This is a genomic window from Haloarcula japonica DSM 6131, assembly GCF_000336635.1.
GTDB lineage: Archaea > Halobacteriota > Halobacteria > Halobacteriales > Haloarculaceae > Haloarcula > Haloarcula japonica.
The window spans coordinates 393,239-450,909 of sequence record NZ_AOLY01000037.1 but is presented as its reverse complement, the minus strand read 5'-3'; the positions used below and the strand labels follow the sequence as shown (position 1 = coordinate 450,909).

50 protein-coding genes (2 of these 50 running past the window's edge) are annotated in these 57,671 nt (G+C 64.6%); 24 read left to right on the top strand and 26 right to left on the bottom strand.

All coding sequences use genetic code 11. The features are described 5' to 3' along the window. Both aroC and aroA read right to left on the bottom strand, forming a co-directional pair. Positions 1-360 carry the start of a chorismate synthase gene (gene aroC / locus C444_RS13475; protein ID WP_004593484.1) on the bottom strand. It extends 888 nt beyond the left edge of the window, so the window shows 360 of its 1,248 coding nt (coding positions 1-360); the start codon lies at positions 358-360; its stop codon lies beyond the left edge, outside the window. Positions 361-456: 96 nt separating this feature from the next. Further along, positions 457-1,746: a 3-phosphoshikimate 1-carboxyvinyltransferase gene (aroA, locus tag C444_RS13470; protein ID WP_004593483.1), complete on the bottom strand. Its 1,290-nt coding sequence runs from the start codon at positions 1,744-1,746 to the stop codon at positions 457-459. Between the two features lie 97 nt (positions 1,747-1,843). On the opposite strand from aroA, the gene C444_RS13465 reads away from it, so the two are divergent. Continuing rightward, positions 1,844-2,551, top strand: coding sequence for an SDR family NAD(P)-dependent oxidoreductase (locus tag C444_RS13465; RefSeq protein ID WP_193363354.1), 708 nt, complete (start codon positions 1,844-1,846; stop codon positions 2,549-2,551). Between the two features lie 45 nt (positions 2,552-2,596). Beyond that, a complete protein-coding gene (locus C444_RS13460; RefSeq protein ID WP_049909490.1) occupies positions 2,597-3,463 on the top strand; it encodes a ZIP family metal transporter in 867 nt (288 codons plus the stop codon). A 168-nt stretch (positions 3,464-3,631) separates the two neighbouring features. Here the strand turns inward: C444_RS13460 and C444_RS13455 are convergent, their stop codons facing one another. Together C444_RS13455 and C444_RS13450 are read right to left on the bottom strand one after the other, a co-directional pair. Continuing rightward, the gene (locus tag C444_RS13455; RefSeq protein ID WP_004593480.1) at positions 3,632-4,861 is read right to left on the bottom strand and encodes an ornithine cyclodeaminase, nickel-pincer nucleotide-dependent; all 1,230 of its coding nucleotides are present in this window, start codon (positions 4,859-4,861) and stop codon (positions 3,632-3,634) included. Positions 4,862-4,921: 60 nt separating this feature from the next. Next, positions 4,922-5,308 carry a hypothetical protein gene (locus tag C444_RS13450; RefSeq protein WP_004593479.1) on the bottom strand — a complete coding sequence of 129 codons (387 nt, stop codon included), beginning with the start codon at positions 5,306-5,308 and terminating at the stop codon, positions 4,922-4,924. 164 nt (positions 5,309-5,472) lie between these two features. Here C444_RS13450 and C444_RS13445 point away from each other — a divergent pair, with 164 nt between their 5' ends. Together C444_RS13445 and C444_RS13440 are read left to right on the top strand one after the other, a co-directional pair. Next, positions 5,473-7,122, top strand: coding sequence for a thiamine pyrophosphate-binding protein (locus C444_RS13445; protein ID WP_049909488.1), 1,650 nt, complete (start codon positions 5,473-5,475; stop codon positions 7,120-7,122). A gap of 34 nt (positions 7,123-7,156) precedes the next feature. Next, positions 7,157-7,858 carry an SOS response-associated peptidase gene (locus C444_RS13440; protein WP_004593477.1) on the top strand — a complete coding sequence of 234 codons (702 nt, stop codon included), beginning with the start codon at positions 7,157-7,159 and terminating at the stop codon, positions 7,856-7,858. Between the two features lie 8 nt (positions 7,859-7,866). Here the strand turns inward: C444_RS13440 and C444_RS22980 are convergent, their stop codons facing one another. Beyond that, positions 7,867-7,992, bottom strand: a complete 126-nt coding sequence (locus tag C444_RS22980) for a hypothetical protein (protein WP_004593476.1) — start codon at positions 7,990-7,992, stop codon at positions 7,867-7,869. A 119-nt stretch (positions 7,993-8,111) separates the two neighbouring features. Between C444_RS22980 and cysK the strand changes: the two genes are divergently transcribed. Beyond that, positions 8,112-9,038, top strand: a complete 927-nt coding sequence (gene cysK, locus C444_RS13435; RefSeq protein ID WP_004593475.1) for a cysteine synthase A — start codon at positions 8,112-8,114, stop codon at positions 9,036-9,038. A 33-nt stretch (positions 9,039-9,071) separates the two neighbouring features. Here cysK and C444_RS13430 read toward each other — a convergent pair whose 3' ends face one another. Beyond that, positions 9,072-9,683, bottom strand: coding sequence for a translation initiation factor IF-2 subunit beta (locus tag C444_RS13430; RefSeq protein ID WP_004593474.1), 612 nt, complete (start codon positions 9,681-9,683; stop codon positions 9,072-9,074). A gap of 97 nt (positions 9,684-9,780) precedes the next feature. On the opposite strand from C444_RS13430, the gene C444_RS13425 reads away from it, so the two are divergent. Beyond that, the gene (locus C444_RS13425) at positions 9,781-10,161 is read left to right on the top strand and encodes a DUF7344 domain-containing protein (RefSeq protein WP_004593473.1); all 381 of its coding nucleotides are present in this window, start codon (positions 9,781-9,783) and stop codon (positions 10,159-10,161) included. Between the two features lie 10 nt (positions 10,162-10,171). Continuing rightward, positions 10,172-10,891: a DICT sensory domain-containing protein gene (locus C444_RS13420; protein ID WP_004593472.1), complete on the top strand. Its 720-nt coding sequence runs from the start codon at positions 10,172-10,174 to the stop codon at positions 10,889-10,891. A 38-nt stretch (positions 10,892-10,929) separates the two neighbouring features. Here C444_RS13420 and C444_RS13415 read toward each other — a convergent pair whose 3' ends face one another. The 5 genes from C444_RS13415 to C444_RS13395 all read right to left on the bottom strand — a co-directional run bounded on the left by C444_RS13415 (position 10,930) and on the right by C444_RS13395 (position 18,287). Then, positions 10,930-12,057 carry a CapA family protein gene (locus C444_RS13415; protein WP_004593471.1) on the bottom strand — a complete coding sequence of 376 codons (1,128 nt, stop codon included), beginning with the start codon at positions 12,055-12,057 and terminating at the stop codon, positions 10,930-10,932. A 418-nt stretch (positions 12,058-12,475) separates the two neighbouring features. Beyond that, positions 12,476-13,951, bottom strand: a complete 1,476-nt coding sequence (arcD, locus tag C444_RS13410) for an arginine/ornithine antiporter ArcD (protein WP_004593468.1) — start codon at positions 13,949-13,951, stop codon at positions 12,476-12,478. Positions 13,952-14,152: 201 nt separating this feature from the next. Further along, complete coding sequence (locus C444_RS13405) at positions 14,153-15,268, bottom strand: ABC transporter ATP-binding protein (RefSeq protein ID WP_004593467.1); 1,116 nt, start codon at positions 15,266-15,268, stop codon at positions 14,153-14,155. Between the two features lie 25 nt (positions 15,269-15,293). Beyond that, positions 15,294-17,150, bottom strand: coding sequence for an ABC transporter permease (locus C444_RS13400; protein ID WP_004593466.1), 1,857 nt, complete (start codon positions 17,148-17,150; stop codon positions 15,294-15,296). 12 nt (positions 17,151-17,162) lie between these two features. Then, positions 17,163-18,287: a thiamine ABC transporter substrate-binding protein gene (locus tag C444_RS13395; RefSeq protein WP_004593465.1), complete on the bottom strand. Its 1,125-nt coding sequence runs from the start codon at positions 18,285-18,287 to the stop codon at positions 17,163-17,165. A gap of 146 nt (positions 18,288-18,433) precedes the next feature. On the opposite strand from C444_RS13395, the gene C444_RS13390 reads away from it, so the two are divergent. From C444_RS13390 to C444_RS13370, 5 genes are all read left to right on the top strand, one after another. Beyond that, positions 18,434-19,090, top strand: a complete 657-nt coding sequence (locus tag C444_RS13390; protein ID WP_004593464.1) for a sugar phosphate isomerase/epimerase family protein — start codon at positions 18,434-18,436, stop codon at positions 19,088-19,090. A 52-nt stretch (positions 19,091-19,142) separates the two neighbouring features. Beyond that, positions 19,143-20,255 (top strand): pyruvate dehydrogenase (acetyl-transferring) E1 component subunit alpha, encoded by a 1,113-nt coding sequence (gene pdhA, locus C444_RS13385; RefSeq protein ID WP_004593463.1) that lies wholly within the window; start codon positions 19,143-19,145, stop codon positions 20,253-20,255. Positions 20,256-20,315: 60 nt separating this feature from the next. Further along, complete coding sequence (locus C444_RS13380) at positions 20,316-21,020, top strand: hypothetical protein (RefSeq protein WP_004593462.1); 705 nt, start codon at positions 20,316-20,318, stop codon at positions 21,018-21,020. 168 nt (positions 21,021-21,188) lie between these two features. Continuing rightward, complete coding sequence (locus C444_RS13375; RefSeq protein WP_004593461.1) at positions 21,189-22,514, top strand: divalent metal cation transporter; 1,326 nt, start codon at positions 21,189-21,191, stop codon at positions 22,512-22,514. Next, positions 22,511-23,065: a hypothetical protein gene (locus C444_RS13370; protein ID WP_004593460.1), complete on the top strand. Its 555-nt coding sequence runs from the start codon at positions 22,511-22,513 to the stop codon at positions 23,063-23,065. Before C444_RS13375 ends, C444_RS13370 begins: the two co-directional genes overlap by 4 nt. A 40-nt stretch (positions 23,066-23,105) precedes the next feature. Here C444_RS13370 and C444_RS13365 read toward each other — a convergent pair whose 3' ends face one another. From C444_RS13365 to C444_RS13360, 3 genes are all read right to left on the bottom strand, one after another. Next, on the bottom strand, positions 23,106-23,354 hold the full coding sequence (locus C444_RS13365; RefSeq protein WP_004593459.1) for a DUF7861 family protein: 249 nt from the start codon (positions 23,352-23,354) through the stop codon (positions 23,106-23,108). A 20-nt stretch (positions 23,355-23,374) separates the two neighbouring features. Beyond that, positions 23,375-23,530 (bottom strand): hypothetical protein, encoded by a 156-nt coding sequence (locus tag C444_RS22380; protein ID WP_004593458.1) that lies wholly within the window; start codon positions 23,528-23,530, stop codon positions 23,375-23,377. Between the two features lie 79 nt (positions 23,531-23,609). Then, positions 23,610-25,526, bottom strand: a complete 1,917-nt coding sequence (locus C444_RS13360; RefSeq protein WP_004593457.1) for a beta-CASP ribonuclease aCPSF1 — start codon at positions 25,524-25,526, stop codon at positions 23,610-23,612. A gap of 266 nt (positions 25,527-25,792) precedes the next feature. Between C444_RS13360 and C444_RS13355 the strand changes: the two genes are divergently transcribed. Beyond that, on the top strand, positions 25,793-26,275 hold the full coding sequence (locus tag C444_RS13355) for a hypothetical protein (RefSeq protein ID WP_004593456.1): 483 nt from the start codon (positions 25,793-25,795) through the stop codon (positions 26,273-26,275). 455 nt (positions 26,276-26,730) lie between these two features. On the opposite strand, the gene C444_RS13350 is transcribed toward C444_RS13355, so the two are convergent. Continuing rightward, on the bottom strand, positions 26,731-27,789 hold the full coding sequence (locus C444_RS13350; protein ID WP_004593455.1) for a DUF7350 domain-containing protein: 1,059 nt from the start codon (positions 27,787-27,789) through the stop codon (positions 26,731-26,733). 110 nt (positions 27,790-27,899) lie between these two features. Here C444_RS13350 and C444_RS13345 point away from each other — a divergent pair, with 110 nt between their 5' ends. Further along, a complete protein-coding gene (locus tag C444_RS13345; protein ID WP_004593454.1) occupies positions 27,900-28,382 on the top strand; it encodes a hypothetical protein in 483 nt (160 codons plus the stop codon). Positions 28,383-28,396: 14 nt separating this feature from the next. On the opposite strand, the gene C444_RS13340 is transcribed toward C444_RS13345, so the two are convergent. From C444_RS13340 to C444_RS13330, 3 genes are all read right to left on the bottom strand, one after another. Continuing rightward, entirely contained in the window at positions 28,397-29,662 is a 1,266-nt protein-coding gene (locus C444_RS13340) for a DUF7405 family protein (protein ID WP_004593453.1), read from the bottom strand. A 77-nt stretch (positions 29,663-29,739) separates the two neighbouring features. Beyond that, on the bottom strand, positions 29,740-30,243 hold the full coding sequence (locus tag C444_RS13335) for a winged helix-turn-helix transcriptional regulator (protein WP_004593452.1): 504 nt from the start codon (positions 30,241-30,243) through the stop codon (positions 29,740-29,742). Then, positions 30,240-30,575 carry a DUF7471 family protein gene (locus C444_RS13330; RefSeq protein WP_004593451.1) on the bottom strand — a complete coding sequence of 112 codons (336 nt, stop codon included), beginning with the start codon at positions 30,573-30,575 and terminating at the stop codon, positions 30,240-30,242. Before C444_RS13330 ends, C444_RS13335 begins: the two co-directional genes overlap by 4 nt. 81 nt (positions 30,576-30,656) lie before the next feature. On the opposite strand from C444_RS13330, the gene C444_RS13325 reads away from it, so the two are divergent. The 3 genes from C444_RS13325 (at position 30,657) to proS (ending at position 33,838) form a co-directional block, all read left to right on the top strand. Further along, positions 30,657-31,379, top strand: coding sequence for a hypothetical protein (locus C444_RS13325; protein ID WP_004593450.1), 723 nt, complete (start codon positions 30,657-30,659; stop codon positions 31,377-31,379). 96 nt (positions 31,380-31,475) lie between these two features. Continuing rightward, the gene (locus tag C444_RS13320; protein ID WP_004593449.1) at positions 31,476-32,261 is read left to right on the top strand and encodes an SAM hydrolase/SAM-dependent halogenase family protein; all 786 of its coding nucleotides are present in this window, start codon (positions 31,476-31,478) and stop codon (positions 32,259-32,261) included. Positions 32,262-32,383: 122 nt separating this feature from the next. Next, a complete protein-coding gene (gene proS, locus C444_RS13315; protein ID WP_004593448.1) occupies positions 32,384-33,838 on the top strand; it encodes a proline--tRNA ligase in 1,455 nt (484 codons plus the stop codon). On the opposite strand, the gene C444_RS13310 is transcribed toward proS, so the two are convergent. After that, on the bottom strand, positions 33,832-34,815 hold the full coding sequence (locus tag C444_RS13310) for a patatin-like phospholipase family protein (RefSeq protein WP_004593447.1): 984 nt from the start codon (positions 34,813-34,815) through the stop codon (positions 33,832-33,834). The two genes, proS and C444_RS13310, sit on opposite strands and share 7 nt — an antisense overlap. A gap of 487 nt (positions 34,816-35,302) precedes the next feature. Between C444_RS13310 and C444_RS13305 the strand changes: the two genes are divergently transcribed. The 4 genes from C444_RS13305 to C444_RS13290 all read left to right on the top strand — a co-directional run bounded on the left by C444_RS13305 (position 35,303) and on the right by C444_RS13290 (position 42,773). Then, entirely contained in the window at positions 35,303-35,716 is a 414-nt protein-coding gene (locus C444_RS13305) for a CBS domain-containing protein (RefSeq protein WP_004593446.1), read from the top strand. 153 nt (positions 35,717-35,869) lie between these two features. Beyond that, complete coding sequence (gltB, locus tag C444_RS13300) at positions 35,870-40,420, top strand: glutamate synthase large subunit (protein ID WP_004593445.1); 4,551 nt, start codon at positions 35,870-35,872, stop codon at positions 40,418-40,420. A 185-nt stretch (positions 40,421-40,605) separates the two neighbouring features. Further along, positions 40,606-41,577 (top strand): prohibitin family protein, encoded by a 972-nt coding sequence (locus tag C444_RS13295; protein ID WP_004593444.1) that lies wholly within the window; start codon positions 40,606-40,608, stop codon positions 41,575-41,577. A 212-nt stretch (positions 41,578-41,789) separates the two neighbouring features. Further along, positions 41,790-42,773, top strand: a complete 984-nt coding sequence (locus C444_RS13290; protein WP_004593443.1) for an NAD-dependent epimerase/dehydratase family protein — start codon at positions 41,790-41,792, stop codon at positions 42,771-42,773. Between the two features lie 3 nt (positions 42,774-42,776). Here C444_RS13290 and C444_RS13285 read toward each other — a convergent pair whose 3' ends face one another. Together C444_RS13285 and C444_RS13280 are read right to left on the bottom strand one after the other, a co-directional pair. Then, a complete protein-coding gene (locus C444_RS13285; protein ID WP_004593442.1) occupies positions 42,777-43,847 on the bottom strand; it encodes a TrmB family transcriptional regulator sugar-binding domain-containing protein in 1,071 nt (356 codons plus the stop codon). A gap of 185 nt (positions 43,848-44,032) precedes the next feature. Continuing rightward, positions 44,033-46,615 (bottom strand): glycoside hydrolase family 3 N-terminal domain-containing protein, encoded by a 2,583-nt coding sequence (locus C444_RS13280; protein ID WP_004593441.1) that lies wholly within the window; start codon positions 46,613-46,615, stop codon positions 44,033-44,035. Between the two features lie 142 nt (positions 46,616-46,757). On the opposite strand from C444_RS13280, the gene C444_RS13275 reads away from it, so the two are divergent. After that, entirely contained in the window at positions 46,758-47,816 is a 1,059-nt protein-coding gene (locus C444_RS13275; protein WP_004593440.1) for an NAD(P)-dependent glycerol-1-phosphate dehydrogenase, read from the top strand. On the opposite strand, the gene C444_RS13270 is transcribed toward C444_RS13275, so the two are convergent. The 3 genes from C444_RS13270 to C444_RS13260 form a co-directional block, all read right to left on the bottom strand. Further along, positions 47,813-48,328, bottom strand: a complete 516-nt coding sequence (locus tag C444_RS13270) for an NUDIX hydrolase (RefSeq protein WP_004593438.1) — start codon at positions 48,326-48,328, stop codon at positions 47,813-47,815. The two genes, C444_RS13275 and C444_RS13270, sit on opposite strands and share 4 nt — an antisense overlap. 111 nt (positions 48,329-48,439) lie before the next feature. Continuing rightward, positions 48,440-50,251, bottom strand: coding sequence for a S9 family peptidase (locus tag C444_RS13265; protein WP_004593436.1), 1,812 nt, complete (start codon positions 50,249-50,251; stop codon positions 48,440-48,442). Between the two features lie 74 nt (positions 50,252-50,325). Continuing rightward, complete coding sequence (locus tag C444_RS13260; protein WP_004593433.1) at positions 50,326-52,116, bottom strand: DUF2339 domain-containing protein; 1,791 nt, start codon at positions 52,114-52,116, stop codon at positions 50,326-50,328. A gap of 131 nt (positions 52,117-52,247) precedes the next feature. Between C444_RS13260 and C444_RS13255 the strand changes: the two genes are divergently transcribed. After that, positions 52,248-53,306, top strand: a complete 1,059-nt coding sequence (locus C444_RS13255) for a glycosyltransferase (RefSeq protein WP_004593431.1) — start codon at positions 52,248-52,250, stop codon at positions 53,304-53,306. 48 nt (positions 53,307-53,354) lie between these two features. Here the strand turns inward: C444_RS13255 and C444_RS13250 are convergent, their stop codons facing one another. Continuing rightward, on the bottom strand, positions 53,355-55,094 hold the full coding sequence (locus C444_RS13250; RefSeq protein ID WP_004593430.1) for a Na+/H+ antiporter NhaC family protein: 1,740 nt from the start codon (positions 55,092-55,094) through the stop codon (positions 53,355-53,357). A gap of 101 nt (positions 55,095-55,195) precedes the next feature. Between C444_RS13250 and C444_RS13245 the strand changes: the two genes are divergently transcribed. Next, positions 55,196-57,061 (top strand): DEAD/DEAH box helicase, encoded by a 1,866-nt coding sequence (locus tag C444_RS13245; protein ID WP_004593429.1) that lies wholly within the window; start codon positions 55,196-55,198, stop codon positions 57,059-57,061. A 27-nt stretch (positions 57,062-57,088) separates the two neighbouring features. Here C444_RS13245 and C444_RS13240 read toward each other — a convergent pair whose 3' ends face one another. Next, positions 57,089-57,671: the final stretch of a globin-coupled sensor protein gene (locus C444_RS13240; protein ID WP_004593428.1), read on the bottom strand. The gene runs 911 nt beyond the window's last position; 583 of the gene's 1,494 nt are visible here — the last part of the coding sequence; the start codon falls outside the window, past its right edge; the stop codon is at positions 57,089-57,091.

The following is a 57,671-nucleotide window of genomic DNA, read 5'->3' as shown; positions in this document are numbered from 1 at the left end:
CCAGTTCCGCGTCCCGAACTTCGCGGAGTAGGTGTAGTCCCCGTGGGACGGTCGCGGAGCCGTGATGAACGGCTCGTACTTGCCCGAGCGGGCGTCCTTGTTCTGGATGACCATCCCGATGGGTGTCCCGGTGGTGTAGCCGTCCTGAATCCCCGAGTTGATCGTCACCTTGTCCGGTTCGCCCCGGGAAGTGGTGATCATCGACTGGCCGGGCTTGCGCCGGTCGAGGTCTTTCTGTATCTCTTCTTCCGAGAGTTCCACGCCCGCCGGAACGCCGGAGACGGTACAGCCCATCGCCTCCCCGTGGGACTCGCCGTAGGTCGTCATGCGGAACAGACGACCGAACTCGTTGCCGTTCATTACAGTGGTGTCGGGGGCGGGGGCATTTGAACCTTGTAGATGTGACTGATACCGATCCCGGCTACTGACGGCGATAGCGTCGGTGTGCCCGCCGTCCTACCGCTTGACGGCCGCCCCGAGCGAATCGAGGACGTCGAAGAAGTCCGGGAAGGACACGTCGACGTGTTCCGCGCCGGCGACGGTCGTCTCGCCGTCGGCGACGAGGCCCGCGACGGCCAGCGACATGATGATGCGGTGATCCGCGCGGCCCTCGACGGTCGTGCCGACGAGATCGCTGTCTTCGCCGTAGACGATGAGCTCGTCCTGTTTCTCCTCGACTTCAGCGCCCATCTTCGTCAGCTCCTCGGCCATCGCGCTCACGCGGTCGGTCTCCTTGTACCGGACGTGCTCGGCGTCGGTGATCCGCGTGACGCCGTCGGCGGCGGCCCCCAGCGTCGCGATGGTCGGCAGGAGGTCGGGCGTGTCCTCGACCCCGACCTCGATGCCAGTCAGTTCGGACTGCGAGACGGTGATTTCGCCGTTTTCCCTGTCCCAGTCGAGATCAGCGCCCATCCGGTCGAGGATGTCGACGATGGCGGCGTCGCCCTGGGCACTTGGGAACGCCGACGTGACGCGCAGGCCGTCCTCGGCGGCGAGTGCACCCGCCGCGAGCAGGTAGCTCATCGACGAGAAGTCCCCGGGGACGTTGTAGTCGCCACCGCCGGGCGCGTAGGACTGGCCGCCCTCGACGGTGAACCCAGCGTCGGTCTTCTCGGCGTCGACACCGAAGTCGTCCAGCACTTCCAGTGTGATGTCGACATACGGCGACGACTTCAGTTCTGTCGTCAGGTCTATGTCGATGCCGTCCGACGAGACAGCCCCGGCCATCAGCAGTGCGGTGATGTACTGCGAGGACACGTCGCCTGGGATTTCGACCGCACCGCCGTCGATGCCGCCGCCGACCACGAGCGGAGCCTGGCCGTTCCGGCGGGTCGACTCGGCGTCGCCGTCCAGTTGTTCGACGGCGTCGAGCAGCGGCCCCTGCGGGCGCGACCGGAGGGACCCGTCGCCGGTCAACACTGTGAGGTCGTCCTGGAGCGCGGCTGTCGCAGTGACCAGTCGCATTGTCGTCCCGCTGTTGGCACAGCTGATAACGTCGTCCGGCGTGCCCGGCCGGCCGTCGAAGCCCGTGACCTCGACCGTCGATTCGTCCGCTGCCAGCGAGACGCTGCCGCCGTAAGCCTCGACCGCTCGCATCGTGGCCTTCGTGTCCGCACTCACGAGCGGGTCGTGGACGACTGCACCGTCGGCGTATCCCGCGGCCAGCACCGCCCGGTGCGTGTAGCTCTTCGATGGCGGCGCTTGCGCCGTTCCCTCGACCGTCGATTCGGTAATCGTGATGTCCATGCCCGGTCGGTAGCGGGCGTTCGACAAGAGGCTACCGCTCTCTCACCCCATCGACGGTGGGAGCAACGACCTTGTGGCTGGCAGCGGTACCTCCGCTATGGTTCCAGGGATGGACGGTGCGACCGCTGTCGTCACGGGCGCGAGCAGAGGCATCGGTGAGCAGATAGCCCACGCAGTGGCCGAGGCGGGCGCACATACGGTCATCTGTGCCCGCGACGCCGAGGCGCTTGAGCGTGTCGAGGCCGATATCCGGGACGCGGGGGGCTCCGTGACTGCGATTCGCGCTGACGTGCGCGACGAGTACGACGTAGAACGACTGGTCGAAACTGCCACGCGGGAGGGGAACGGTGCGATACGGTACGTCGTCGCCAACGCCGGCGTCTACCACGGCACCGCCGGCGAGACACCGCTTACCGAGGAGTCTTACGCCGCCTTCGACGACCACCTCCGGACAAATGCCCGCGGCGTGTTCTCGACGATCCGCGAAGCCGTCCCACACCTCGGCCCGGACGCCCGCATCGTCGTTCCGACGGGCGTCGTCGCCCGCGAGGGAATGCCCGGCTACGGCTCGTACGCTGTCTCGAAGGCCGCCGCGGAGGCTGTTGCTCGCGGGTTTGCGGTCGATCTCGATACGCCGGTGGGCGCAGTCGACCCCGGACAGGTCGCGACGGACCTCTCCGGTGACGGGGGACGCGACCCGGAATCCGTCGCCGAAATGGTTCTCTGGGCGCTCCGGGATGCTGACCCGTCAGCATTGGACGGCGGCGTCCTCGACTGGGGAGACTATCGGTCAACGACGCGGTGACCGCCACCGATGGGTTTATTAGTAACAGACCAGTGATTATAGGTAATGTCTATTAACTCAACTTCGGTTTTTAATAATAGTGGCCGGGTATCAACTGCCGGTATCGCGAGTGTCGTCGGCCTGGTGATCCTGTCCGGCGTCGCAGCCACCGGTGGGGCGAGTAAGGTCCTCGTTATCTCCTGGGTCGCGTTCGTGGCGATGGGACTCGGCGCGTGGCTCGGTGCACGGGCCGACGAGACGAACCCTTACCGACTGGTCTGGGGCTACGGCCTCGCGAGCGGGGCGATGGTCACGTCGGCGGCCATGTTCCTCGTCCCGCAGGCGATGGGACTGGGTGGTCAGGCCGGCGCAGCGCGAATCGGCGGCGTCGGCATCGCCGCTGGCCTGGTCACCGGCTACGGCACCCACACTATCGGCCACCGGCTGACCCACATCGAGACTTCCTTCGACATAACAACACTCGCCATCGCCGCTCACGCGCTCTCGGCCGGACTGGTCATCGGGCTGGTCTATGCTTCGATGCCGGAACTGGGTATCCTGCTCGGCCTCGCCATCGTTTCGCACAAAGGGCCGGCCGGCTATGCCGCCGCCCGGCGGCTCGGACGCAACGACAAGTCCGCCTCAGCGCTGTTGCTCCCCGCGGCCGGTGTTGGTCTGACAGCAATCCCGTCAGCGCTGCTTCCAGTTCCGGAGTCCGCGTTTCTCAACGCAGTTATCTTCGGATTCGCCGCCGGCATCTTCCTCCACGTCGCGATGGACTTCCTACCGAACTGCGAAGCCGGCAGCGAAATCGACGAGGTCTGTGAACTCCATGACCACTCTCACGACCTGCTCGATGAACTCCGAACGCACGCCGTCGCGTCGACAGTGGTCGGGGCTGCTGTCATTGTGCTGGCGTGGGTTGCGATCTAATCTCGTTCCGCTCGTGCGCGTTCTATTCCGCACTGAGCAACTGCTCGGCCAGAATCGGAACAAAGGTCCACAATCCACCTTTTGACCTTCGGGTGTACTCCCTGTGGTCGCACACCGCTCGGTAAAAACGTGGGCGAAAAGCGACCACTCGCGCCGCTCGTGATCGTCCTATTCCTCACTGAGCAACTGCTCGGCCAGAATCGGAACAAAGGTGCCGATGTCGGTGACCATCCCGACTGCCTGTGCGGAGCCGCGGTCGAGCAGTTGGGTCACCGTCGCGGGGTTGATGTCGACGCAGACGACCCGTGTCGTCGACGGGAGGCAGTTCCCGACCGCGACCGAGTGCAGCAGGGTCGAGAGCATCAGGACCATGTCGGCTTCGTGAGCCTGCTCTCGGATGGCGTTCTGGGCCTCGACAGCGTCGGTGATAGTGTCAGGCAGCGGTCCATCATCGCGGATAGAGCCAGCGAGGACGAACGGCCGGTCGTTGTCGATACACTCGTACATCACGCCGGACTCGATGGTCCCGGATTCGACGGCTTCCTCGATGCCGCCCTCGCGGATGACCTCGCTGATGGTGTAGATGTGGTGTTTGTGGCCGTGACGTGGATGGTCAAGGCTCTCGGTATCCATCCCGAGCGACGTGCCGTAGATGTCCCGCTCGATGTCGTGGACTGCGAAGCCGTTGCCGGCCGAGAGCATATCAACATAGCCCTCTCGCACGAGGCGAGCGAGGTCCTCGCGCGCGCCGGAGTGGATAAGCGCCGGCCCACAGACCGCCATCACCTTTCCGCCTTCCTTCTTCGTTTCTTCGATTGCGTTCGCGATCTTTCGGATGGTCGACTCCGAGGGGCGTTCCGAGGAGACGCCGCCCTGCATGAAGCCGAACGCGCCGCCGGAGTCTCGGGGTCGCTCCGGGGGCTGGACCTTGATGCCGGTCTCGTCGGTGACGACCAGATCGCCCTCCTCGATGGCGTTGAGGACTTTGGTGTAGGCCCGCGGTCGGTCGCCGTCTTCGACGACCACAGCACAGTCCATCTCCACGTCCTCGACCTCGATCCACTCGCCGTCGTGTCGTATGTACGTCGGGTGGTTCGTCGTCGAGTAGAAGCCGTGTGGGACGACCTGGTCGTCGGGCGCAGGGACGAGCGTGGCGTCTTTCGGGTCCGAGGGGTTGACGCCGTGCTGGTGGAGTTCGTGGACAATCGACTGCAGTTGGTCCTCGTCGTCGGCCTCGACGAGCATCCGGGCGTAGGACTCCTCGTCTTTGTGGCGGCCGATATCGAACTCCTGAACGGAGAAGGAGCCGCCCAGGTCCATGATGATGCCGAAACAGGACTGCATCATCCCGGAGTCGATGATGTGGCCCTCTAGCTCGACTTCGCGAGAGACGGTCATGGCCAAGACATGGAGGCAGGTGTGTAAGACGGTTTTGGGTCCGTACGATTCGGCGGCCCGCTACTGCCCGTCGACGTGTCGCTGCACCGCCCACGACTCTCCCCCGCTGGTCTCACGCAGGCGCTCGAAGAAGCGCTGTAGCCCGTCGGACTCAGTGGTCGGCAGGACGTGCAAGCGGACCGTTCCGTCGCGGACCGCGACGCGGAACACGTCGGTGGTCTCTTCGTCGCGGACCAGCCACAGCGGCATCGGCAGGTCGTGGAAATCACCGTAGCGGTACGGCCCAGACGCAAGGATGTCGACGACTGTCTCGGCGAGGTCCGGCGTCGCCTGCTCCTGTTCCGGGATGAGTCGGAACTCCGTCCCGCCCTCGTATTCGACCCCGCTTCCGTGGGGAAAGCGCCGCTGTGGGTGTGCGGGGATGCTGAACGAGGGGTCCGTGGTCATCTGTCACGTAGTTGGGCGCTTTCGGATTTAAATTCGCGGGCCACGCAGGGCTCGGTAGCATGTGCCTTCTTGTGGCTGTGGCGGCCTGACGCGGTTAGGGTCTAGCATGGCCGGTAGAGAACTAAAGTCATGAGAATGAATTAACTTACGAGTGAGGAATCAGTATGCGCGTTAGTCTGGCGGTGGTAGACCGTCTCGTCGCGAACGGCATCGATACCGTCTTCGGAGTCCCCGGAAAGCAGTCCCTCCCGCTGAACGAAGCCATCGGCAATCGGGACGATATCCGCTTCGTCGTGGCACGACACGAAACTGCGGTCTCACATCAGGCCTGGGGCTATGCAGAAACGAGCGGGGAGATGGCAAGCACTGTTGTCGTCCCCGGTCCGGGCGATATGAACGCGATGAACGGCCTGAAAAACGCGCTGAACGACTGCACGCCGCTGGTGCATTTCGCTATCGAAACCGAGCCGGCACTCCGGGGCGGTGATGCGATTCACGAAACCCCACCGGACACCTACGACAACGTCGTCAAAGAGAACATACTACTGAAAAACCCCGAAACGACAGCGGCAACAATCGACCGAGCGGTACAGGTCGCTCAAACACCTCCGAAGGGGCCAGTTAGGGTCGGAATCCCAAAGAACTACCTGCAAATGGATGTCCCGCTCGCCGGTGCAAGTACACCGTCGGCTCCGTCACCCAGCACCGTCCCGGAGCAAGACATTTCGACAGCCGCCGAGCACCTGCTCGCGGCCGAGCGGCCGGTTATCCTGGCCGGCGGCGGTGTACGAGCGTCGGGTGGGTCGGCGGCGCTCCGACGCCTCGCCGAACGACTTGATGCGCCCGTCGTAACGACGTACAAGGGCAAGGGCGTGTTCCCCGAGGATCACGACCTCAGTGCCGGCGTGTTGGCCGGCAGCGCGAGCCCGGAGCTGCTGGACTGTCTCGCCAACGCCGATGCCGCGCTCGCCGTCGGCTCTGACCTCGACGCACACGGGACACGCGGGTGGTCCGTCGAACTGCCTGAAACGCTCGTTCACGTCACCATCGACGCCGACGACCTCGGCACGGGCTACGACCCGACCGTCGGCATCCTCGCAGACGCCGCGGACGCGATGGCAGCGATTGAGAACAAAATCACGGCGGCCGACACCGCACCCAGCTCGAAGACGAAAGGTGCCGAGCGCGCACAGGCTGTCCGTGCTGCCACTGCGCGTCGAATCGAACCGCTCGTGGACTCGGAACCACCGCTCACCTCAGTCCATGTGCTACAAATCCTTCGAGACGCACTCCCTTCGGACGCCATCACGGCCGCCGATGCCGGAGGGTTCCGCGTCTGGGCGCTAAACACGTTTGAGGCGCACGGGCCACGCAGCTACGTCAACCCCGGATCGTGGGCGACCATGGGAACGGGACTGCCGTCGGCGATTGGGGCACAGCTAGCGAACCCGGACACGCCGGTCGTTGCGCTGACCGGTGATGGCGGCCTCATGATGTGCGTTCACGAGATCCATACCGTGGTCGCTGAGGACCTCCCGATCACCGTCGTCGTGCTCAACAACGACGATTACGCGATTATCAGCGAGGAGGCCGGGCGCAGCTACGACCTCGGCCAGCAGGCGTACGGATGGGACAAGACGCCGATTGATTTCGAGACTGTCGCTGCCGGAATGGGGATGGAAGCGATGCAAGCCAACGCGCCGTCCGAAATCCGCACGGCGGTTCGCGAAGCGGTTCAGACGGACGCGCCGACGCTCGTCGAGGTCAGGACCGACCCGACGGAGCCACAGGCAAGCGAGTGGATGCGCGAGTAGTGGGTTTATCCAGCAGGAGCGACAAAAACAGGCCATGTGTGGCCGCTACAGTCTGTTCTCCCCTCGAGAGGAAATTGAGACGCGGTTCGACGCCGAGTTTGCCTTCGACTACGAGTCCCGATACAACGCCGCTCCGAGTCAGGACCTGCCGGTCATCACAAGCGAGTCGCCCGGGACAATCCAGCGGATGGAGTGGGGACTGATTCCGACCTGGGCGGACAGCAGAACGGCCCACGGGCACATCAACGCCCGCGCCGAGACGCTGGCGGAGAAACGTTCGTTCGCCGAGGCCTACGAGTCCCGGCGCTGTCTGGTCCCCGCTGACGGGTTCTACGAGTGGGTCGAGACGAGCGACGGCAAGCAACCGTACCGCGTGGCGCTGCCGGACGACGACCTGTTCGCGATGGCGGGGCTGTACGAGCGGTGGGAGCCGCCACAGCGCCAGACCGGGCTAGGTGAGTTCGGTGCGAGCGGCGGCGATTCGGGCGGCGAAGACGATATCGTCGAGTCGTTCACGATTGTGACGACCGAGCCGAACGAGGCCGTCGCCGACCTCCATCACCGGATGGCCGTCATCCTTGACCCGTCAGAGGAGTCGACATGGCTGCGCGGCAGCACTGACGACATGGCTACACTGCTTGACCCGTACGAGGGACCCATGCGGACCTATCCGGTTTCGTCAGCAGTCAACAGTCCTGTTAATGACTCACCGGAACTCATCGAACCGGTCGGGTAGCGACGGCGTTACTCGCTCGGCGTGTTCTGGCGCTTGAACTGGTGTAGCATTTTCCAGAGCGTCTCTTCGTCGACCTGGTTTTCGGAAACGGATAGCTGTCGGTACAGGCCTTCAGAGACGGTTATCTCGGGCATTACTGGACACATTGGATGGGGACGACATAAGCTTCCGGAGACTCGGAACCGAGTGAATGTATTCGCCCCACAATATTCTGGGTGCGTCGTTACGGGGACTAATCGCCTTCTCCCGGTGTATGCAGTCGTACGCCCAGCGAGACGACGGCACTGTCGCATCTAGCGTGACTGAACTCATCGGCGACACGCCGCTGGTCTGTCTCGACAGCTTCGCGGACAATCTGCTCGGCAAGGTCGAAGCGGCGAACCCCTACTCGGTGAAGGACCGCATCGCGCTGTACATGGTCGAGGCGGCCGTCGAGTCCGGCGACCTTCCCGACGACGGGACGGTCGTCGAAGCGACCAGCGGCAACACTGGCATCGGGCTGGCCGCTGTCTGTGCTGCGCGGGGGTACGACTGCGTGCTGACGATGCCCGAATCGATGAGCGAGGAGCGCCGGCAGTTGCTGTCGGGGCTCGGCGCGGAGCTCGAACTCACACCGGCAGACGGCGGCATGAGCGGCGCAATCGAACGCGCGAACGAACTCGCTGACGAACCGGGTACTGTCCGCGCCCGGCAGTTCGAGAACGAGGCGAACCCGCGAGCCCACCGCGAGACGACGGGTCCGGAGATCTGGGCCGATACCGACGGCGACGTAGACGCCGTCGTCGCCGGCGTTGGGACCGGTGGCACGATCACCGGCATCTCCGAGTACATCGAGGAGGAGGTCGGTGCGGACCTCACCTCCGTCGCTGTCGAACCGGAACAGTCGAAACTGCTCTCGGCGGATGACCCCGACAGCCACGACATCCAGGGTATCGGCCCCGGATTCGTTCCGGACATCCTCCGGCGCGACCTCGTCGACGAGGTACGGACCGCGAGCAAGGACGAATCCGTCGACGCGACCAGACGACTCGCGGGCGAGGAGGGAATCATGGTCGGCATCTCCTCGGGCGCGGCACTGCACGCGGCGACAGAGTACGCGACCGAGAACCCCGACGAGACGGTGGTCGTTGTCCTGCCGGACACCGGCGAGCGATACCTCTCGACGGACCTCTGGGAATAAGTGAGAACCGTAGCTGTCTCGTGAAAACCGGCCTTATGCGACGCGACCGAACGCCAGCGTGCCGCTGATACTCTCGATGTAGGCCTCGACGACCTGCCCTTCGCGTGCTCCGGAGACGAAGATGGTGTACTTCCCTTTCTCCGCGACGCCGTCGCCTTCGCGGCCCGTTCCGGTGATCTTGACCTCGTAGGTCTCGCCCTCTTCGAGCGTGGGTCGGTCCTGCTGGGTGTTCGAACTCGCGCCCTTGGCGACCGGGCGGAACGCACCACAGGCCTGACAGCGCAGCATGTCGACGCCGTCTTCGTTCTTGAGGACGGTGTCGGGCAGGCCACACTCGGAACAGGTGACGTACTCGGCGACGTATGCGTCCACGGCGGCGTCGAAATCAGCAGTGTCGAACGAGCCGTTGTAACGGGCTTCGCCGCCGTCGAACTGGCCGTTGGTCCCGAACTCGCGCTGGATGGCGCGGTGGAGATGCTGGGCGTCCCGCGAGACTGCGTCGGCGATTGCCTCTAAGTTCGTCAGGCGTGTGAACGCCCCGTCTGTCTGCCCTTCGGGGTCAGGAATCGACAGCCGTTCACCGGCTTCCCGGGGCTGGTCTGGTAGTACGTCGTACGCACGCTGTAGGGCGGACTCGTAGTTCATACACTTTAGACGGTGCTGGCACGTAAATGGATTCCGTCACATCTGTGATTAACTATCGGCCAATGATATTAATACCGAGAGTGGATAATTGATTGACATGGATCAGCACGAACAGCCTGTGGAGACGCCGGGACTCTCGTCCGAGCGACTCGATACGCTATTACGGGTGCTGGCAGCCGAGCCCCGGCGGATGATATACACGTACCTCGCCGAACACGACTCGGCCTCGATCTCGGAACTCACTGATGTGGTCGTGGGCTGGTCCAGCGCGCGTGGTCGAGACACCGACACCTGCAACTGGGACGATACCCGCACTGCACTCCACCACCGCCACCTCCCTGTTCTCGATAACGCTGGCGTTATTAGCTACGACGCTGCCCAGCGGACCGCGACACTGGTATCGCTGTCACCATCAACGGCCGAGGTTCTGGCGACGATAGCCGATCTGGATACCGCCGAGACAGACCACGAGGACTGATCGTGGGCCGATGACAGTTCGGACCCTCCTCCGGCGCTTCGAGGACTCGGACGTGGCGATAACTGTGTACGGTCCGCCCGCAACGAAGACTGTGGGCGAGCGTCTGACAACTCAGGGGATCGACGCCACCTGGCGGAAACTCCCGACCGGACACCAGAACGCGTTTGCCGTCATCCGTCGGGACGGTGTGTTCGCCGAGGCAGTCCCGCTCACCGCGCTGCAGTCGTTCTTGTGTAAGCCGATGGTCGATTCCGACGACAGCGGAACCCCTGACAGTGACCCGGGCCGACAGCTTCTCCGCTCGGCGCTCGCGAACACGCTCCTGTCCTCGCTCACGCCGGCACAGTTGCTCGCAACGTCACACGAGTTCGAAGACAGGGCCTACCGCGTCGGGGAGGGTACCCTTCGAGTGGGCTTCCAGTCGCTGTCTATTTTCCGCTCTCAGCACGCCCGATACGAGACGCTTGCCAGCGACACGGACCTCGACATCCACGTTTACGGACGGGACGACTGGGAGCCGCCAGCGATTCCCGGAATCTCGTTCCATCCGCTCACAGACACCACGCTCGAACAGGTGTGGTTGCTGGCGTTCGACGCCGCCGGCGACGACCAGAGCAAGTGTGCGCTCGTCGCCGAAGAAACCGAGGACGGACCGTTTCGGGGCGTCTGGACGTACAACCCACGGCTGGTCGACGAAATCATGGCGGCGGTTGTGGCTGTCGACGAGTAGCAGCCGACACGAGCCGGCCCGGAAACACACAGCGGATGCTATGCCGGGCACGACAGCGGGATCCGAAGTCCCCGTCCGTTGCGCTCGATAGTTGTTCCGAAGGACCGGGAGCGCTCTCGTACTGTCTCCCGGAGCCACTCAGCCACCGTATCATCCGCGTGCCTGACCTGTGTGTACGCGTTCTCGACCGGTGTGAGTTCGAGCGCGGCCAGCCGCCCGTCATCGATGTGCAGTTCGAACAGGAAACTCCGGTCGTTGCGGTACCCGTCCTTGATCGCGTAGTCGTCGACGAAGTTGCCGGTGTCGTACATGATGGGGCGTCCGCGGTACACCTCGACGCCCTGAATGACGTGGGCGCTGTGGCCGTGGACAACATCCGCTCCGTTATCCACCAGCCAGCGGGCGAAGGCCTGTTGTGTCTCGGCCGGCTCTGTCACCCAGTTCGGCCCCCAGTGAGCGGTGACGACGAGCAGGTCCGGGTCGGCGTCGCGGGCCGCCGCCAGCGCACCCCCGACACGGCGGCGAGTCAACGGGTGGTTCGGGTCAAGCGGTGCGTAGGCCGTGCCGGGACTGTCGCGGCCGGCGGCGTAGCTCGACGACTGGTCAGTGACGGCGACGACGGCAACTGAGAGTTCGCTGATTTCGATGGCCGCTGGCTCGAATGCTGTCTCTCTATCGACGCCGGCCCCGGCTGAGGCAATGCCAGCGTCGTCGAGGTGAGCCGGCGTGTCCGTGAGCGCCGCCGGTCCGAAGTCGAGCAGGTGATTGTTCGCCAGTCCGGCACAGGAGACGCTGGCACGCTCCAGCGCGGGCACGGCCCACTCAGGACTCGCTCGGAAGTGGAACGTACGGCCGGGCCGTGGTTCGCCGTGGTTCGAGACGCAGCATTCGAGGTTCGCTACCAGGCCGTCGAGCGATTGCAGACGGTCGAGTATCGACCCCCAGACGGCAGTCGGTCCGTCGGGGGCATCGTGCCACCGTTCGTCGACGCTCCGGCCCAGCATCACGTCGCCAACGAACCCGATGCGCAGCGACGCGTCGGTTGGGACTGAGGGCGGACACGACACGTCCGCGTCGCCGGCGGAATCCAGACAGCCCGAAACAGCGGTGAGGCTCCCGAGTGTGAGACCAGCGCTGGCGAGGGCGGTTCGGCGGGTCGGTGCCACGGTGCGTACACCATTGGCCGGGGAGTCTCTTGAATCTCGGTGAGGTGAAAAATACTTCTCGACCCTGCAAAGACAGACTACGACCGATCACCGAACGCTACCCTGTTCTCGATGCATGTCGAGTGATATCACGACCGAAACCCACCCACGCCCCCGGCTGCGTTGCGGATCGGTTCTATTTGAGGTGATGGTAGTCGAGTTCGTAGCCGACATTGACCGCCTCGCTGACTGCCTTTCTCGGCTCGGCGACACCGCGGATCGTCAGTTCGAACCCGGTGTCACCGCGGTCCACGAGGCTGTTCTGCCGCCAGCCGGATCTACGTCGGGCACGTCGGTGCGGTAGTACGCGCCGTGGGACTCGTTCTGCTTGCGTGCGCTGACAGTCACGGACCCGCTACTACTGGCAGCACGAGGCTGATCAATCCTCGCCAGCTGCCACCGACCCAGTGCTACCGGACTCCGCTGCCCGGCCGCCGGCGTCAGTTCGGTCCGCATAGACGATCTGCCAGCCGGTCACTCCCATGAACAGGAGCACGAGCGGCGAGAGAAAGCCGAAGAAGTAGTACGGCGCGTATTCCAGCGTCGGGACGCCGAGCGTTCCGGCCATGAACAGCCCGCCGCTACTCCACGGGATAAGCGCACTCGTCGTCGTTCCCGACGCTTCGATGGCCCGGGAGAGGTTCTGACTCTTGAGCCCCTGCTCGCTGTACAGATTACCGAGTGTCATCCCCGGCACGACGATGCTCACGTACTGTTCCGCCGCCAGGATATTCATCGAGACGGCGGACACAGCGGTCACGCCCGTGAGGCTCGCGACGCTGTGGCAGAGTCGCCCGAGATGGTGGGAAAGCACCGCGAGCACGCCGGCCCGTTCGAGCAGGCCGCCCAGCGCGAGCGCGGCAATCGCAATCGTCACAATCCACGCACCGCCGGTTAGCCCGCCGCTCTCCAGGAGTCCGTTCACGAGCTCCATGCCCGTTTCCGGGGCTGTCCCAGACTGTGCTGCCGACCAGGCTGCGCCGAATCCAGTTCCCTGCACGAACATCGCGGTTCCGACGCCCGCGAAGACCCCCGTCCCCAGCGTCGGCAGGGCAGGGACGCCACGCAGCGCGAGTCCGAAGGTCACGACGACCGGCAGAAACACGAGCGGCGAGACGACGTACGTGCTCTCGATGGCCGCCTGAATGGACGCAACGCGGTCAGCGGGGATGGTTCCGGCGGCCCGCAGTCCGAGGCCAGCGTACAGGAGGACGGCAATAGTGAACGCGACGAGCGTTCCAGCCCGCATCGCGTTGATATGCTCGTACAGATCGGTGTCTGTCACTGCGGCGGCCAGATTCGTCGTATCCGAGAGCGGGGACTGCTTGTCCCCCGTGTAGGCCCCGCTGAGAATCGCGCCGGCAGTCATCGGCTCTGGAATACCCAGCCCCGACCCGATCCCGATGAGCGCTACCCCGAGCGTCCCGGCCGTCGTCCACGAGGAGCCGACGGCGAAGGAGATTATCGCGGAGAGGATTGCCGCTACCGGGAGAAAAACCGTCGGTGTGAACAGCTCTAGCCCGAAATACATCAGGCTGGGAATCGTGCCCGCCTGAATCCACGAGGCGATGAGCGCATAGACGGTGAACATGATGAGAATTACCCGCATGCCCATGAGCAGGCTACTGGCAATGCCGTCGTACAGTTCCGTCCACGAGAGTCCAAGATGGTACCGTGCGAACAGGCCGGTGAAGGCAATCCCCCAGAAAAGCGGGAACTGGGGGTCTAAGTCGAAAGCGATGAGACCCACACTGAGGAACACGATCATTCCCGCAATCGGCACGAGTGCGGCACCCAGTGACGGCCGTTCAGACGGGTCGATGTCGTCGAACAGCCGAGGTTCGAACTCGACCATCACCGTCCCCCGTCGCGCCTATCCAGCCGGACTCCGGCATGGCCTTGGTCTAGAAACGCTGATTCCCGCTGACCCTGTCGACACGCTCCGATACGCCCGTTTCGATCACTTGCGACGGCACCGCGTGTCATATTATATCGGCGATAACCACAGGTCGGTTAAAACAGACACCATTCCAGTGTCGACGTGGGGATTGGTAGCTTACGGCTGTCTGTCGACAATGTGTGCGTCCGTCGGGGCAAAGCCGACTGTCACGGTCCCGGTCGGTGGGTCTTCGGTTCGTAGCAGGAGTTCACGCCCCTCCCAGTCGAGGTGAACGCGCGTCGTCTCTCCGAGGAACTCTGCGCTCGTGACCGTCGCCGTCAGTGCGTTTCGGTCGGCGTCGACAGCGAGCCGTTCCGGCCGAACGCAGAACGTGAGCCGGTCTCCGGACGAGACAGCCGCGGTCGGGTCGCTGTCGCCGTTCAGGGCAACTGAGAACGTCGCATCGTCGACCGTCACGTCCGCGATGGATTGTTCACTCCCATCGCCGTTGTCGTCAGCGTCATCGGTCGACCGTACCGCCGTCACCTCGCCACTGAGAACGTTGTTGTCGCCGACGAAGGTGGCGACGAACTCAGTCGCCGGCTCGCGATAGATTGTCCGCGGTGGCGCGACCTGTTCTGGCGTTCCGTCGTGCATGACCGCCACGTGGTCGGACACGGCCAGCGCCTCCTCCTGATCGTGGGTGACGTAAATCGTCGTAATGCCCAGTTCCTGCTGAATCTCGCGGACCTGCACGCGGAGGCGCTCCCTGAGCTTCGCATCCAGCGCGCTCATCGGCTCGTCGAGGAGGAGCACGTCAGGGCCGGGGGCCAGCGCACGGGCCATCGCCACCCGCTGCTGCTGGCCGCCCGAGAGCGTGTCGGGGTCCCGGTCGGCCATCTCGCCGAGGTCCACAAGCTCCAGCAGTTCCCGCACCCGCGCCTCGTCGCTGCCGCCGCCCGGTGGGTCAGTGAACGAGAGTCCGTAGCCGACGTTCTCCCCAACGGACATGTGCGGGAACAGGGCGTAGTTCTGGAAGACGACGCCCACGTCGCGGTCCTCCGGCGGGACGCCGGTGACGGACTCGCCGCCGAACCGGATTCCCCCCTGCGTGGGGTCTTCGAAGCCCGCGATGAGCCGGAGCGTCGTTGTCTTCCCGCAGCCCGAGGGGCCGACCAGCGTGAAGAACTCGCCGTCCTGAATCGACAGCGAGAGGTCCCCGACAGCGGTCGTCTCGCCGTAGCGTCTGGTGACACCATCGAGTTCGACCGCCGGCGTGCTGGTCCGGTCCACGGCTGGACTGTCTGACGGCGGTTCCTTAGAACCCAACGTCGTCACCTCCCAGCCGGTCGATGAGCAGGAAGCTCGCGCTGGTGACCACGAGCAGGACGACACCCATCGCCGTCGCGGGGCCGAGCCGGCGGCCGATGAACCGCTCGATGGCAATGGGCATCGTGAACTGGTTCGTTCCCGACGCGAGGACGACGGTCGCCGAGAACTCCCCGATGGAGATAGCGAAGGCGAAGGCGGCCCCGGCGACGACGGCCGGCCAGACCAGCGGGAGCTCGATGTCCAGCAGCGCTCTGGCCCGCGGCGCGCCGAGCGCGCGGGCGGACTCGACCAGCGTGTGGTCGATACTTTCGAGGCCGGGCGCGACGGTGCGGACGACGAAGGGGTAGCCGGCGACGGCGTGGGCGGCGACGATGGCGAGACCGCCGCCGACGGCGATGCGCGAGCCGCCGACCTCGACGCCAAAGACGAGGCCCCGAAGCAGTCCGAGGCCGACGACGATGCCGGACACGGCCAGTGGAGCCATCGCAACCGCGTCGACGACCTTCCGGCCGCGGTAGTCCCGAGTCGTGAGGACAGCGACGACGACGCCCATCGGGAGCGCGACGGCCAGCGATGCGACGCCGAACAGCAGCGAGTTCCGGACCGCGTCCCAGGGCTGGACCTGGAACGACGCGCCGGTCGTCTGGCGGTCGATGAGGAACTGGTAGTTCGCCAGCGTCAGCCCCTCCGGCCCGCTGAGGCTGGCGAGAACCATGCTCGCAATCGGTGCGACGAACACCGCCAGCGCGACGACGGCGTAGACGGTCAGTCCCATTCTGGGTAGCAGTTCACGGACCGAGAGCGACGGCGGCCTCAGCGGCCGCCGCGGGAGCGGGCGAATCCCCCGTGACTGGACAGTGTGCTTGGCCTCGTACCGGAGATACGCGTACAGCAGCCCCAGCGAGATGCCGAGCTCGATGAGCGCGAGCGCGGCCGCCTCGGCGTACTCCAGGTCGCGGATGAGCCGGTAGACGAACACCTCGACGGTCGCAAGCTGGAACCCGCCCAGCGCCAGGACGATGGGGAACGTGCTGAAGGTGAACACGAAGGTCAGCGCCGCGCCCATCAGCACCGACGGGTAGAGTTGCGGAGCGACGACGTCGCGGAACGCCCGGAGCGGGCTCGCACCGAGGCTCCGGGCCGTCTCGACCGCGCTGGCGTCGACGGACTCCCAGGCGGCGGTGGTCACCCGAGCGACGAGCGGGGCGTTGTAGAACGCGTGGGCGATGACGACGGCTTCCAGCGTGAACAGGAGATCGACCTGTCCGAGACCGAGCGCGCCGAGCACGGCGTTGAGCGTCCCGTTCCGGCCGAACGTGGCGACGAAGCCCACACCGACCATTATCGACGGCAGGACGAAGGGGAGAATCGTCAGCGACCGGAGCGTCCGCCGGCCGGGGAACTCGTAGCGAGCGAGCAGATACGCCGCCGGCAGGCCCAGAGCGACGCTGGCGACTGTCGAGAGCGCCGCCTGGTACGCCGTGAAGCCGATGACGCCTAGCCGCCGGTCCGGCGAAAGGAAGGCCTCAATGACTGCCCCTGCTGGTTCGCCGGCGAGCAACCGCGCCGGCTCGCCGAGGTAGAACGGGTCCTGCAGGATCGAGACGAACACTCGACCGGTCCAGCGACCCTCCACGAGAACGCTGTCGATGAACACCGTCGCAACCGGGTAGTAGAAGATGCCGAGCAACAGCGCGATAGTGGCGACCGCGAGCCCGACGATGGCCCGCCGTTCGACGCTGTTGCGAATGCGTCGCCGTTGCTCTTGGTTCGCGCTGCTCGCCGTCGCTGTCGACACTTCGCCGCGATCTTTAGCAGCACCGCCGTCGGAATCTCGGGCCACAGTCGGTCGTCGTCAGTTCGAGGCGAACTGCCGCTCCCAGTCGGATATCCAGCCCGAAACGGAGCCCCTGAGCTCGTCGTAGCCGAACGTGACCGGTTCCGGGGGCTCTTGGGCCAGTTCCGCGTAGTCCTCGGGCAGCTCGGCGGACTCGGTCGCCGGGAACTGGACGTTCCGGACGGCGATTTCGCCCTGAACCTCCGGGCGCAGCAGGAATCCCATGAACTCCCGGGCGAGGTCGGGCGTGTCTGCGCCCTCGAAGACGGCCATCCCCTCCGGGTTGGCGTAGCCCTGGTCGTTCAGGAACCGAATCTGGTGTTCCTCCATGTTGGCATCGTTCTGGTCGGCGAACACCTGATCGGTGGAGTAGGAAACGACCATCGGCGCTTCGCCGCTCGACCACGCGCTGTAGGCGTCGCTCCAGGAGCCCAGCACCCGAACATCGTTGTCTTGCAGGTCGCTCCAGTAGTCCAGGTAGCCGTCGGGACCGAACTGCTTGATCGTATGCAGCAGGAACGCCCGCCCGGTCGCGGAGCTGGCGGGGTTCTGCGTGATGAGGTCGCCGGCGTGTTCCTCGGCGAGGAGCCCGTCGAAGGTCTCAGGCGCGGTGGTCGCCGTCCCGTCGAACACCAGGCTGATGTAGCCGGTGTCGTAGGGGATGGCCCGGCCGTCGGGGTCGAACTGCAGACCCGGCTTGATGTCGTCCTGACCGGCCACGTCGCCGACCTCGGCGAACAGGGAGTCGTCGAGATTCTCGTCAACCGTGACCAGGTGATCGGTGTTCAGCCCGAGGTACATGTCGGCCTCGATGTCGACGCCGGCGTTTCGGCGCTCGACGTAGTGGTTGAGCTCGTTGCTCGGCGTCTGCCAGACGAGCCGGGCGTCGAACTCCTCCTCGAAGCGCTGTTTCACCCACGCACCGGGACTCGTCGACGGCGAATCGATGAATGCGCTGTAGGTCCCGACGACGAGCGTCTCCTCGGCACCGCCGGCGTCGCCGGTGCTCGTCCCGCTCGCAGTCGACTCGTCCGTGCTCGACCCCTCGGTGCTCGACTCGTCGCTGCCGCCCAGTCCGGCACAGCCCGCGAACGAGACGGACACCGTCGCACCGGCCGCTGTCAGGAACGAACGTCTATCCATTACTCCGTGGTCACACCCAGTGGTACTTAACCCCGCTGTTCCTGAATATTCAACTCTCGGCCGCCGTTCGCTCTGTAATGGTCTGCTGGCACGCTCCGTCTCGTGAACGGCATGGTTTTACGACCGGCTGTCCCGAGAACCGATACATGAATCTCGTCGGCAAATGCCCGCCGTCCCCGGATGCCCTCGCCGGGGCAGCCGACCGGGGGTTCGACAGCGTCGAACTCTATTTGCGGCCCTCGGACCTCGATAGCGTGGAGGCGACGGCCGAGACGGTTGAACGCTCCCCAGTCACGGCGCTGTCGGTCCACACCCTTCACGCCCGCCCGGACGACCCCGAGCCGTTTCAGCGGAGCGACGCCTTGGCAGACCGGCTCGACGCCTATTTGGTGGTCCACAGCCAGTACGCCCAGAACACGCACACGCCACAGTTGGACGCCTACGGCTTCACCGCGCCGTACGGGTACGAGAATAACCCCGGCATGAGCGTCCATTCGCTTCAGAATCTCGTGCTGGGTCGCGGCCACGACCTCGTTCTCGATACCGCCCACCTGTACATGGCCGAACCGGCGTATCTCGACGCGCTGTCGGGGCTGCTTCGGGAGTACGGCGACCGGATTCAGGTCGTGCACTTCGCTGACAGCACCTCACTGGAAGACGGGCTGGCGTTCGGTGACGGCGACGTCCCGCTCGAAGGGACCGCCGACGTTCTCGACGCCCACTTCGACGGGGCCGTCGTCCTCGAAGTGATGCCCGACGACCAGGCCGACGCTCGCCGGCGTGTCCTGGAGTGGCTGGGCTGAACAGAACCGGACACAGCTTTTTGCTCGTCCGCTTCGAGTGTGGTGATACGACATGGCCAACGACGTGCTCGACAGGGCGTACGACGACCAGGTGCAGGCGCTGGACGCCGACGGCGAGATCGTTGACCCCGATCTCATTCCCGATATCGGCGACGAGGCGCTGGTATCGATGTACCGCGATATGCGCTTTGCCCGCAGATTCGACGAGCGGATGATTAGCCTCCAGCGGCAGGGCCGGCTTGGGACCTACTCCTCGCTCGCCGGCCAGGAAGGGTCGCAGATCGGGTCGACGTACGCGCTGGCCGACGAGGATACTATCTTCTATCAGTACCGGGAACATGGTGCACTCGTCGCCCGCGGGCTCCCCTGGGAGTACGTCCTCTACTGGATGGGCCACGAAGCGGGCAACGCCGCCATCGGCGACGTGAACGTGTTCCCGCTGAACATCTCCATCGGCGCGCATCTCCCCCACGCAGTCGGGTGGTCGTGGGCGGCAAAGAAAAAAGGCGACGACCGGGCAGGCGTCGTCCACTTCGGCGACGGAGCTACCAGCGAGGGGGACTTCCACGAAGCGATGAACTTCGCCGGCGTGTTCGAGACGCCGACGGTGTTTTTCTGCAACAACAACCAGTGGGCCATCTCCGTCCCGCGGGAGCGCCAGACCGCCAGCCAGACGCTGGCACAGAAAGCTGACGCGTACGGCTTCGACGGCGTGCAGGTCGACGGGATGGACCCCTTGGCGACCTACACGGTCACCGAGGCCGCCAGGGAGCGGGCCGTAGGAGCAAACGGCGAAGCGCAGGAACCCATCTTCGTCGAGGCGGTGCAGTACCGCTTCGGCGCGCACACGACCGCCGACGACCCGGACGTGTACCGTGACGACGCAGAGGTCGAGGAGTGGCGTGAACGCGACCCACTGGACCGGATGGAGTCGTTCCTCAGAAACTGCAATCTGCTGGACGACAGGAAAATCGAGGTGATGGACGATACCATCGACGAACGCCTCGGCGAGATTATCGACAACGCGGAGGCCCACGCTGCCGACCCGACGGACCTCTTTGCCGACGTGTACGCCGAGTCGACGCCGAACATCGACGAGCAGCGCGAGTACTTCGAGTCGCTCCGCGAGCGCCACGGTGACGACGCGCTACTGGAGTCCGAGTAGCCGACCGAGCCTGTTATTGCCGTCCCGTCGCTTCCGTCTACTGTGACAGAGTGGCCACCGGTGGACCCTGCCGACGCAACGGCCGTTGCACAGCAGCGTGACGAACTGGTCGCGGCGGTCCGGGACCACGCCGGACAGGTCGCCTACCAGCTCGCCCGGCTGGAGGGCGGCGACTACGGGCAGGCGGATATCGAGACCGACCGCGGCGAGTGGACGGTGAAGTACGAGGGCGGCGACCTGGAGTACCTCCGGTTCTCGCCGTCGCGTGGCTCGGACACGTACGTCATCTCGACGAAACAGCCACCGGAGCCGGAGCCGCTGGCCGCCGCGCTCGCCGACTACGACGCCTTCGTCGAGGGGTTCAACAACTACGTCGCGTCCCTCGACGGCGTGCTCGACGACGTGTCGACTGAGTTCCCGGAAATCGCCACCACCGACGGTGTCGTGGCCGAACGCGACCGCGTCCTCGGTCGGATCCGCGAAATCTGTGACCAGATCGCGCGGGAACTCCAGCGCTACGAGGGCGGCGACTACGGCACGTTCACCAGCCGAATCCAGGGCACCCGCTGGGAACTGAAGTGGGACACCGACGGCGCGTCGTATCTCCGCGTCGGCGGCAGCAACGGGCTCTACCTCCTCTCGCAGTACGAACCCCCGTCAGCCGCCGACATCCGCGAGTACGCCCCACAGTTCGCGGATTTCGTCGACGCGTACAACGACCACGTCGACGAACTGGAATCGGACCTCGGGATCGTCGAACTCTGAGGCGGCTCTGTCGTCTGCGGTAGCGGTCCGCTCCGTGAGCGGATACTGTGCCAATTCAGCTAGCGTTACCGTTTCCGAACAATCGCAGTACTACAGCCGAATTACCGCAGAATACCACCGAACGATATGTCGGCAGTATTTTCAGGGGGCATCACCCAAGCCGGAGGTATGAGTTCGACCGAAACCGTCGATAGTTCTACTGTGAGCAGGGATGCAATCGGTGACTACGTCGAGGCGATGGGGCCGTCCTGGATTGCCGGCGCAATCGCCGCCGGCCCGGCGACGATCGCCAGCCTCGTTACCGCTGGCGGTGCGTTCGGCTACAGCCTCCTGTGGGTCGTCGTCCTCTCCGCGGGGGCGGGGGCGCTGGCGCAGTATCTCGCGATGCGGTTGGGACTGCTGACCGAACGGGGTATCGTCGCCGTTGTCGAGGACAACCTCGGTGAAACGTGGGCGTGGTTGCTTGTCGGCGACGCGGTACTCGCTGCCGGCGTGGCACAGTTGGTCATTATGAAGACTGTCGCCACGGTTTCGGCGACGGTAACCGGTATTGACGCCCACATCTGGGGCGTCGTCTGGGCGCTCATCCTCGCAGCGGGCCTGGCGGGCGGGGGCTACCGGTTCCTCGAACTGGCCGCGAAAGTCCTCGTCCTGCTGGTCGTCGTCGCGTTCGTCGCCAGCCTGTTCGTCGTGCCCATCGACGCCGGCGCGGCGGTGACCGGCCTGATCCCGTCCGTCCCGTCCGGGAGCGCGCTGGTCGCGGCCGGCATCCTCGGCGGGGCGGTCCACATCACGCTCATCACGATGCACTCCTACACGATGCGGGCACGCGGCTGGACCCGCGAAGACTACGACCTCGCGACAGTCGACGTCGGAGCGTCGATGCTGGTGGCTTTCGGCGTCTACAGCCTCGCCATCTTCCTGGTGACGGCGAGCGTCCTCACCTCCGGCGACCTGACGACGGTCGGCGCTGCGGAAGCCCTTGGTCCGCTGGTCGGCGACAGCGCCCGCTGGCTGTTCCTGCTCGGCCTGTGGGGCGCTGCCGTGTCGTCGCTCGGCGGTAACACCATCGTCCCGGCGTTCCTGCTGGCCGACAAACTCGGCTGGGGCACCACTATTGAGGATAGCCGCTACCGCGGCCTGCTCGTCGCCGTCGCGCTGCTGTCTGCGCCGGGCGCGTTCATCGGCGGGAACGTGCTCGGCCAGCTCGTCCTCGTGCTCGCACTCGGTACCGTCGGCACGCCCTTCGTCATCGCCCTCGTCCTCTATCTCCTGAACTCTGACGCAGTCCCTGAATCGAACTCACCGCTAGCTAACGTCGGCGGGCTGGTACTCATCGCCGTTTCGGGCGGGCTGGCCGCGAACTTCGTCGTCGAGCAACTCGGCGGCGGTGTCGGTCCGCTCTCCGGGTTCGTGCTGGCTTTTGCCGTCGCGCTCGGCCTCGCCATGGCCGGCCTCGGCGGGAAGTTCCTGCGGGAGGAACTCCTCGCGTGACCGGTCTCCAGTTCCCGCTCTCGGGGTCGACGCTGGTCACCGGTCCCTCGAACGCCGGCAAGACGCGGACGACCGCTGCCGCCCTCGACGCCTGGCTCGACAGCGAGGGGACCGCTGGCGTTGTTGTTCTCGATTTCGCGCCAGAACTCGAACGCGACGGGACTGTTCTGGGTGGCCGCCTCGACCGATTCATTACCGTGCCGGAAGCGGTCTGGATCGGCCGAATCGACGCCAGTGCGCCGCGCACCGAGAGCGAGACGGACAACCAAGCGGTCGCGCTCGCCCGGGAAAACGCCCGCCGGGCCGAGCGACAGATGGACGCGCTCCCGCGGAATCCGCGAGCGGTATTCGTCAACGACGCGACGATTCCGTTTCAGTACGAGGCTGACGCGGTGAGCCGGCTCACCGAATACTGCGACGGAGCGGACGTGGCCGTCCTCAACGCCTTCGACAGCGACGAACTTGGCGTCGATAATCCGGTGTCCCGAGCCGAACGGGACGCACTCGGTAGGCTTCGGCGCTGGGCCGACCGGACCGTCGACCTCTCGTAGTGACGGTCAAACCTGGACCGGACGCGTCAGCGGCAGCCGGCTACGACCTGCCGCGTTTCCGGAACCAAACGCGCTCACCGACTGGGCTCTCGTCGTCGCCGATGTCCAGCCGACTGATGAACAGGTCGCGGATGGCCAGCGTGACGACGAGTTCGGTTGGCTCACCCGACTCGTTTTCGACGGTGACGACGCAATGGCCGTCCCGCTCTGTTAGCCCGGTGATTGTGCCGACCGTCCAGCGGTCGCGGTGGTGTGACGGCTTCTGTGCGTGAATGCGGTCGTGATTCATCGATACTGCCGTGAGTTATCTCACCGGTTCCACTCGTAGAACCACCACGCGCCGCCGAGCGCCATCAGTCCGATGCCGAGCGTGGAGGTCGCAGGCTCCGGGATGATGAACAGCACGAGTCCGATGAGTACCATCCCGACCGGTTCGAGTTCGTCGAAGTACTTGACGAGGTCCATACTCGGCGTTCACTGGCCTCCGGTATAGAGGTTCGTTCGGCTATCGGGAAGTGAGAATGAACCGGGAACAGCGACCGGGTCAGCGGAAGCGGAACGTTTCGAGGTTCTCCGGCGCGAAGGTCCGGATGTTCTGGTCGTGGTACAGCGACGAGGAGAGGTCCTGTGTCGCGGACTCGTCGCCGTGCACACAGAGGATTTTCTCGGGCCGTGGGTTCATCGTCTTCACGAAGTTCTCCAGCCCCTGCCGGTCGGCGTGCCCGGAGAAGCCATCGACTGTCTCCACGTCCATCTCCAGTGGGACCGTCTCACTGCGCCCGCTGCCGCCGACGGGTACCTCGTCGATGCCGCGCTGGATTCGCTTGCCGAGCGTTCCCTGCGCCTGATAGCCGACGAAGGTGAGCGTCGAATCCGGGTCGGGGCCGAGGTGTTCCAGCCAGGACATGGCCGGGCCGCCGGTGAGCATCCCGGACGTGGAGAGGATGATAGCGGATTCTCCGTCGGCGATCTCCTGCCGTTCCTCGTCGCCGCCGTCGATAGGGTTGAACTGGTCGGCCAAGAATGGGTTCTTGTCTTCGTCGAAGATGCGGTCCTGCAAGCCGTCACGGAGATATTCGGGGTAGGTCGTGTGAACGGCTGTCGCCTCCCAGATCATCCCGTCGAGGTGGACCGGCATCTCGGGGATGTCGCCGTTCCGCATCGCCTCTTCGAGGACGAGCATGAGCTCCTGCGACCGCCCCACGGCGAAGGTCGGAATGAGGACCTTCCCGTCGCGGTCGTAGGCGTTCTGGACGATCTGTTTGAGCTTTCGCTCGGAATCCTCCTGGTCGGTCTGGTAGTCATTGCGGCCGCCGTAGGTCGACTCCAGCACGAGCGTCTCCACCCGCGGGAAGTCGTTGACAGCGCCGTCGAACAGGCGCGTGTCGTCGTAGTGGATATCGCCGGAGAAGGCGACGTTGTACAGGCCGTCGCCGACGTGGAAGTGACACACCGACGAGCCCAGAACGTGGCCGGCGTTGTGCAGCGTCAGCTTGATATCGGGCGCGATATCGGTCACGTCGCCGTACTCCAGCGGGATGGTGTGTTTGATCGCCTCGCGGACCATCTCGGAGTCGTACGGCGGGGTACGGCCGTCGTCTGCGGCGGTATCGAGGTAATCGAGCGTCAGCAGGCCCATCAGGTCCCGCGTCGGCTCGGTGCAGTAGATTGGGCCGTCGTACCCGTACTCGAACAGGAGCGGGACCAGCGCGGAGTGGTCCAGATGCGCGTGGGTCAGGACGACGGCGTCGATGCCGTTGGTGCCGGCCCCGAACGCCTCCGGGATGTCCAGATACGGCTGTTCGCCGTTCGCGCCGGGCTTGTTCCCGCAGTCGATGAGGATTCGCGTGTCCGGCGTCGAGAGGATGAACGCGGCGCGACCGACCTCCCGACAGCAGCCAAGCGTCGTGATGCGGACGTACTCGTCGTCCGACATCGGCTCACGGTGGATCTGCCGGCCAACGCGTTCGAGGATGTCACGGCGGTCCTCGCGCTCCTGTTTGAGGAAGTTCCGGACGTTGTCGACCGTCGAGGACTCGATTGGTGGCGTCCGAACGACTTCCGGCGTCCACCCGACCTCCTGCGTGATTTCACGCAGGGTTGCGCCGCGGCGGCCGATGACGACGCCGGGCTTCTGTGCCTGAATGACGACTTCGCCGGTGTCAGTATGGAAATTCAGGTCCATGACCCCGGCTTCCTCGGGGATGAGTTCCCGGATCGCCGCTTCAGCCTCAGATGGCGGAGCCAGTACGTCCGGGTCCGGACGGACCGTGATGCGTTTCCGGAGTTTCGATGCGAGCCGGCGAACGAGATCGCTGTTCGCGGCGAACTCCTTCGGGTCCCGCGTGTATATGACGAGTTCCGGTCCCTCGTACGTGACATCCGAGACGGAGATACGGCGCGGGACTTCGTCGTCGATCGTTGCCTTCACGTCTTCGAGTTGCTTGTCTACAGTGCTCATAGCTCAAAACGGGTCATCCCGGTAGCGGGGCCGTCCACGGCTGGTGCGGGCCGACCTGGTGCCGCGGGATGTACGCTCTCTAATAAAGTCATCAGTTATCGGTGAGTTGCCTCCGGACGTGGAGAGATGTCCGGAAAACCGTCCTCTATTTCTCAGTATTCCCCTCGTGTTATAAAAGCCTTCGCAATACGGAGGTGGGTAACTGTCCCGCAGTCGCCGTTGCGTGTGCCCACAAGCGGTAAGCGGCCTCCACGTGAGACGCCGCCATGCGACTGACACCTGAAGCCGTTCGCGAGGAGTACGACTGGGTCCAGAAACGGGGCGACGTCGTCGTCCCGCTGGTAAACGAAACACGAGCTTTCCTCGGTTCCCAGTTCGATGTCGATGTTGACACGCTCACAGACGACGCCTATGCGGCCGCTATCGACGAGGTATTCGCTGACGGCGACCGAGCGGTCAACGTCGCCGCGCTGGTCCGCTTGCTCCGGGAACTGGACGTTACAGGCGATTACCCGGGCTTTGTTATCGATGAACTCCTCGGCCGGGAGCTGGCGGCTATGATCGCCGGCGAGCAACCCCTCCGACTGCTCGCGGAGGCGACGTTCCACGTTGCAGACGTACGAACCCACGGTGACGACAGGGTCGCCGCGGGTGCCGACGACCTCGATGCCGCGCTCGCGGCCGGGGTCCAGACGCGCGTCCCGGGCTGGCCATGGCAACAGGCCGAGAGCCCGTTTTCCGTAGAGTGACCCCGGTATCGGACTCGGCTCGGCCCCACTATTCATACTCTGGGACTGTTTTTATAACTGACACTTCTGGGGAAACAAATATTACTGTAGCACAAAAACTGGCAACTATACGGACTGTATAAATCATGTTCGGTGAGCAGGTTCCGAGCCAGTGTCCGGAATGTGGGTCGGTGGATGTCCGAATAAACAGGGTGGCACCGTCGTCACACGATCGCGGAGACGAGTGGAGCATCCGTGCCGAGTGCCGCGCTTGTGACGAGTACACAGATTGGTTCGATTAGGCGCAGACCGCGGCGATACGGAAATCGGTCGCGGAGGGTCACTCAGGGCATTCCCTTCGCCTCAGCCGATTCCCACCGAGCCGTTCGGCCCGCGATATCTGTCGGTGACCGTCACCGACGGACTTCGACCGGTCGAACTCTGTTGAAGATCCGGTCTCAGTCAAGCGGAAGCAGTCAGTTACCCGAAAACGAGAACGACGGCGTCGTCAGGAACGCTGTCTCGTATCCCTCGTGACGAGACACCTGCGGCGGGGCAACGACGTCGATACCGACTGATGGCTCCTGCGTTGCCGTCCCGACGATTGCGCCGTAGTGATATCCGAGCTCGGGATGTAGGGCGGCGGTTAGCGCGTCCTCGAACACCGTCTCACCGTCGGTATCCATGGTTCCGTCCAGCGACATCATCGGCAGGGGAACGCGGTTGTACGGCGTCCGAGCCGAGACGGCGAGATACGACTCATCATCAGCGAGGAACGCGGCGTCCTGCAGCCAGGTGACGGCGTAGACGCCGTCGCTTCCTTTGTCCGTCCCGAGGACCGTTCCGGGCAAGGCCGATACTTCGGGGACCTGCGACGTCGGCACCATGTCCATGTTCATCAGATCGACCGCCGCGCGTTCGCCCTGCGAGTCCGGGAACTCCTCGAAAGAGAGCTGGTCGCGGGTGCTCTGTGCGAAATCGAATTCGACCGTGGCTTCGCCGGCCTCGCCGAACCGCCCGTCGAAGGCCCCCAGCCGGCGTTCGCCCATGCCGTTGACGCGGACCGAGAGCTGGTAGACGCCGTCGCCGTCGAGCGCGTAGTTGTCGCCGTAGTGAAAGCCCATATTCTGGGAGATCATCGGCCACGGGGACTTGTCGGCGACCGTCTGGCCGTCGCGCTTGATGGTAATCGAGAGCCCAGCCGATACCGGGAGGACCATTTCTGTTTCGGGGTCCCAGACGGTCGCCATCAGGTGAACGCTGTCCTCGCTCCGGATGTCGACTTTTTCGGCCGTCGTTCCAGTCACCGTCCAGAAGCGGTGGGGAAAGGAGTAGCTCAGCCCGACCATGTACTCGCCCGCCTGTGCCATCCCCGCCATCCCCATTCCCTCTGCGTGGGTGGGCCGGTAGGTAGCGTCGGGGCGGTTCTCGACCAGCGGCGGGGCGCGTGTCGACTGGGAACTCAGCGAGCCACACCCCGCCAGAACCGCCGTACCAGCGAATCTGGCACTGGCGAGGAACTGTCGTCGATTCATGAACCGCCCTTGGGCCCTCGTTTGAAAGACCGTTCTGGTACGGCGGCCGAATATCGTGGCGGGAGCTATACGGCACAAGACACTTGTTATCAGTCGGCGCATTCCGGGGCATGCCCTCCCTAACGCTCCGCATTGCGGTCCTCGGTCTCGCCGCCCTGACGGCTGGCTGTTTCGGTATGCCGTCGTCAGAGTCACCAGCCCCAGTAGATGCAACGACAACAGTTGCATCCCCGACTGGGACCGTCGAGTTCAACGACGGTCCGAAAGAACGGCCTGACCGCCCCGCGAGATTGAACGAGTCCTCTGTCCGGGAGTTCGTGTACGAGTACCAGTACCGGAGTGTCTACAACGGTCTGTGGCAGGGTGAATACACCGAAATGAGTCTCGCCTGCCGCGTTGATACCGTTACCGAGCGGTCGTGGGGGTACGATGTCATCGTCACCTGTACGGGGTCTTCGACGACTGACCCACCGGCCGGATCGACGGCGACAGAAGGCCCGATATCCGACTACTTCACCCAGTCGTACCGCTACAGCGTCAGTGCTGACGCCCTCACTCGCGAGTCGGTCGAGAATCGCGATCCAGTATCCTGACGACAACGGAGCTGTCAGGCTGGATCGGCCGGTGGGAGTGCCCGCAGGTCACGTGGCGGGAGCAGGTAGTTCCCGCGTCGCGTGACCGTCATGTACTGGAGGATGCCGTTGTTCACCCGCTGACCGACGGCGGACTCGTTAGCGACGTCCGTTCCGTTCATCGCCTGTTTCGTCGCGACGAAGTCGGCGATAGAGCGCTGCAGCGAGAGGAAGTGCAATCCCGCTTCACCGCCGTCGGTCGAATCAAAGTCCCGGCGGAGAATGGTCGGTGTCCCGTCTTCCCTGACGCGGGACATCTTCTGTGCGTGACCGACGACGCCCTCCCGCCGGCCGCTGTCGACCACGTCCTCGGGGCATTCGCCGGCACCGTTATCAGTGCCGAGGTTCTCGCCGACGCCCTCGACCTTGTCCTCGGCGGCGTGGGCCGGACAGAACATCTTCGAGACGCGCTGGTCCCGGGAGTCCTGTTCGTACCACTGCTGGAGCTGGAGCCGGATTTTCGAGAGGTGCTGGGTCACGCCGCCGGCGAACGGTCCCGAGTCGACCGTCACTCGGTCTTCGGAGGCCTGGTTTTCCTTGAACCCCGATTTGAAGCCCATGAACAGCGGGGCCTCCTCCGGGACTGGCTCGGAGTCCGGAACCCCGTCGACGTCCTGGTTCTCGGCGGGGAGACCAGCCCCGACGAACCCCGTCCGTCGCTCCTCTTCGTGCAGGACACTCTCGAAGGTCGCGCTCATTTCGTGGTCGTTCGCGGTATCTTGCCGGCCTTTCAGCGCTTCTTCGGCCTCGATAACGGCTCGCTCATCGTCGCTCGCGAGGTGCAGCAGTGCGTCGGGCGTGTCCAGTTCGGGGTCTTCGAAGGGGGCAAGCGCCATCGGCTCCGGCAGATCGACGCCGGCTACGTCGGCCTCGAAGCGGTCGAAGTAGGCCGGGCTGTACCCGAGTGTGAACAGCAGCCCCTCGTTGCTCCACTCGTAGGCCCGTTCAAGATCCCGGAGCGCCGTCTCGACCTGCTCGCGGTCGGCGTCGGTCGGTGTGCTGTCGCCGGTGTAATTCAGTAGCAAGAGAACGTGGTGGCGCGACAGTCGGTGGTTCCCCGCGTCGTCGGTCGCCAGCGACGCGCCCCAGGCGTGCTGGCGCTCTGGGAGAGACGAGGGATCATCGGTTCCTTCGGGGACTGTCCCTGACCCGCGGTCGAGACAGGCGGCCAGCGCCGCGGTGCCGCCGATGGCGACGGCGCTCTTGGCGAACTCGCGTCGGGAAATCCCGCGTTCAGTCATCACCCACTCTATGGACTGCCTGTCCAATTGGGTTGTGGTACAGGACTCGAAATCGTCCACTGTCCGCTGAAACCGGGCTACTCGCTCTCGAACAGTCGGTCGAGTAGCCGGGTGAAGCGGTCCGACAGGCGGTCGGGGGCCGTGGGGTCGACCGCCGCGAGCAGTTCGACCGTCAGGTCCGGCCGACAGAGCGCCAGCGTCACCCGGCCACTGTCCCGCCGTTTCTCAACGATATCGTATTCGACCAGACCATTGAGGTGGTGTTCGAGCGTGCTCCGGGCGATATCGAGGTGATCAGCCATCTCGCCGGGGTGAGCGGTTCCGCGCTCGATGAGCGTGACGAGAATATCTCTCGCCGTCTCTCGCCGGAGGAAGGCGATGGCGTGGCGCTCCCAAGCGTCGAACGACGACGTGTAGTAGTGCGTGCGCCCGTTGACTGACTCGCTGTTAACGCGGTCAAGTCGGGCCAGGTGGTACTGCACTTGTCCCGTTGCGAGGTCCAGCGCCCGTGTCAGTTCCCGAAAATGGACGCCCGGATTAGACTCGATATGCCGGTAGATCCGGGCTCTGGTGTCGCTCATTGCCCCTCCTCGTCGAGGCGTTTCTCGACTGTCCGGGCGTAGTACACTGCGCCGAGGACGAGGACGACAAAGAGGGTATCGAGCGCGTGTTCGAGGAAATGGTGGGTCGGTGCTGAAACCACTGAAAACCCCGACAACAACGCAATCAGTGGCCGGGCGAACAGCGCGGAGAGCGCTAGCGCAATCAGCAGATACGCGCGCGTCCCGCGCTGTCGGTACGCAGCGAGGGCGAGTCCACACAGGACAGCCCCGGCCACGGCGGAGAGGACAACGACGGCGACGATGTCCACGCTCCCAGCGCCGAGGTGGCCCCCAATACTGAGCGGTTTCATTAGGCGCTCACTTCGGAACCACGGTGCCTCAGTCGTTCGGTTTTGCGCGACTTTTTTATCGGACCGCTGAGACGTGGCGGTATGGACTGCATCGGCTTCATCTGCGAGCCTGAACATCCGGTGTTCGGTGCCGTCGCAGAGCGGCTCTCCGCCCGGGGGTTTGACGTCCAGTTCCTCCGGCCTGGAAACCCGGTAGCCAAAGCCGATATCGATGATCTGGCCGCACTCGTCAACACAACGCTCCGGCCCGAGTCGTTCAGCGCTCTCAGATACGCTGACAGGGCTGGTATCGAGACGTGGAACGGATTCCTGCCGACGACGGCGCTGTCCTGCCGACTCGTCGCCCTTCATGGGCTGGAGCACGTCGGCTGTCAGGTCCCGGCCGTCTGGTTCGAAAAGCCAGATCAAGACTACATCGCCCGGACTCGCTACTCTTGGGACGGTATGCCGGCGAACAGTGACGAGGGCGATTTCTACCAGGCCCGGGTTCGGGAGGAGCCGGTGGAGTACAAGTACTTCGCCGTCAACGACGGCCGTGAAACCCATTTGCGAGCGATTCAGGTCCGGTCGGAAGTGTCCGGGCTGGACCACGTCATCAGCGAGGAGACCGTCGAGGTGACGCTCGCGGCTCGCGTCCGGGAGTTACTGGACCGCTTCGGTGCGCGCGCACTCTGTGTCGAGTTCGTCGAGAGCGAGGAGGGATTCTACGCGCAGGGTGTCGACCCCGCACCGGGGTTCACCGGGACGGGGATGGAACGCCGTGTCGCCGACTCTATCGCCTCATTGACGACTATCGGGGCCTGAGTGTCGGCGTCGTCAGGGACGCTCGATAACCTCATGTCTGGTACCAAGGCACAAGATTATACAGGCGTACCGACGTGGTAACGACCGGAGCCTCACATGAGCACGTTCGTTCATCTCATCGCGGATTACGGCCCGGCCGATCCGGCCTTTTCAGAGGTCGTCCACCGTCTCACTGCCGCTGACCCGACGATGACCGTCCAATCGACCGAGGTCAAGCCGTTCTCAACGGTCGCCACGGGGTTCTGGATCGCGCAGCTCGGCATCCACAATCCGTCGTTCGACGACCTGCTGATTTACTCGAACACCGCGCCACGAACCACGGAATCGACGCCGGAACGGGCCGATACTGGCGGGGCGCTCTGCTATCTCAAGCTGGACAACGGCGTCCCCGTCGTCGGCGTTGACGCCGGCTACAACCTCTCGTTTATCGCCGACCACGCCACGACGTTCCGTGAGATCGAACTGCCGGCCGACACCGGCCAGTTCCGGTCGCGGGACGTGTTCCCGCGCCGTGTCGCCGAAATCGCGAACGGGAATCGCTCGTCGCTCGGGCCGGAGCGGTCACTCGACGACGTGCCGGCCCCGCCTGGGTCCGTCGTCTGTCACGTCGATGGCTACGGGAACGTCAAGACCTCGATTCGGTCCTCGGAGTTCGAATCAGCGGCGGGGACGGTCACTGTCGAACTCAACGACGAGTCCCGTGAGGTCCTTGTCAGAGATGCTGTGTCGAACGTTCCCGAGGGTGCCCTCGCCATCGTTCCGGGGTCGGCTGGCGGTGGAGACCCCTATCAGGAGCTGTTCTTGCGAGGCGGGTCCGCGGCGTCGGCCTTCGGTACTCCGGAGCCCGGCGACGAACTCACGATTCGAGCGCCGCGGGCTTGAGACTGTCCTCGCTATAATGGCCCTGAGGACGTGGAACTGGACACACGACCGGTCTGGTCGGCGTGCCAGCGGCTCACTACCCTTCGGGGAGTTTATTAGCGCCGTGGGCCACGACACACCTAATGAGTGGCGAGCAGGAACTCGGCATCACCGAGAGCAAGGAGCATTCACCCGGCGAGTGGTACGCCGAGGTCGTCCAGAAGGCCGGCCTCGCGGACTACGCCCCCATGGGCGGGTTCATCGTCACGCGCCCACGTGGCTATGCCATCTGGGAGCGCATTCAGAACAACCTCGACGGCTGGTTCAAGGACACCGGCGTCCAGAACGCCTACTTCCCGCTGTTCATCCCCGAGAGCTATCTGGAGAAGGAGAAAGACGTCGTCGAAGGGTTCGACCCCGAGGTGGCGTGGGTAACTCACGGCGGCCACGACGAACTCGAAGAGCGCCTCGCCGTCCGGCCCACCAGCGAGTCCATTATCGCGCCATTCATGGCGCAGTGGACCCGCTCGCACCGGGACCTCCCGATGCGACTGAACCAGTGGTGTTCGGTCGTCCGGTGGGAGGCCACCGAGACGAAGCCGTTCTTCCGCACCAAGGAGTTCCTCTGGCAGGAGGGCCACACCGCTCATGCCGACGAGGAGGGCGCGTGGGAGGAGACGATGACGCGTCTCGACCAGTACGCTCGCCTCTACGAGGAGGTCATGGCGATGCCGCCGCTGAAGGGACGCAAGCCACCCCACGATAAGTTCCCTGGCGCACACACGACGACGACCATCGAGACGCTGATGCCCGACGGCAAGACCGTGCAGGCCGCTACCTCCCACTACCTCGGGACCTCCTTCGGCGAAGCGTTCGATATCACCTACGCCGACGCCGACGAGGAAGAGAACACCGCCCACACCACGTCGTGGGGGCTGTCTTGGCGCGCGATGGGGGCGCTCATCATGACCCACTCCGACGACCAAGGGCTTGTGCTTCCGCCCGCGCTCGCGCCCGATCAGGTCGTCGTCGTCCCCATCTGGCAGGAGGACAACAAGGATGAGGTCGTCGACTACGCCGCCGACCTCGCCGCCGAACTGGACGAGGCCGGCATCCGCGTCGAACTCGACGACCGTGAACACCGCAATCCCGGCTTCAAGTACAACGAACACGAACTCAACGGCGTTCCCCTCCGGATCGAAATCGGTCCCCACGAGGTCGAGGACGGCGAGGCCACGTTTGTCCACCGGCCCGACGGCGAGGACGCGACCGTCGACCGCGAGGGCATCGCCGAGACAGTCGAGGAGCACCTCGATACCGTCCACGCCAAGCTGTACGCCGACGCCGAGGAGACGCTGGAGGGCGAAATCCGAGAGGCCGAGTCCCGCGAGGAGATCCTGGGCACCATCGGCCAGCACGGCGGGTACGTGAAGTGTGGCTGGTGTGGCGACGCGGACTGCGAGGAGCCGATCAAGGACGCTATCGCGGCTGAAATCGTCATGGTCCCGCTCGACCGCGACGAGGAGCCGATCCACGACGACTGCGCCATCTGCGGTGAGGACGCTGAGGAGACGGCGTACTTCGCGAAGAGCTACTGACAAGGCGGTTCGGCTACGTCCTTCGGCACCCGATTCAGAAACTCATCGGCTTCGGTGCGGCCCGTTTCCATGAGATCCTCGATGAACCGGGGGTCGCGGTCGCGTTTCGAGGCTGCTGTCAGCTTCTTATCGAGTGTGAGTCGCCGGATCTCCACGTGTTTGAAACCGTCCGGGAGATACCCCTTTTCGACCCAGTCGTTGACTTTCCGGACGAAGAACAGCTCCTGGTTCAGCGAGATGTTGCCGGACAGTTCTTGCCGGCGGTCAGTGATCTCCGCCAGCGAGGTGGGCCGGTCATCACGGGTCTGTGGCTCGATCTGGATGACCCAGATCTCGTCGGGCTTCGGTCGGCCGCTGGTCAGGAACTCCCGAATAGGCGGGTTCTGCGAGAACAGACCGTCCCAGTGCCAGTGACCGTTCAGTTCGACGGCCTTGTACAGCAGCGGGAACGCGGCCGAGGCCAGCACCGCCTTCGGCGTGATGGCAGCGTCGGTGAACGTCTCGAACACGCCGCTGTTGACGTTGACCGTGCCGACGGTCACGTGCGGCGGTGCCTCGTCGGCTAGGGCATCGAACTCGTCGAAGTCGATGTGGCGGTCAAGCAGCGACAGGTACCAGCGCTGGCCCGGCCGACCCGGCGTCGCGTAGGGGGAGACGTCGGTCGTGGGAACCATGAGATTCTGCAGTCGTTTGCGCCATACGAGCGACTCGTTCAGCAGGAACGAGGGCGGCGTCGTCGCGGCGACATCACACCAGATATCTTCCAGCAGTTGTCCGGCATAGTCGGGGCCCTCACTGAGCAGGCCATACCAGGCCGTGACAGCACAGAGAGCGCCCCCGGAGGTACCACTTAACCCCACGAGATTGGACTCGCCGTCGACCGCTGGCAGGAGTCGTTGCAGCGCACCGGCGGTAAACGCGCTGTGGCTGCCGCCGCCCTGACAGGCGATAGCGACGCTGGGGCCATGATTAGACATGGTTTAATTCATGTACGAAGGGCTTGCATAGATAACTGCCGGCCAACCGATACTGTCGGCTGTGATCCGGTGCAACGCACTGTCACCTACGGGTGGCACGTCTCTTCACGAAGGGACAGCTAGCAGTATGAAGGAAGGATGGGGTCGGGGAGCGTGTGACATTTTCCTCCGTGCCCCCGATAACCACTGCTGTCCCTATGTATATAAATCGCCGTCAGACTAGGGTCATACAAACGCCAAACGGCGAACAGATACCGTCGTGGGAACCGGGATGTACCGGACATTCTGGATGATCAGCGGTGGGCCGATAGCCCTGGTTGCTTGATTAGTCGGGGTGCGCTGTTGGGAGATAACGGGCGACTAATTGAGCGGTTGAATACGTCGCAGCGAGCGAATAATATTAAGACCTTATATATTCTTCTGTCGCAGCAATCGGTAGATATCCGGAACCAACACGGTTATATCCTGTCCTATGTTATCGCCTGTCATGGACGACGTGTTTGTCGGACGAATTATGTCATCGCCTGTCACCACTGCTGCCGCTGACGCGAACGCGAAAGCGGTCGCCAAGCGGATGCTCGACGAGAACATCAGCTCCGTTGTTGTCGTCGACGCTGACGGAGAGTTGTTGGGGATTCTAACCTCCACGGACTTCGTCGAAATCGCCGCAGAAGGTGGCGACACGACGGCGCTAGACGTGTCTGACTTCATGACGACGGAGCCGGTTACAGTAACGGCAAACGATCCCGTCGAGGCGGCCGCAAGCCTGATGCTGGACCACAGTGTCCACCACCTCCCTGTCGTTGATGAGACGGAAGGTGTCGTCGGAATGCTGACTACAACTGACATGACGGCTTACGTTTCGGGTATCGAGCAGTCATCCGCACCCGTACTCGGCTGAACAGCGTGTGAACCGCTAGCCTGCGGACGGCATTTATAAACTCCGATACTGTTTCAACAATCGTTATAAATATATACTCCCTAATGTGGGGTTAAACAACACTAATACCATTAGGATTACCCTCTTATAGTGGCATCCCCAGTCGTGAAACACATGGTTGAGCGACAGACAGGTCTCTCTGCAGGCGACGCCGGGCTTGCAGATCCCACGGACGAACGGTCGAACTGTGGCGTCGGGGTCGTCATGGACCTCGACGGCCAGAGCGATCACTGGGTTGTATCGGACGGACTCGAACTCCTCGACAACCTCGAACATCGAGGGACAACGGGAGCCGAGCAAGATACGGGCGACGGAGCGGGCATCATGCTCCAGATTCCACACGAGTTTTTCGCTGCCGAAGTCGACGCCGACCTGCCACCCGCTGGCGAGTACGCCGTCGGCACGCTCTTTCTCCCGAAGGATGACGACGAGATCGCCGAGAGTCTGAAAGACCTCGTCGAGACGGAACTCGCCGCGGAAGGGCTGGACGTCCTCGACTGGCGCGATGTTCCAACTGACAACAGCGACCTCGGTGCGACGGCGCTCGAATCCGAGCCCGACATCGTCCAGTTTTTCGTCACCTCCGCGACGGGCAAGACCGGCGATGCCTTCGAGAACCAGCTCTATATCGGCCGCCGGTCGCTCGAAAACACGGTTGAAGAGGAAAAACCGGCCGGTCACGAGCGCTTCTACGTCGTCTCGCTCGCAACCGACGTGGTAGTGTACAAGGGCCTGCTCAAGGCCGAACAGCTCGAAGACTACTATCCGGACCTCGAAGACGAGCGGATGCAGTCGACGTTTGCGATGGTTCACGCCCGCTTCTCGACGAACACGCTGGGCGCGTGGCACCTCGCCCATCCGTATCGTCGTGTCATCCACAACGGCGAGTTCAACACGATTCAGGGCAATATCAACTGGATGCGCGCTCGGGAGACCGACATCCAGAGCGACGAGTTCGAGGGCGACTTAGAGAAGATCAAGCCTATCATCGACGACCCCGAGCAATCTGACACCGCGAGCGTCGACAACGCGCTCGAACTCCTGCTGCAGGGCGGTCGCGACCTGCCCCACGCGCTCCGGATGCTCATTCCCGAAGCCTGGCGCGGCGAGATGAACGACGTAACCGGCGACCGGCGCGACTTCTACGACTACCACGCCTCGCTGGTCGAACCCTGGGACGGCCCGGCGCTCGTCGCGGCGACGGACGGCGACCGCATCGGAGCCGTGCTGGACCGGAACGGCCTCCGCCCGTGTCGGTACGACATCCTCGAAGACAACACGCTCGTGATGTCCTCGGAAGCCGGTGCGCTGGAACACGACGCAAGCGAAATCAAGGAGCGCGGCCGCCTCCAACCCGGACAGTGCTTCCTCGCAGACCCCGAAGAGGGACGCGTCATTCCCGACGAGGAAGTGTTCGGTGATATCACCGACGACAAGTACGGCGAGTGGGTCGACGAGGAACAGGTCGACATCGATGAGGTCGCCGACCGCGAGGACAACGCGCCACGGGACCCCTCGGATGCGCTGCGGAGCCATCAGGCCATGTACGGCTACACGTACGACGAGGTCGACCACCTCATCGAGCCGATGGCCGAGAAGGGGAAAGACCCCGTCGGCTCCATGGGCGACGACACGCCGCTGTCGGTGCTTTCGCAGTTCAACCGCCCGCTGTTCACCTACTTCAAGCAGCTGTTCGCCCAAGTGACGAACCCGCCGCTCGACTACATCCGCGAGGAGCTCGTCACCTCGCTGGAGTCCCGGCTGGGCTTCCAGCGTAACATGCTCGACGAGAGCCAGGACCACGCCCGTCAGCTCGTGCTCGACTCGCCGATCCTCACCGACGAGGAGACGGAGTCGATCAAGGACCTGGACGCGAACGGCATGTCCACGAAGGTCCTCGACATCACCTACGAGAAGGACGGCGACCTCCGCCAGGCCGTCGAGGACGTGCGAGCCGAAGCCGACGCGGCCGCGAAGGAACACGACATCCTCGTGCTCTCGGACCGGACGGCCAGCGAGGACCGCGTGCCGATTCCGAGCCTGCTGGCGGTCGGTGGCATCCACCACCACCTCGTCCGCAACGGCCTCCGAAACCATGTCGGGCTCGTCGTCGAGTCCGGCGACCCGCGTGCGGTCCATCACTTCGCGACGCTCATCGGCTACGGGGCCGGCGCGGTCAACCCCTACCTGGCCTACCAGACCATCGAGGACCTGGTGGCCGGCCCGGACGGCGCGGACCTGGCCGACGCCATCGACGCCTACATCACCGCCGTCGAGGACGGCCTCTTGAAGACGATGGCCAAGATGGGTATCTCGACGGTCGAATCCTACCAGGGCGCCCAGATCTTCGAGGCCGTCGGCCTCTCATCTGACTTCATCGCCGAGTACTTCGAGGGGACGACCTGCCGGACCGAGGGAATCGGCATCGAGGAGATCGAGGACGACCTCACCCAGCGACACGACGTCGCCTGGAGCGAGGAGGAGCCAGAGATGCCCCGCCAGGGCGAGTACGAGTTCCGCTCGAACGGCATCCACCACCAGTGGAACCCCAACACGGTCGGCAAGATCCAGCAGGCCGTCCGGATGGGCGACTACGACACGTACAAGGAGTTCGCCGAGCTGGTCAACGACCAGAACGAGGAGCTCCAGACGCTCCGTGGTCTGCTCGAATTCGACTCCGACCGCGAGTCCATCCCCATCGAGGACGTCGAGCCGGTCGATGACATCGTCGAGCGCTTCGAGACGGCCGCGATGAGCCTTGGGTCGCTGTCGCCCGAGATGCACGAGAACAACGCCATCGCGATGAACCGGCTCGGAGCCAACGCCAACACCGGCGAAGGTGGCGAGCCGCCCGAGCGGTTCGACACCGAGAAGGAGTGTACCACGAAGCAGGTCGCCTCCGGCCGCTTCGGCGTCACCTCCGATTACCTCGCGTCGGCCGACGAGCTCCAGATCAAGATGGCCCAGGGCTCGAAGCCCGGCGAGGGCGGCCACCTGCCCGGCAAGAAGGTCAACGAGATGATCGCCCACGTCCGGTACGCCACCCCCGGCGTCGGCCTCATCTCGCCGCCGCCGCTGCACGACATCTACTCCATCGAGGACCTCAAGCAGCTCATCCACGACCTCAAGGCCTCGAACCCGGAGGCCGACATCAATGTGAAGCTGGTCTCCGAGGACGGTATCGGGACCATCGCGGCCGGGGTCGCAAAGGCCAACGCCGACGTAGTCCACATCTCGGGCCACGACGGCGGGACCGGCGCGTCGCCGAAGACCTCCATCAAGAACGCCGGCCTCCCGTGGGAGCTGGGTGTCTCCGAGGCCAACCAGATGCTGCGGGCGACCGGCCTGCGGTCGCGCATCAAAGTGACAACCGACGGCGGCATGAAGACCGGCCGCGACGTGGCCGTCGCCGCCCTGCTCGGTGCCGAGGGGTACACCTTCGGGACCGCCTCGATGGTCACCTCGGGCTGCGTGATGGCCCGGCAGTGCCACGAGAACACCTGCCCGGTCGGCATCGCAACCCAGAACGAAAATCTCCGCGAGCGGTTCCCCGGTGAGCCACAGCACGTCATCAACTACATGACGTTCGTGGCCCAGGAACTGCGGGAGATCATGGCCGAACTCGGCTTCGAGACCATCGACGAGATGATCGGGCGGCCGAGCGTCCTGCAACAGCGCGACGACGTGTCCCAGCCGAAGGCCCAGAAGCTCGACCTCTCCTCGGTCATCGCCGAACCGGCCGACAACGACGGCCGCTACAAGCAGCGCGAGCAGACTCACGAGGTCGACGAACAGCTCGACTGGGACCTCATCGACGCCGCGGAGGACGCCATCTACAGCGGCGACCCGGTCGCCATCGACACGGATATCAGCAACGTCGACCGTGCGGTCGGGGCGACGCTCTCGAACCGCATCTCGCGTGAGCACGCAAGCGACGGCCTCGCGGACGACACCATCCGAGTCGACTTCGACGGCACGGCCGGCCAGTCCTTCGGTGCGTTCCTCGCGCAGGGCGTGACGATGGAGCTGACCGGGACGGCCAACGACTACGTCGGCAAGGGCCTCTCCGGCGGGAAGCTCATCGTGAACACGCCGGACAACGCACCGTTCGATCCGATGGAGAACATCGTCATCGGCAACGTCGCACTGTACGGCGCAACCCAGGGCGAGGCCTACGTCAACGGCATGGCCGGCGAGCGGTTCGCCGTCCGCAACTCCGGGGTCAAGGGCGTCGTCGAGGGCGTCGGCGACCACGGCTGTGAGTACATGACCGGCGGTGCCATCGTCGTGCTGGGTGAGACCGGCAAGAACTTCGCAGCCGGGATGTCCGGCGGCGTCGCGTACGTCTACGACCCCGACGGCGAGTTCGCAGCGAAGGCAAACACCGGCATGGTATCACTGGCCGAGACGCTCGAAGGGAAGGACCGGCAGATGATCACCCGGCTCGTCGAGAACCACGCCGCCTACACCGGCTCCGACCGGGCGGCCGAACTGCTCGAAGACTGGGATGCCGAAGTGGAGAACTTCACGAAGGTGATGCCAGACGCTTACGCCGAGGTCATCGCCGACCGCGAGCGAGACGACGTGCGGAACGAACCGCCGGCCAAGGCCGCCCCGAACGCCGAAGCCGCCGAAGCGGACTTCGCCGCCTCGACAGACGACTGAAGCACCGCCGTTCGACGTTTTTGTCTCTGTAATCAGTCATAGTTTCATCGCGACCGCATTCGAGACGAGTTCTGATCACCGTGATGCCACACTGTGACAATCGACCGCTGGTCCTATAGCTGTCGGGCCAAAGTGCTGCACATGGTCCCCGTACAACCAACTGTCGTATCGCATCGGAGCACAACATGAGTGACATCCCCGGTCCAGATCCCGATTCCGGATCTGACATCGATATCGATGTCGGCCGCGGCCTCCGAATCGCCGTCAGTGTCGTTGTCGCCCTCGCTGTCGCAATAGCTCTGTTCGGCGGCTACCATCAGGTTCCCGAGGGTCACGTCGGCGTCCAGAAATCGTTCGGTGCGGTAACCGGCGATCAACTCCAGCCGGGCGCACACATCATCGTGCCTGTCAAGGACTCCGTCCAGGACGTGGAAATCCGACCACGGACTTACACCATGGCCAACGCAGAGGGTGAAGGTGACAGAGCGGCACAATCGGATGCCGTGACCGTCCAGACCGTCAACGGAACGACGGTTGATATCGACATTACCGTCCGGTACAAAGTCCAAGAAGCAGACGCATCAGGGTTTGTCACCGAGTGGCGGAACGTCGGCCAGGCGGAGGAGCGACTCATCCGACCGTCCGTCCGCTCGCAACTCCGTGACGAGGCCGCCGGTATCCAGACCAGCGAGATATACACTAACAGTGGCCGCGAGCGGCTCGGCGATGCGGCACAGCAGAAACTCGAATCCGCGTTCGAGGGCGAAGCGCTCGTCCTCGAAGAGGTACAGGTTCGTACTGTTGACCTCCCGGACTCGTACGATCAGGCGCTCAACGACAAGGAAATCGCAAAGCAACGCGTCGAAGAGAAGGAGTTCGAGATCCAACAGGCCGAACGCGACAAGGAACGGCAGGAGATTCAGGCCGAAGCCGACGCTCGGGTCATCGAGATTCGCGGTGAGGCGCTTCGGGACAACCCGGTGGTGCTGAAACAGCAGTACGTCCAGAGCATCGACGATTCGGATAAGGTCATTCTGGCGACTGACGACGAAGGAACGCCCATCATCCTGCAGACTGGCCGGAGCAGTGGCGGAAACACTTCGAGTGCCGATACAGGGTTCTCGACGAACGTGACGAACGCGACGGGCGGCAACTAATCGACGACGCGAGGGAGCGTCTCGCTCGTTTTTTCCTGTACCGTTCGTCAGAGATGACTACTGGTTCTTGCACAGCGGGCATCAATCTTACCGGCTCTGTCGTCTATCGCCGGAGAGTCGTCTTGCTGCCTCAGTAAACAATGTGTGTCGAACCCGCGGCAGACGGTGGCGGTGAGCCACACTGTTTTGCTGGTCCCGTCCGAGTACGGTGTATGGACAGCGTTCTCGTCATCGGCGGCGGTCGGTTCATCGGCCGGCACACAGTCACCGAGTTCCGCGATGCAGGCTACGACGTGACGATGCTCACCCGCGGCCAGCGCTCGAATCCATTCACGGACACCGATGTCGCCCACATCAAAGGCGACCGGACAGACCGGGAGACACTTGAAACCGCTCGCAAGCAGGTCGACCCCGATGTAGTCGTCGACTGCGTGGCATACTTTCCGGAGGATGTCCGGGTGGCGACCGACGCGTTCGCCGATGTCGATGCGTACGTGTATGTCTCAAGCGGCGCGGCCTACGGCGCTGAACGGACGCCCAAGCGGGAGGGGGAGACGCCGCTTGCAGGCTGTACCGCCGAGCAGGCCACCACCGACAGTGCGGAGACCTATGGGCCGCGGAAAGCCGAGGGCGACCGCGAAGTGTTCGCTGCCGCGGAAGACGGTGTGCGGGCGATGAGCGTCCGGCCAACCGTCGTGTACGGACCCTACGACTACACCGAACGGTTCGCCTACTGGGTCCACCGCGTGGCCGAGTACGACCGGATCGCCGTTCCGAGCGACGGCCTCAGCCTGTGGCAAATGGCCTACGTCGAGGACGTAGCGAGTGCGCTCCGACTGGTCGCGGAGCGGGGAACGGCTGGCGAGGCATACAACGTCGGCGACGAGCACGCACCAACGCTCCGGGAGTGGGTTGACCTGCTCGCCGGCGTCCACGAAACGGACGTTGAGACAATCGGCGTCGGCGAACGCGAACTCGCGGCCGCGGGGCTGGAGCCCGACGATTTCCCGATCTACCGCGAGTCACCGCATCTGCTGTCGACGGCGAAGCTCCGCGAACTGGGCTGGTCGTCGACGCCCCACGAGACGGCGCTGGCTGTGACTGTCGCCGAGCATCAGGAGAACGACCGAACCGGCCGGGAGTTCGGCCCTGACCGGGATACGGAGACAGCGCTCATCGACCGGGTGACCGAGTGACAACTACGCTCGGTGGAGCGTCGTGTGCTTGACCTCGTAATCCTCTAAGAACGCACCGTATCCGCCGACAGTGATGCGGCCTTCTCCGGTGTCGACGACCAGCGAGTTCTCGAACCCGAAATCGCTGTTGTGCGGCTCAACGAGGTTCTGTCGGACATCGACTACCTCGCCGGATATCACTTCGAAATTGTCGTCGGAGCCCGTCGGCCGCGCATACAGGTCGGCGACGACGGACTCACCAGCCCGGAGCGCGAGCGCAGTCGTGAACACGACGGGGCGGAACATATCGTATCGTGCCGGGAGTGACGGGGGCCGTGAAACGAGGACCTCCTCGCCTATCGGCCAGTAATTGCCCAGGTAGGAACCGACTAACACCGCCGCGACCGCCTCCTGCGTAAACGTGATCGCGTTCGTCTCGTCATGGTCCCAACTGAGCATCGTCGATGGAGAGACGAACCCGCGTTGCTGGTCCGTCGCAAGCAACGAGGGTGCGCCGTCGAGGCCGAGACGGACGGCGTTGGCGACGCCATCAAGCTCCAACTCCATCGCTGCCGTGTCGTAGCTCGACAGCGCCAGGAGCACGAGGATGCCCCGCTCGCGGGCACGGCGAAGCGTGTCGCGGATCTCCGGGAGCCGGCGGGCCGGAACTTGGAGGACGACCTCGCATTCGGCGGCTTCGATGTGCCGTTTCAGGCGCTTGATGATGGTCGGTCTGGATTTGACTACCTCGAAGGAGTTGTCCTCGGCCGAGTTGTCCTCGTACCGTGTCTGTACCGCCGTCTCCAGCGTGTCGAGTTCGCGCTTTAACGTGCCGAAGGCCTCCGACGGGGGCGTCGCACGGATGACCGTCGGCGTCCGGTGGTCGTCGACGGTGACGAACCCGTCCGCGGCCAGTGACCCACAGATATCGTACACGTAGCTCTTGGAAACGCCCGCCGTTTCGGCAACCGTCCGGGCCGTTGCCGGTCCCTTTTCGACGACGGCGAGGTACGTTTCCGCCTCTGTCTCGGAGAGGCCGTACTGCTGGAGTTGATCCCGAACGGTCGCGTTGGGCTGGCGTGTGGAGTCAGGCATCGGTGTTCCATTCAAACCATGTTGGTTGGTTCCGTGTCACTGGATAGCTGTTTCAGCTAATATCACCGAACATATATAATAATTCGTGGGCGTGCGAACGGATCGACGTGTGTCTGTGCGTAGTGGCGCTCGACAGCACTGGATATTCCAGGGATCACCCGCAAAGCGGGACCGCGGCAGCCTGGTCAGGACTGTCGCCGAACCTCGTTGAGCAGGTCGACGACGTCTTCCATGGTAGGGTCGCGGCTGGTGTTGTTGCCGTTCCCGTTGTTACCGTTACCGGTTCCATTCCCACTGTTGCCCCGACCGGGGTTGCTCCCTGTTCCGTTCGGGAGGCCTGGAACGGGGTCCGGATCGGTGATGCTCGCCGCGTTCTGCACGATGAGCGTGGCCGTCGGGCCGTCCTGGCCGACAGTGAGTTCGTACTCGCCGGCTTCGACGACCTTCGGCCCAAGTCCGAGCACGTCACCGGGGACGACCTCCAGCGCCGTCAGGTCGGCGGTCACGTCCACCGTGGTTGACTCGCCAGCATCGAGCGAGACGCGCTCGTAACCGAGCAGCCGGCGCATCGGCTGGAGGACCGAGCCGTAGGACTGTGTGTTGAACACCTCGACGATGTGCTCGCCGGCCATCCCTCCGGTGTTCGTCACCTCGACGCTGACGGTCACTTCGGACTGGTTGGCCGGGTTGCCGACAGTAGGTTGAGTGACGGAGACGCTGCCGTACTGGAAGTCGGTGTAGGAGAGGCCGTGGCCGTACTCGAAGATGGCTGTGTTGTCCGTCCCGCCCGTCGAGGTCGGGTCGTAGCGGTTGTGCTGCACGGGTGCAGTCCCGACGTTCTCGGGCCAGCTGAACGGGAGCTTCCCGGACGGATTGTGCTCGCCGACCAGCGTTTCGGCGATGGCGATCCCGCCGTCGCTGCCGGGCTGGCCGGCAAACAGGAGGGCGTCGAGCTGGCTGAACGTCTCCGGGGACCCCCGCGGAGCGCCCGCGAGCATGACGCCGATTATCGGCGTCGAATCGTCGGCGGATTCGACGACGGTGTCGAGGAGGGCTTGCTGGGATTCGTCGAGCACCAGTTCGTCCCGGTCGCCGAACCCTTCGTTGTGGGTGCCTTCGCCGATAACGACGACTACGGCGTCGGACTCGGGGGCCGCCGATTCGACCTGTGACCGCTGCTCGTCGGTGAAGTCGAAGTTGCCGTTCTCGTCGCTTTGCTGGTTTTCGCCGTCGCCCTCGCCGGCGTACCAGGTCGTGTTCTCGTACGCGGTCGGGACGTGCGTGAGACTGCCGACACGAGCACCCAGTTCGTCTTCGAGGAGGTTCTGGCGTGGGTACGGACCGCCGGCGCTGGCTCCCTGCCAGCCGAGCGTCCAGCCGCCGTGTTGCATCAGCGCGCGGGTGTTGTTGCCGTCGCTGTCGACTCCGGGGCCGGTCAGCAGGACGGTCTCGTCGCCGGACAGCGGGAGCGCATCCTCCGTGTTTTTCAGGAGGACCAGCGACTCCTTGGCCATCGTCTCGGAGGTCTCCTGTGCGCCGCCGAGTACGTTCCCGATGCGGGACTCGTCGACCGTCGGTTGCTCGAACAGGCCGAGGTCGGCCTTCAGTTCGAGGATTCGTCGGACCGCTTCGTCGATACGCGCCATAGGAATCGCGCCGTCCTCGACGAGACCGACCACGGTGTCGATGAACTGGACCGGTCCCGGTGCGTCACCGCCGTTGCCGATCATGTACATGTCGACACCGGCGTTGATGGCCATCTCCGTCGCCGTCTCGAAATCGGGCGCGTAGTCGTGGTTCGTGATCATCCGGTTGAGGTCGTCCCAGTCCGAGACTACCATCCCCTCGTAGCCGTAGGTATCCCGGAGCAGCGTCGTCAACAGCCAGTGAGAGGCGTGAGCCGGAACCCCGTTTATTGACCCGCTGTTGACCATCACCGTCCCGGGTTCAGACTCCAGTGCCTCTCGGTACGGCGGAAGAATGTTGGTTCGGAGGTCGCGTAGCGACGTCGAGGCCGGTGCGCGGTCGTTACCGTTGTTCGGGACCGAGTAGGCCGCGAAGTGTTTGACACACGCCGTCAGCCGGTCGTCGTCCTCAAGCGCTCGTGCCCGTACCCGCGAGACATCCGCTTCGAGCTTCGGGTCCTCGCTGATGCCCTCGAAGAAGCGGCCCCAGCGGGGGTCCCGCTGGAGGTCCGTCGTCGGGGCGAACGTCCAGTGTGCGCCCATTGACGCCGTCGAGTCGCTCGTGTGGCGCTCGGCCGCCTCGATCAGACTCAGGTCTCGGGTCGCACCCATGTTCAGGCGCTGGGGGAACACCGTTGCCCCCTCCAGTAGGCCGTTCCCGTGCGTCGCGTCGACGCCGTAGAGAAACGGGATGTCGTGGTCGGCGTTCGCTAGGTTATACTCCTGTAGGGCATTGATTCCCTGAACCACGGTCTCGCCGTCGAAGCTCGGCGGTTCGGCCCCACCTGAGAGAATCGACCCGACGCCGAGTTCACTGAAGTACTCGCCGACCGTGTCGACCCCGAAGCTATCGGGGACGTTCGATTTTTCCGGTTCCGCCTCGAAGGAGCTGATCGCGACCTGTGTCATTTGGGCCGCTTTCTGCTCCAGTGTGAGATCGTCGATGAGCGAATCGACGTCGGGTTGCGCCGCGGCGGTCCCAACACCTGCGCCGGTGGCGGCCGCTGCCGTGGCCACGCCGGTCGCTTTCAGAAACGTCCGCCGAGACGCTCGCATGCCGTCATCAGTCGTGTCACGTGCCATGACAGGCGCACCCACCCGCTGATGTTAATAATTGTTTTTGGAAAACTGGTGTGTGATAGTTGTCAAAGGATTTCGGGTATCGCACAGTCGGAACGCCAGTCGCACCTAAACTGTTTTCACGCGTGCCCGGAGACAGGCAAGCATGTTCGAGAAACGCACCTGGATCCGCCTGCCCCGGAACGTCGTGGTCGGGCACGGGGTCCTCGGGCAGACAATCGAGGCTGTCAGCGAACTCCATCTGACCGGCCGGCCGCTCGTCGTCTCCAGTCCGACGCCACACGATGTCGCCGGCAAGCAGGTCGTCGAACAGTTCGAGGATGAGGGATACAACCCATCCGAGATCGTCATCGACGAGGCCAGTTTCGACGCCGTCCAGCAGGTCATCGACCACGCGTCGGAGATCGATGCGGGCTTCCTGCTTGGTGTTGGCGGCGGGAAGGCCATCGATATCACGAAGATGGCGGCCGACGACCTGGGGCTGGGGTTCGTCTCGGTGCCGACAGCCGCGAGCCACGACGGCATCGTCTCCGGCCGCGGCTCGGTCCCCGAAGGTGACACGCGCCACAGCGTCGCCGCAGAGCCCCCACTGGCCGTCATCGCCGACACCGAGGTGCTGGCAGAGGCCCCCTGGCGGCTGACCACTGCCGGCTGTGCCGACATCATCTCGAACTACACCGCGGTCCGGGACTGGCAACTCGCTCACCGGCTCAAGAACGTCCACTACTCGGAGTACGCCGGCGCGCTCTCCCAGATGACCGCGGAGATGCTCGTCGAGAGCGCCGACTCGATAAAACAGGGGCTTGAGGAGTCGTCCTGGATCGTCGTGAAAGCGCTCGTTTCTTCGGGCGTTGCGATGTCTATTGCTGGCTCCTCTCGCCCGGCAAGCGGCGCGGAACACCTGTTTTCCCACCAGCTGGATCGGCTCGTCCCAGACGGCGCGCTTCACGGCCATCAGGTCGGTGTCGGCTCGATAATGACCGAATACCTCCACAGCGGCCAGAAAGGCCAGTGGAAAGACGCCAGAGACGCGCTGGCGGCTATCGGCGCGCCGACAACGGCAGACGAGCTCGGCATCGACGACGAGACGGTGATCGAAGCGCTGACCACGGCCCACCAGATCCGCGACCGCTACACAGTACTCGGGGACGGCATGAGTGAAGAAGCGGCCATCGAAGCAGCGACCGTTACCGGCGTTATCTAAACCAGTTCTGCGACCGCGACATCGCTCGCGTCGTCCCACCGGATCGACGCGTCAACGTCGTCGGCCGTTTCGGCAGCATCGCTGTCGAGCTTGGCGCTGTTGATTTCGGCGTCGAACACGATACTGAGGCGGTACACCGTCTCCGCGTCCGGGTCCGTCTCGTTTCGCACCCCGCAGATAGTGGCCCGTACCGCGTCCCGAATCGTACACGCGACGCCGGCCGTTTCGGTGACGACCCGCTCGACCGCTGCCGCCGGCCGCTCGGCCCCCCGGGTCTGTCCTTTGGGTATCTCCCACGACCCATCAGCGTCGCTCAGCAACACATCGCCCGACTCGTTGTGGACGAACGCGTGTACGTCCACCTGTCCCTCCCGTGAGCGCTCGACAGCACGCTGGTACGCCTCCCCACCCACCGAAAAGGTGGTCTGGTCCACCGGCGTCGAGCCGAACTCCTGTTCGAGACGGGCGAGGCGTTCCTGAACCCGCGCTCGCGAGCGTTCGGCTATCTCCATACGAAACGGTGCTTCGGCAGCGTAATAAATCCGCCTGAACGCTCTCATAGTTTGAAACTACCCTGTGTACCGGCTGTAATCCACGCCCGCCACAGTACTCGGCCGGATATCTCAGACGTGCTCGTTGAGGAACTCGACGACGGCAGTGTACGCCTCGATGCGGTTCTCCCGCTTGCTGATGCCGTGTCCTTCGTCGTCGAAGACGAGTTTCTCCACGGGAACTCCCTGTGCGGCCGCCTGCTCGGCGATCTGCTCGGCCTCGCCGACCGGGACACGCGGATCGTTGGCTCCATGGAGGACGAACAGCGGTGCATCGATGCGGTCGACGTTGTTGATCGGCGAGATGGATTCGAGGAACTCGCGGTCCGTTTCGAGGGAACCGTACTCTGCCTCGCGGAGTTCGCGACGCCAGTCACCGGTGTTCTCCAGAAACGTGACGAAGTTGGCGATGCCGACCACGTCGACGCCGGCCGCCCAGAGGTCCGGGTACTCAGTCAACGCCGCAAGTACCATGAACCCGCCGTAGGACCCGCCCATCGCTACGATTCGGTCGGGGTCGACGGTCGGGTGGTCGTGGAGCCAGTCGACGCCGGCCCGCAGGTCCTTCACTGAATCCATCCGCTTTTCCACGTCGTCGAGGTGCGTGTAGGCCTTCCCGTAGCCGGTCGAGCCGCGGACGTTCGGCTCGAAGACGGCGTACCCCCGCGAGAGGAAGTACTGGGTCAGGCCCGAGAAGGACGGCCGGCGCTGGCTCTCCGGGCCGCCGTGGATGTCGACGATGACCGGCGTCTCGCCGTCTGTACTGGCTCCGTCGGCGGCCCCTGCCGGCAGCGAGAACAGCGCCGGAATCTCTCGCCCGTCGAACGATTCGAACCGGACGGCCTCGGGCTCGATGAACGTCTCACGCGGGATACCGGCCGTCGAGGCGGCCGTCCACTGCTCGCTCTCGCCGGTTTCGGCTTCCACGACGAACACGTTGGTGTTGACCCTCCGGCCAGTGACGCTGACTGCGAAGCGCTCGGCGTCGGGTCCCCAGGAGACGCCGCCAGCCAACCCGCCCGGCAGGTCCGGCGTCGGGAACGTCTCGATGGTTGTCGGCCCCGTCAGTTCGCCGACGGTGAGTTCGTTGTAGCCGTCGACGTTGCGCGAGTACGCCAGGCGGCCGCTGTCCTGATCCAGCGCGACGCCGTCGATGTTCCACTGGTCGTCCGAGCGCACGATATCGAGGTCGCCGTCGACCGAGAGGCGGGCCAGTTCGAGCGTGTCGCTCTCGGCGTCGGTGACGAGATACACTGCCTCCCCGTCCGGCCCCCACGACGCGCTCGTATAGCGAACCTTCCCCTCGTGTGGTGTGAGATGGGTGAGGTCCCCGCTGTCGATGTCAAGCACGTAGATGTCCTGGTCGAAACTGGAGTGGGCCTCGCTGACCAGCAGTCGCTCACCGTCGGGCGAGAACCCGCCCACCGAGAGCCAGCCATCGCCTTCCCAGACTAACTCCGCGTCGTCGCCGGTCGCATCGCGTTCCTGCACGTAGATGTCGAAGACAGCTTCGTCGCGGCGGTTCGACGCGAACGCAAAGCGCTCGCCGTCGGGCGACCAGCCACCCCAGCGGTGTTTCGCGTCGGGCATCCCTGTGAGTTCGTGGACGTGCCCGTCCGCGTCGAGGCGGTACAGCTGCGCCCGCTCGTTGCCGCCCTCGTCCATGCCGAAGACGAGTTCCGGGCGCTCGGGTGAGTAGTCGACGAAGCTCACGGTGTCGTCGTAAAAAGTCAGCTGCTCGGGCCAGCCACGCGGCTCCGTGAGCGACCAGATCTGGCCGACGCCGGTCGTGTTCATCAGGAAGGCGAGCGTCCCGTCCGGCGCGAACGAACTGCCGTAAGCGCTCCGGACGTTGAGATAGCGCGAGAGGTCGTACGCGGTCACAACGGGAGGGAGGGCAGGCACGGGCAAAACCCTTTGTGGCGGCTTCGCGGTCGAATCAATGACGTGTAGCGCTACTAGCCGGATAGTCGCTGGAGCGGCTTTTCACCCTGCCAGCGGGCGTACGCGTACGAGGCAACGAGCAGAATACCGCCAAGCACGAGGAACGAAAGGGTTCGAGCGAGCGTATCGAGTCCCTGCGTGTCGTAGAGGAACACCTTGGTCGTCACTAGGGCGAGGACGACGACACCCTGGAGCCGCCGACTGCGAGCGTCCAGCGCGAGGCCGACCCCGACGAACGCGAGCCCCAGTACTGCCCAGGCGACTGACAGGGTCGCTCCCGAAAGCTCCAGTCCCAGGAGTACCACCGCGAGTCCGGTCGCGGTCCAGGCGTACGGAGCGGCCACCGAGAGTTCGCGGTCCATGCTGGGTACCGTCGTCGATGCGCCGCCAAACCATCGACCGAGCCCGTAGAAGACCACGATTCCCAGCAGGTAGGCGGCCGGCCGCCCCATCACGGTCGCAAGCGGGTCCGCAAGCGAAAACGCCGGTAATCTGGTCGCGTCCACGGCGAGCAGCTTGGCGACGGTTCCGAATGCGACGAGGTGCCCACCGATGCGAACCGCCCTTGCATCCCGCTGAGTTCCGAGCGCCAGCGCTCCACAGAGCAAGATGAGGAGACCGACGGTTTCGGCGAACGGGTTGGCCGCGAGGACGACGCCGACGGCGAGCAACACGACGGCAAGCACTCCAGCAGCGCTGTTTTGCTGTCCCAGGCGTGACTCCGTGATGGCGTAGACGCCGCCGAGGGCGAGTCCGACTGCGCCGACAGCTACCCCGTCCGGTGCCGTCGGGAGAAGGCGACGAGCGACGCTTTCCAGCAGGATTGCGGCGAACACGGCATTGGATGCAGTCGTCGCTTCCACCAGTCGGCGGTGCCATCGGTCCGTTCGGCCGCTCGCACGGAGTACGTACACACCCGCGGCATAGACGGCGAACGTCGCGGCGAGGACGGCGGTGGCGACCGACTCGGGTGGCTCCAGCCTGTTCATCCAGGCGACGTGGAGCACGTAGGCTGGGAGGACGCTGCCGAGGACGAGCCGGCTCCACGGGCGGACAGCGGCGATGGTCACGAGCCCGGCTGTGAGAAGCACGACGTAGGCCGGTGAGACGACGAAGGAACCGGCATCGAGTCCGACGTAGGCAGTGACGTAGCCCAGCAGGAACGCTTCGCCGGCGACGGCCGGCGCACAGTCCCGCACCGAGACAGCCGCGGTGGCGGCTACGAGCACCGTCAGGGCGAGCAGGACCGTCCACAGCGGGGTTCCGATAGCGGCGCGGTACGACTCGAAGCCGTAGGCCGCGTAGACGCTGAAATACGCGATTGCGAGCCCGGTTCCCGCGACGAGACGTCCCCACCGGCTGTAGCCCTGCCGTTCAGCGGCGTACCGGCCCCCAGCGAGCAGTATGAGACCGCCTACCGTACCGGTAAGCACACGCCCGAGTGGACCGAGATACCCCGCCTCGATGGCCAACCGGATGAAGAAGACGACGCCGACCACCAGCGCGAGGCCGCCGACTCCGCCGAGCCATTTCATCCCGATGTCGCGCTCCCAGTTCCGTTCCTCGGGAGGGGCCTCGCTGTCGGCTGTCTCGCCGGTCTCTGTCCCTGGCTCCGAACTATCTTCGGACTCCGATTCGGGAGTCGCCGTGTCCGATTCGACTGCTGTACTGGCAGTTTGATCTTCGGCTGACGGCGGCGGGTCGGTGTCTAGCTCCGACTCAAGGGCGGCGATGCGTGTGTGGAGGGCATCGACCTCGGTGTGGAGTTCCCGTACCTCCGCACGGAGGTCGTCTTCATCGCTCATACATCGACACATTGCAGAGTTGCTGTAATAAACCTCCAGCCCAACGACAGCTTTCTGGAGAGTCGACCTGTTGTCTGCCGCTGCCAACCGCGAACGGGTGGATTTTTGAGCGGCCACGTCGTCGCCCCTGTATGCGTGTCGCGGTCGTCGCCATGGAGACGAGTCAGTACCGGGACACAGTGGGCCGGACCCGGCTGGAGCGGGTGGCTACCGAACTCGCCGCTGCCGGCCACGACGTGACCGTGTTCTGCTCGCAGTGGTGGCCGGGATTCGATAACCAGCGCGAGCGCGACGGCATCACGTACCGTGCCGTCACCGTCTCGCCGACCGTCCCCTCGTTCTGTGTTCGCCTGCCGGTCATGCTCGCACGATACCGCCCGGACATCGTTCACGTCCATCCGACGCCGGCGTCGGTCGTACTGGCGGCCAAGGCCGGTGCAACGCTGGCGCGCGCGCCGCTTCTTACGGAGTGGTACGGGGATGAGGACGTGCCCGAGAGCCGCCGGGCCACCCTCGCACTCCGCGCGTCCGATTGCCTCATCACCCCCTCCGAACTTGTCCGTACGCGGGTCCGTGAGCGGGGGGCGACGGCGGACCAGACCGCGATTCTCCCACAGAGCATCGACATGGACCTCGTTCGGGAAGCAGAGGCCGACGAGGAGATCGACGTGGTGTACGCCCACCGATTGGACGGCAGCGCCAACGTCGAGTCGCTGCTGCTCGGGCTGGCGGAGCTCAGACAGAAGGGCTGGTCGGCGACGATCATCGGCGACGGCCCGGAACGGGAGTACTACGAACAGGAGGCGGCCGACCTCCGAATCGACGACCGCGTGACCTTCGTCGGCGCGTGCGATATCGAAGAGCGTGTCTCGATTTACAAGGGCGCACACGTGTTCGTCCAGACGGCGTTCCGAGAATACTTCGCCACGGACCTCCTCTGGGCGATGGCCTGTGGCTGTATCGGCATCGTGGAGTACCAGGCCGAGTCGTCAGCCCATGAACTCATCGAGCAGCGCGGCCGCGCCTTCCGGGTGACGAACCCGCAGGAGATCGCCGACAAAATCACCGAGTCTGCCGGCTTCGAGCGCCGGACAGTCGACGAGTCCTTCGCCGAGTTCGACCACACACAGGTCCGGGCGGAGTACGAAGACCTCTACGAGAAGCGAATCGAAGGTATCGGTCTTTTCTAATCGAACGGCGTTCGGACGCGCTGACGACGGCCACAGACGTGCCGCCGGTCAGTACGGGATGACGCGGAAACCTTCGGGAAGCACCAGCCCGAACACGAGGAACAGCACGGCCGCGATACCCGCCGCCATGAGGGCGTAGGGGGCTTGACTCCTGACGTGGACCATGTGGTCGCTTCCGCTCGTCGATGACGCCAAGACGGTCGTGTCGCTGATCGGCGACGTGTGGTCGCCGAAGATGCCGCCACTGAACACCGCACCGAGGACGAGCGGGAGGTTCGCGCCCGTCGAGAACGCCAACGGGATGGCGATGGGGAACATGATGCCGTAGGTCGACCACGACGACCCGTCCGAGAAGCTGACAAAGGAGGTCAGGAGAAAGACGCTGACGGGGATAACAAACGCCGGCACGCCGCCAAAGACGTTCGTCACGAACGACGAGACACCCAGTATCGTCACTGCGTTCTGGATGGAACTGGCGAACATCAGGATGACAGCCGCGAGGAGGATGCCTTTGAAGCCGACCATCATCGCATCAGTCGCGTCATCGTTGGACGGGATGTCGCCCTTCAAGCGATACAGCAGGAAGCCGACGATGAGCGCCGAAAACGAAGCCAGACCGAGCTGGACGCCGCCGATGTTGAACGCCCACGGCCCGCTCGGCGGCGTGATGAGCTGCCAACTGCCGAGCTGGAGCAGGGTGGTCCCCATCCCTTCCTTCCCTTTGACGTAGATGACGGGGCTGGCCCGCCAGAACATTGCGCCGAGGCCGACGACGATCATGGTGAGGATCGGCCAGGCGAAGTTCCGCCAGTCCGGTGTAGCGGTTTCGGACATCTCGTATTCGTCCATCTCCGCAGATATCATCGGGTCAGCGTCGTCGCCGACGACCTTCCCTTCGTTTCTCGCTCGGGACTCCTCTGTTCCCATCCCGTAGATGTTTGGTACGATCTGCCAGGCGACGAGACCGGCGAGTCCGAGCGCGATCCACGAGTAGAAGCCGGTAAACAGCGTATTGAAAAACAGCGGCCAGACGGCCCCGGTCGCCGCGGTGACCTGCTCACCGCCGGTGTTCACGAAGTTCGTCATCCCGGACGGCAGCGTGCCCTGCCGCTGTGCCTCGACGAGGCCACCCCCGATGAAGCCGACCATCGCCGCCCCCCACGTCGAGTAGAACGCAAGCCGGGACGCTGGCGACCCCGCTGAGTCGACGTAGTAGGCCAGCTTGGCCCGTGACACGTCGAACTTGTCGGTCAGCGGGCGCATCATCGAGCCGACCACGAGGCAGTTGAAGTAGTCGTCGATGTGGATGGCGATGCCGGCCAGAAACGCGGCCTTCTCGGCGTCCGCGGCGGAGTCGGCTCGTGCCACTAGCGCCTCCAGCACGCCCTGGATCGCCCCGGAACGAATCATCAGTCCGATCAGCCCGCCGATGGCGAAGATGGCGAGCAGGACGTTCTTGACGTACCACTCCCCGAACAGCGGGGCCGTGGCGATTATCTCCGGAACGAGCTTCAATCCGAATATCGCTCCGAGTACGATGCCACCGACACCAACCGTCCACGGACTCCCGTCCTCCGCCTGTGGCTGGACTGTCGCCACCTCACCGCCAGCGGTGATCAGGTCCGACGGAACCCCAACAGCCTGGGGATGTAACGCGCCGACCAGTACGCCTGTGATGACGATGCCCACGAACAGCCCGATAAGCGCGTCCCGGGTGTACCAGGCAAGACCGATGGCGACGAGCGCGGGAACGATCGACCACGGTCCAGCCGCGATTCCCTCAACCATGCCGGCAGGTCTGGGTGGCGCTATATTAAGGTACGTGTTCGGACCGACGGGGTGGTCGCCCAGACGAAACCCGTTTGAGCGTCGACACCCTCCAATCAGTAGTGACAGCCGAGGAGCCAGCCGACCGAGACGACGACTCGGACCCCGCCACGGAACTCGAACTCGACGCCGTCTACGACGCTATTGACGCCGTCGGCCGCCCGCACCTGACGGCGACGGAGTTCTCCCGTAAAACGGACCTGACGCCCGACGAGGCGCGGGCAGAACTGGAGCATCTCGCCGACGACGGCGACATCGAGCGCCAGGACGTGTCCGAGGTCGAGTCTGTATGGTATCCGACGGACATCGCCGAGGTGACCGACCGCGAGCGCGTGGTCCTGTTTCCCGACCGGCGGGAGGTCGTCGTCGAACACCCCGAACAGTTCACGCGAGCACAGCTCTCGCAGTTCGCGCGCCTCCAGGACACCAACCGCTCGGGCGGCTACGTGTACGAACTCCGCGAGGAGGACATCTGGGCCGCGCCTCACGAGTCCCTAGACGACCTGCTGACGACGATGCGAGACGTGCTGGGCGAGCGCTCGCCACACCTCGAAGAGTGGGTAACGAGCCAGTGGGAACGCGCCCGGAAGTTCCGCCTGAAGACCCACGAGGACGGCTACGTCGTGCTGGAAGCCGACAGCGACGACCTGATGGGCAACGTCGCCCGGCCGAAACTCGACGACGACCATCTCCGGGCCCCCATCTCGGACTCGGAGTCGTGGGTCAACGAGGACGCCACGGCCGAAATCAAGCGCACGCTGTACGAGGCGGGCTATCCGGTCCGTGACGACCGTGATCTCGAAACGGGCGACGCCATCGAGATGGACCTTCGCCTCCGCCTGCGGGACTACCAACAGGACTGGGTCGAGCGGTTCACCGAGCAGGGCTCGGGGGTGTTCGTCGGCCCGCCGGGGTCGGGCAAGACCGTCGCTGCCATGGGCGCAATGGCCGCCGTCGGCGGCGAGACGCTGATTCTCGTCCCCTCGCGCGAGCTCGCGACACAGTGGCACGACGAACTGGTCCGACACACCTCCCTGACCGACGACGACATCGGCGAGTACCACGGCGGCGAGAAGTCTATCCGCCCCGTTACCATCGCCACCTACCGTACTGCTGGGATGGACCGCCACCGGAAGCTGTTCGACCAGCGCAAGTGGGGCCTCATCGTCTTCGATGAGGTCCACCACGTCCCGTCGCCGATTCACCGCCGGAGCGCCGATCTCCAGACCAAACACCGCCTGGGGCTGACCGCCACGCCGACCAGAGAGAGCGACGACGAGGAAGAGATATTCACGCTCATCGGCCCGCCAATCGGCACGGACTGGGGCAAGCTGTTCGACGAGGGCTACGTCGCCGAGCCGGAGGTCGAAATCCGGCTCGTGCCGTGGGGCAACGAGACCGAGCAGTCCGAGTACAGCTCCACGTCGGGCCACGACCGCCGGCAGGCCGCCGCCAGCAACACCGGGAAAATCGACGAGATCCGCTATGCGCTGGCCGAGAACCCCGCCGCGAAGGCGCTCGTGTTCATCGAGTATCTCGACCAGGGCGAGGCCATCAGCGAGGCCATCGACGCGCCGTTTATCAGCGGCGAGACGCCACACGCCCGTCGGGAGAAGCTGTTCGACGAGTTCCGCCGGGGTGAACTGAACACGCTGGTCGTCTCCCGCGTCGGCGATGAGGGGATCGACCTCCCGGACGCCGAACTCGCGCTCGTCGCTTCTGGACTGGGCGGGTCCCGCCGACAGGGCGCACAGCGGGCCGGACGGACGATGCGCCCCGCTGGTGACGCCCGGATGGTCATTCTCGCGACGCGAGGGACGACGGAGGAGGACTTCGTCCGCCGCCAGATGCGCCACCTCGCTTCGAAGGGGATTCGCGTGACGGAGACGGAGGCTGAGGCGGTCGAACCGCCCGAAGTCGAGGAGTAAGTCAGGGGTGCTGGGTGTGAGTCGAGCTTATTCCGTGTCGGTGTCGAGCCGGCGCGCGGTTTCGGCCACGTCCTGAATCTTCGCTGTCTGTTCTTCGTTCGTCGCCGCGAGGTCGTCAAGTTGTGCCGTCATGTCGTCGATGCCGCTCGACAGTTCGTCGATCATGCTGGCGACCTCCTCGGTCGATGCCGCTTGGTCGTCGGTCGCGGCCGACACCTCCTGTATGCCCTGTGATGCCTCGTTGACTGCCGAAACAATCTCTTCGAGTTGTTCGGCCGCTGTCTCGACCTGGTCGATGCCCTCCGTCACCTGCTCGGTCACGGTTTCGAGGCTCTCGACGGCGTCGACGGTCTCGTCCTGAATCTCCGTGACTGTGTCCTCGATCTGGTTCGCGTGTTCCTGTGAATCACCGGCGAGTGTCTTGATTTCGTCGGCGACGACGGCGAACCCGTCGCCTGCCTCTCCGGCGCGTGCGGCCTCGATGGAGGCGTTCAGCGCGAGCATGTTGGTTTGGTCCGCGATATCGTTTATTACCTCGACGATGTCATCGATCTCGTCGGCCTGCTCCCGGAGGCCGGCGATGTCTGAGGACACCGTATCGACGGCGTCG

What these genes read in the sequence shown, in the direction of transcription:
- aroA (WP_004593483.1), bottom strand. Translation starts at nt 1,746, where the DNA reads ATGGACATCACGATTACCGAATCGACGGTCGAGGGAACGGCGCAAGCG.
- C444_RS13465 (WP_193363354.1), top strand. Translation starts at nt 1,844, where the DNA reads ATGGTTCCAGGGATGGACGGTGCGACCGCTGTCGTCACGGGCGCGAGC.
- C444_RS13460 (WP_049909490.1), top strand. Translation starts at nt 2,597, where the DNA reads ATGTCTATTAACTCAACTTCGGTTTTTAATAATAGTGGCCGGGTATCA.
- C444_RS13455 (WP_004593480.1), bottom strand. Translation starts at nt 4,861, where the DNA reads ATGACCGTCTCTCGCGAAGTCGAGCTAGAGGGCCACATCATCGACTCC.
- C444_RS13450 (WP_004593479.1), bottom strand. Translation starts at nt 5,308, where the DNA reads ATGACCACGGACCCCTCGTTCAGCATCCCCGCACACCCACAGCGGCGC.
- C444_RS13445 (WP_049909488.1), top strand. Translation starts at nt 5,473, where the DNA reads ATGCGCGTTAGTCTGGCGGTGGTAGACCGTCTCGTCGCGAACGGCATC.
- C444_RS13440 (WP_004593477.1), top strand. Translation starts at nt 7,157, where the DNA reads ATGTGTGGCCGCTACAGTCTGTTCTCCCCTCGAGAGGAAATTGAGACG.
- C444_RS22980 (WP_004593476.1), bottom strand. Translation starts at nt 7,992, where the DNA reads ATGCCCGAGATAACCGTCTCTGAAGGCCTGTACCGACAGCTATCCGTT.
- cysK (WP_004593475.1), top strand. Translation starts at nt 8,112, where the DNA reads ATGCAGTCGTACGCCCAGCGAGACGACGGCACTGTCGCATCTAGCGTG.
- C444_RS13430 (WP_004593474.1), bottom strand. Translation starts at nt 9,683, where the DNA reads ATGAACTACGAGTCCGCCCTACAGCGTGCGTACGACGTACTACCAGAC.
- C444_RS13425 (WP_004593473.1), top strand. Translation starts at nt 9,781, where the DNA reads ATGGATCAGCACGAACAGCCTGTGGAGACGCCGGGACTCTCGTCCGAG.
- C444_RS13420 (WP_004593472.1), top strand. Translation starts at nt 10,172, where the DNA reads ATGACAGTTCGGACCCTCCTCCGGCGCTTCGAGGACTCGGACGTGGCG.
- arcD (WP_004593468.1), bottom strand. Translation starts at nt 13,951, where the DNA reads ATGGTCGAGTTCGAACCTCGGCTGTTCGACGACATCGACCCGTCTGAA.
- C444_RS13395 (WP_004593465.1), bottom strand. Translation starts at nt 18,287, where the DNA reads ATGGATAGACGTTCGTTCCTGACAGCGGCCGGTGCGACGGTGTCCGTC.
- C444_RS13390 (WP_004593464.1), top strand. Translation starts at nt 18,434, where the DNA reads ATGAATCTCGTCGGCAAATGCCCGCCGTCCCCGGATGCCCTCGCCGGG.
- pdhA (WP_004593463.1), top strand. Translation starts at nt 19,143, where the DNA reads ATGGCCAACGACGTGCTCGACAGGGCGTACGACGACCAGGTGCAGGCG.
- C444_RS13375 (WP_004593461.1), top strand. Translation starts at nt 21,189, where the DNA reads ATGAGTTCGACCGAAACCGTCGATAGTTCTACTGTGAGCAGGGATGCA.
- C444_RS13365 (WP_004593459.1), bottom strand. Translation starts at nt 23,354, where the DNA reads ATGAATCACGACCGCATTCACGCACAGAAGCCGTCACACCACCGCGAC.
- C444_RS22380 (WP_004593458.1), bottom strand. Translation starts at nt 23,530, where the DNA reads ATGGACCTCGTCAAGTACTTCGACGAACTCGAACCGGTCGGGATGGTA.
- C444_RS13360 (WP_004593457.1), bottom strand. Translation starts at nt 25,526, where the DNA reads ATGAGCACTGTAGACAAGCAACTCGAAGACGTGAAGGCAACGATCGAC.
- C444_RS13355 (WP_004593456.1), top strand. Translation starts at nt 25,793, where the DNA reads ATGCGACTGACACCTGAAGCCGTTCGCGAGGAGTACGACTGGGTCCAG.
- C444_RS13350 (WP_004593455.1), bottom strand. Translation starts at nt 27,789, where the DNA reads ATGAATCGACGACAGTTCCTCGCCAGTGCCAGATTCGCTGGTACGGCG.
- C444_RS13345 (WP_004593454.1), top strand. Translation starts at nt 27,900, where the DNA reads ATGCCCTCCCTAACGCTCCGCATTGCGGTCCTCGGTCTCGCCGCCCTG.
- C444_RS13340 (WP_004593453.1), bottom strand. Translation starts at nt 29,662, where the DNA reads ATGACTGAACGCGGGATTTCCCGACGCGAGTTCGCCAAGAGCGCCGTC.
- C444_RS13335 (WP_004593452.1), bottom strand. Translation starts at nt 30,243, where the DNA reads ATGAGCGACACCAGAGCCCGGATCTACCGGCATATCGAGTCTAATCCG.
- C444_RS13330 (WP_004593451.1), bottom strand. Translation starts at nt 30,575, where the DNA reads ATGAAACCGCTCAGTATTGGGGGCCACCTCGGCGCTGGGAGCGTGGAC.
- C444_RS13325 (WP_004593450.1), top strand. Translation starts at nt 30,657, where the DNA reads ATGGACTGCATCGGCTTCATCTGCGAGCCTGAACATCCGGTGTTCGGT.
- C444_RS13320 (WP_004593449.1), top strand. Translation starts at nt 31,476, where the DNA reads ATGAGCACGTTCGTTCATCTCATCGCGGATTACGGCCCGGCCGATCCG.
- proS (WP_004593448.1), top strand. Translation starts at nt 32,384, where the DNA reads ATGAGTGGCGAGCAGGAACTCGGCATCACCGAGAGCAAGGAGCATTCA.
- C444_RS13310 (WP_004593447.1), bottom strand. Translation starts at nt 34,815, where the DNA reads ATGTCTAATCATGGCCCCAGCGTCGCTATCGCCTGTCAGGGCGGCGGC.
- C444_RS13305 (WP_004593446.1), top strand. Translation starts at nt 35,303, where the DNA reads ATGGACGACGTGTTTGTCGGACGAATTATGTCATCGCCTGTCACCACT.
- gltB (WP_004593445.1), top strand. Translation starts at nt 35,870, where the DNA reads ATGGTTGAGCGACAGACAGGTCTCTCTGCAGGCGACGCCGGGCTTGCA.
- C444_RS13295 (WP_004593444.1), top strand. Translation starts at nt 40,606, where the DNA reads ATGAGTGACATCCCCGGTCCAGATCCCGATTCCGGATCTGACATCGAT.
- C444_RS13290 (WP_004593443.1), top strand. Translation starts at nt 41,790, where the DNA reads ATGGACAGCGTTCTCGTCATCGGCGGCGGTCGGTTCATCGGCCGGCAC.
- C444_RS13285 (WP_004593442.1), bottom strand. Translation starts at nt 43,847, where the DNA reads ATGCCTGACTCCACACGCCAGCCCAACGCGACCGTTCGGGATCAACTC.
- C444_RS13280 (WP_004593441.1), bottom strand. Translation starts at nt 46,615, where the DNA reads ATGGCACGTGACACGACTGATGACGGCATGCGAGCGTCTCGGCGGACG.
- C444_RS13275 (WP_004593440.1), top strand. Translation starts at nt 46,758, where the DNA reads ATGTTCGAGAAACGCACCTGGATCCGCCTGCCCCGGAACGTCGTGGTC.
- C444_RS13270 (WP_004593438.1), bottom strand. Translation starts at nt 48,328, where the DNA reads ATGGAGATAGCCGAACGCTCGCGAGCGCGGGTTCAGGAACGCCTCGCC.
- C444_RS13260 (WP_004593433.1), bottom strand. Translation starts at nt 52,116, where the DNA reads ATGAGCGATGAAGACGACCTCCGTGCGGAGGTACGGGAACTCCACACC.
- C444_RS13255 (WP_004593431.1), top strand. Translation starts at nt 52,248, where the DNA reads ATGCGTGTCGCGGTCGTCGCCATGGAGACGAGTCAGTACCGGGACACA.
- C444_RS13250 (WP_004593430.1), bottom strand. Translation starts at nt 55,094, where the DNA reads ATGGTTGAGGGAATCGCGGCTGGACCGTGGTCGATCGTTCCCGCGCTC.